The organism is Streptomyces sp. NPDC056527 (genome assembly GCF_042794475.1).
GTDB lineage: Bacteria > Actinomycetota > Actinomycetes > Streptomycetales > Streptomycetaceae > Streptomyces.
This window is the reverse complement of record NZ_JBHTTQ010000030.1, coordinates 1-55,993: the sequence shown is the minus strand read 5'-3', so window position 1 is coordinate 55,993 and position 55,993 is coordinate 1. Positions and strand designations below refer to the sequence as shown.

The following is a 55,993-nucleotide window of genomic DNA, read 5'->3' as shown; positions in this document are numbered from 1 at the left end:
GCTCACCTCGACGGGGCTGCGCGCCCTGGTGCTCGGCATCAGCGGCGGTGTCGACTCGACGACCGCGGGCCGGCTCTGCCAGCTGTCCGTCGAGCGGGCCCGCGCCGCCGGACACGACGCCACCTTCTACGCCATGCGCCTGCCCTACGGCGTCCAGGCCGACGAGAAGGACGCCCAGCTCGCGCTGGGCTTCATCGCCGCCGACCGGGTCCTGACCGTGGACGTCAAGCCGTCGAGCGACGCCGCCCTCGACGCCGCCCTGGCCGGCGGCGTGGCCTTCCGGGACGCCCACCACCAGGACTTCGTCCAGGGCAACATCAAGGCCCGTCAGCGGATGATCGCGCAGTACGCCGTCGCGGGCGCCCATGACGGTCTCGTCGTCGGCACCGACCACGCGGCGGAGGCCGTCTCGGGCTTCTTCACCAAGTACGGCGACGGCGCGGCCGACGTCGTCCCGCTGACCGGTCTGACCAAGCGCCGTGTGCGCGCCGTCGCCGAGGCGCTCGGGGCCCCCTCCGAGCTGGTGTGGAAGACGCCCACGGCCGACCTGGAGACCCTCGACCCGGGCAAGCCCGACGAGGACGCGCTCGGGGTCACGTACGACGACATCGACGACTTCCTGGAGGGCAAGCCGGTCGCGGAGGCCGCCTTCGCCTCCATCGTCCGCCGCTACGAACTCACCGACCACAAGCGCCGGCTCCCGATCGCTCCCTGAGAGTGACGCGCGACCACCATCCGGACGCCAGCCCGCGTGGCGGGCGTCCGGAAGGTGGTCCGCTTGGTGTGCCCTCGGAATCCCCACGGGTCCACACGAAGGAGACAACGGCATGTTCGGACAGGCGAAGGCGTTCAGCGGCTTCTCGGTCGACGATCTCGGCAAGGCGCGTCAGTTCTACGGCGAGACCCTCGGTCTCCCGGTCGAGGAGAGCGGCCAGGGCGACATGCGGATGCTCACCATCAAGCTGGGGAGCGGCGCGAACGTCTTCGTGTACCCCAAGGACAACCACACGCCCGCGTCCTTCACGATCCTGAACTTCCCCGTGGACGACATCGAGGTGGCCGTCGACGAGCTGACGAAGCGGGGCGTGAGCCTGGAGCGCTACGCGGAGTTCGAGCACGACGCCAAGGGTGTCGTCAGGGGCCCCCAGGGTCCGGCCGCAATCGCCTGGTTCACCGACCCGGCGGGCAACGTCCTCTCCGTCATCCAGGAGTAGTGCGGCGTACGGCGACGGCCCGGCCCCGAGCGGAGGGGTCGGGTCGTCGCCGTACGCGTACGGGCGTCCGCGTTTCTCTCCGCGCGGCGGGGGAAGCCGCCGCCCGAGGAGGCGCATCATGACCGCACACGACAGCGGCGGACGTGAGGGCGAGGCCGCCCACGCCCATGCCCAGTACCAGCGCGACAAGGCGGAGAACCTGCTGCAGCGGGCACGGCTCAGCACCGATGCCGAGGAGGCGGCCCGCCTGCGGGAGCGGGGGGAACGGCTCAAGGAGCGCAGTGAACGGGCCCTGAGCGAGGAGCACGAGCCCTGGCCCGACGATCTCCACGAGAGGTACCCGGGCTAGGCGGTCCCGGGGGAGTGCTGTTCCGGCTGTGACGCGGACGGCCCGAACGGCCCGGCCCGGCGTGCGGCGGGCAGGCCCGCCGCATGGAATGGGGGGATGACCGCGCCCCCGGACGACTGCCTCGTGCGCAACGAGTCGGCCACTTGGGCAAGGGCGGAGCCCTCGCCGTGAACCTCTCCGACGTCGGCCGCGCCGTGCATCCTCACCGGCGTCCGTATCGCCGCCGTGCAGCTCGTGGCCACCGCGACCGTCGCCGCGCTCGCCGGCGGCCTCGGCCGGATCATCACCGCCGGCTTCAACCTCGCCTCCACGCCGCAGGTCGTCGCGGGCGCCGTCCTCGTCGCCCTCGTCGCACTCGTGGTCGAACTCGTCTTCGTGGGCGCGCAGCGGCTGGCCCCGGCCTGGGCACGGGGGAGCGGGGGATGAGGGGGCGGAGCGCGGCTGCCGCGTTGGCGCTGTGTGCCGCCCTCGCCGGCTGCGCCACCGGACCTTCGCCGGAGAACCGGGGCGAGGTCACCGGCTCACCCGGCGACAGCCCTCATCTGACCATCGGCAACGCCGGATTCACCGCGAGCGAGCTGCCGGCCCAGATGCACGCGCTCCTCCTGGAACAGGCCGGATACCGTACGAGGGTCATCTCCGTCACCAACCGGGAGATCTGCGAACCGGCCCTGGAGAGCGGTCGGATCGATGTCGTCCCGGAGTACGCGGCGACGTTCGCCGACTGGTTGAACGCCAAGGTCGACGGCCCCGAGGCGCCGACCGTCGGCTCGCCCGACCTCGCCGCGACGATGACCGCCCTGCGCCGGCTCGCCGGCCCCCGCGGCCCAGGCGAGGCTCGCGAGCGCCGGTTTGCGGGGGCGGTCCTCGCCGTCGATAGTGGGAAGGCGGCCGTTCTTCTCCCCTTCACCTCCCACCTTGCGATCGAGCCTTTCGCACCACGCAAGAGGAGCACTCCATGAGGAAGAACACCAAGGCGCGTCGTCTGCTGTCGGTCGCGACCGTTTCCGTACTCGGGGGCATCCTGCTGCTGCCGGCCCCCGCGAGCGCGCAGCCGACCACGCGGAGCGCTTCGGAGGCCCGGATCTCGGGAATCCTCTCGTTCCACATCATCAATGGGCAGACGGGCAAGTGCGCGACGGTCGCCGGTGGGCGCTCGACCGACAACAACCTCCAGCTGGTCCAGTTCGACTGTGACACCGACCCGTCGCGCCGCTGGAGAATCACCAACTGGAACGGCTCGTCCCATCAGATCGTCAATGTCCAGACGGGCAAGTGCGCGACGGTCGCGGGCGGGCGCTCGACCGACAACAACGTCGAGCTGGTCCAGTTCGACTGTGACAGCGACCCCTCGCGCCGGTGGAGGGTGACCAACTGGGGCGGCAGGACCTACCAGATCGTCAATGTCCAGACGGGCAAGTGCATGACGGTCGCCGGTGGCCGCTCCACCGACAACAACGTCCCGCTCGTACAGTTCACCTGCGACTCCGACGCGTCGCGCCGCTGGACCCTGCGCCTGGCGGGTTGACCGCCGCGCGGGCGCCCCGCCGACTCGGACGTCCGCCACCGAGTCGAACTCGACCTCCCCCCGCCCGACTCCACCGAGCCTCGGCGTCCACCGAACGCCGCAGCGCCTCGTGCAGCTTGGCGGGGGTGAGGACGCCGACGAATCGCGGGCCGTCGAGGACCGCCACTCAGCCCGCGTCGAGCTGGAGCATCTCGCTGAACGCCTGTTTCAGCGGGGCGCCGACCGGCACCCAGGCGTCCATACGGCGGGCCGGGTCGCCCACCGTGCCGTGCCGGCCGGCGAGGCCGAGGGCGTCGGCGGCCACCCAGCCGTGCAGGTCGCCGTAGCCGCCGAGGACCACCGCCCATCGGGCCCCTCGGCGCGCAGCCGTGCCGCAGCGTCCGTGGCGGGTTCCTCCAGGCGGGCGACCGGCGGCTGTTCCAGGTCGTCCCGCTCGATCTCGGTGACCGAGAGACGCTTGAGGCCCCGGTCCGCGCCGACGACCGGGCGACGTACGGCGTGGCGGGGGCGCCGAGCACCGCCGCCGGCGTGTCGAACTATCGTCGTCTTGCCGCAACCGGACGGGCCGACCAGGGTGACCGGTTCGCCCTCGGCGACGTCGAAGGACAGGCCGTCGACGGCGGTGGTGCCGTCCGCGTACACCTTGCCGACCTGCTCGAACCGGATCATGGGCCCACGCCAGGAGCCTCGGGGCCGGTGCGCACGGGGGCCGGGACCGTCCGGGGTCCGTCAGCCCGCTGAACTCCGTCTCTTGTCATGACCCTTGCGAGCGCCTCCGTCGGACTGCTATTCACCCGTTAGGAAACTTTCCTTCCAATCCATCGTTCCGGGAGACCCCATGACATCGGCACGATCGGCACGTCCTCATCTGCGCTCACTGGGTGCCGCCGGCACCGCGGTGACCGCCCTGCTCCTGGGCCTCGCCGCCGCACCGTCCACCGCGGTGGCCGCCCCCGTCACCCACGAGGCGGAGACCGCCACGGTGTCCCGCGGCGCGGTCGAGTCCAACCACACCGGCTTCACGGGCGCGGGGTTCGTCAACTACGACAACGCCGCCGGCAGTTACGTCCAGTGGAACGTCGACGCCGCCCAGGCCGGCACCGCGACCCTCACCCTGCGCTACGCCAACGGCACCACCACCAACCGCCCCATGGACATCGCCGTCAACGGCGCCGTCGCCGCCCCCGGCAAGGCCTTCGGGGGCACCGGCGCCTGGACCAGCTGGACCACCACCACCGTCACCGCGAACCTCAGGGCCGGCGCCAACACGATCCGCGCCACCGCGACCACCGCGAACGGCGGCCCCAACGTCGACCACCTCAAGGTCGACACCGCCGCGCCCGTCGTCGACACCCCCGCGGCCGTCAACGGTCAGCTGAAGGTCTGCGGCACCAAGCTCTGCAACCAGTACGGCAAGCCCATCCAGCTGCGCGGCATGTCCAGCCACGGCACCCAGTGGTACAGCCGGTGTCTGACCGGAGGATCGCTCGACGCGCTCGCCAAGGACTGGAAGGCCGACGTCCTGCGCGTCTCCACGTACGTCCAGGAGGACGGCTGGGAGACCGACCCGGTGAAGTTCACCAACCTCGCCCACACCCTGATCGACCAGGCATCCGCGCGCGGCATGTACGTGATCGTCGACTGGCACATGCTCGACCCGGGCGACCCGCATGCCAACCTGGCCAACGCCAAGCGCTTCTTCACGGACATCGCCAACCGGCACAAGGACAAGAACAACATCCTCTACGAGGTCGCCAACGAGCCCAACGGTGACAGCGTGACCTGGTCGAGGATCAAGAGCTACCACGAGCAGATCGTCCCGGTCATCCGGAACATCGACGGCAACGCCCCGATCCTGCTCGGCACCCGTGCCTGGTCGTCCCTGGGCGTCTCGAACGGCGGCGACGAGACCGAGGTCGTCGACAACCCGGTCAACGCCACCAACGTCATGTACACGTTCCACTTCTACGCCATGTCGCACCGCGACGAGTACCTGGCCACCCTCTCCCGGGCCGCCGACCGGATCCCCATGTTCGTCACCGAGTTCGGCACCCAGGACTACGCGGGTGAGGGCGCCGACGACTTCGCCATGTCCCAGAAGTACATCGACCTGATGGCCGCCAAGAAGATCAGCTGGGTCAACTGGAACTTCTCCGACGACCACCGCTCGGGCGCCGTCTTCAAGACCGGCACCTGCGACAACAACGGACCCTGGACGGGCACCTCGTCCCTGAAGGAGGCCGGCGTCTGGATCCGCGACCGGATCAGGTCCGCGGACGACTTCCCCACCTCCTGACCTCCACCGGGAACACCTCCTGACCCAACTCGACGCGCCCCCGTCCCGTGCCCTGTGATCCACTGGGCGGGCGGGGGCGTATCGAACAGGAGCAGCATTGACCAGCTACCGCCAGCCCGGCCTCGTCCTCACCGACCGTCGCTTCACCGTGCCGCTCGACCACGCGGACCCCGAGGGCGAACAGATCGAGGTCTACGGCCGTGAGGCCGTCGCGAGCGACAGGTCCGGGGACGACCTGCCGTGGCTGGTGTACCTCGAGGGCGGGCCCGGCTTCGGGGCCCGCCGCTTCATCGGCCGCCAGGCCTGGCTCGGCCGGGCCGTCCAGGAGTTCCGCGTCCTCCTCCTCGACCAGCGCGGCACCGGCAACTCCACCCCCGCCAACCGCCAGACCCTGCCCCTGCGCGGCGTCCCCGGGCGGCAGGCCGACTACCTCGCGCACTTCCGGGCCGACTCGATCGTCCAGGACTGCGAACTGATCCGGAAGCGGCTCACCGGCGGGGCCCGCTGGACCGTCCTCGGCCAGAGCTTCGGCGGCTTCTGCGCCACCCACTACCTGTCCACCGCGCCCGAGGGCCTGCGGACCGTCCTGATCACCGGCGGACTGCCGTCCCTGCATGCCACCGCCGACGAGGTCTACCGGGCCGCCTATCCCCGCATCCGCCGCAAGGTCGAGGCCCACTACGCCCGCTATCCCCAGGACGTGGAGCGCGCCCGCCGGATCGCCGCCCACCTGCATGCGCACGAGGTCACCCTCCCGTCCGGCGGGCTGCTCACTCCGGCCGCCCTCCAGTCCCTCGGCATCCTCCTCGGCAGCGGCGAGGGCACCCACCAGCTCCACTTCCTCCTGGAGGACGCCTTCGTCGACACACCGGCGGGGCCGGCGCTCTCGGACGCCTTCCTGGAGAACGTCCAGGCAGCACTCTCGTACGCCGGGCACCCGCTCTACGCGCTGCTCCACGAGGCGATCTACGCCCAGGGGCAGGGACCCACCGCCTGGGCCGCCGAACGCGTCCGCGCCGAGTTCCCGGAGTTCGACGCGGAGAAGTCCCTGGCGGGCGACGTACCGCTCCTCTTCACCGGCGAGACCGTCCACCCCTGGCACTTCGAGACCGACCCCGCACTGCGCCCGCTGCGCGAGACCGCCCGACTGCTCGCCGAACGCAAGGACTGGGCACCGCTCTACGACCCCGCCCGCCTCGCCGCCAACGAGGTGCCGGTCGCCGCCGCCGTCTACCACGACGACCTGTACGTGGACACCGCCCACTCCCTGGAGACCGCCCGCGCGATCCGGGGCCTGCGGACGTGGGTCACGGACGAGTTCGAGCACGACGGCGTACGGGCCGGCGGCCCCCGTGTCCTGGACCGGCTCCTCGCGCTCGCCCGGGGCGAGATCTGACCCTCGACGATAGGATTCGCCGCGCAATCGGGCAGCAATCGAGGTGCGCACGCGGGAGGCCGGTATGGCGGGGAACGACGTACCGGCGTCCGGACGGGAGCTGAAGTTCCGTGCCCTGACGGCCGAGCTGCGCCGGGGCATTCTCGACGGCACCTGGCCACCGGGCTCCAAGCTCCCCACCGAGCGGGCCCTGGCGGCGGAGACGGGCCTCTCCGTGACCACGGTCCGCCGCGCGTACGAGGACCTCGTCGCCCTCGGCCTCGTCGAACGCCGCCAGGGCGCGGGGACCTTCGCCGCACGGCGACCGGACGGAGAGGCGGCGACCGCCGCCGACCGCAGGATCGTCGGGGTCCTCGTCCCCGACACCACCTTCTACTACCCCCGCGTCCTCCAGGGCATCGAACGGGAACTCGCCGCGGCCGGCGCCCGGCTCGTCCTCGCCTGCTCGCACCACGACCCCGACGAGGAGGACGCCGCCGTCCGGCGGCTGCTCTCCTCCGGTGCCCACGGGCTGCTGCTCGTCCCCTCCCTGCACACCGCCACCGACGCGGGCCTGCGCGCCGACGAACTCCTCGCACTGCCCGTCCCCGCGGTCCTCGTCGAGCGCCGGCTCGCCGCGTACGGCCCTGGAGACCCCACCGAACACGTCTGCACCGACCACGAGGGCGGCGCCTACGACGCCGTACGCCACCTGAGGGCCCTCGGCCACGAACGGCTGGCGCTCCTCGTCCGCACCGACGCGCCGACCGGCGCGCCCATCGAATCCGGCTTCGACCGGGCCGTCGCCGACCTGGGCCTCCACGAGCCGGTGCGCGTACGGGACGAGCCGGACGGCTGGAATCCCGGACGGGCCGACCGCGCCGTCGCCGAGCTGCGGCGAGCGGGGGTCACCGCCGGGCTCTGCTTCGGTGACCGGGAGGCGGCGCTCGTGCTCGGCGCCGCCCGGCGCGCGGGGCTGCGGGTTCCCGAGGACCTCGCGCTGATCAGCTACGACAACGAGTTCGCGGACGTCGCCGAGACCCCGCTGACAGCCGTCTCACCACCCAGGTTCCAGGTCGGCAGGCTCGCCGCCCAGATCCTGCTGCGCCGGATCGCCGACGGCGACGCCTCCCCGCTGCACCAGGTGCGGCTGCGGCCCCGGCTCGTCGTCCGGGCCTCCTGCGGAGGGGCCGCACAGGGCGCGAGCGGACGCAAAAGTCCAAGAAGTGAGTCCTGATTGCTCATTGTTCGCTCGCGGCGGGGCGGATAGAACTCGGTCCGGACCACCCATGAGGAGAGGACCCGGACATGACCACCCACGTCAGTGCCGAGATCGCCAGCCAGCCCGACTGCTGGCGGCGCGCCGCCGACACGGCCGCGGACCACGCCGATCTGCTGCCCCGGCGCGGTGAGCGGATCGCGGTCGTCGGCTGCGGCACCTCGTACTTCATCGCCCGCGCCTACGCGGCCCTGCGCGAATCCCTGGGTCAGGGCGAGACCGACGCCTTCCCCGCCTCCGACGAGACTCCGCTCGGGCGCGGCTACGACCGGATCGTCGCGCTCACCCGCTCCGGTTCGACGACCGAGGTCGCGACGCTCCTCGCCCGGGCCGCGGGCCGCATCCCGACCCTCGTCCTCACCGGAGTCCCGGACAGCCGCGCCGCGCACCACGCGGACCGGGTGATCGGCCTCGACTACGCGGACGAACGCTCCGTGGCCCAGACCCGGTTCGCCACCACGGCCCTCCAACTGCTCCGCGCCGGGCTCGGGGTGGACCTGACCTCCTCGATCGTCGACGCCGAACTGGCCCTGTACGAACCGCTGCCGGCGGCCTGGGAGCAGCGCCGCCAGTTCACCTTCCTCGGCACCGGCTGGACGGTCGGACTCGCCGACGAGGCCGCGCACAAGCTCCGCGGGGTGGCGCGCGCCTGGACGGAGTCGTACGCGGCGATGGAGTACCGCCATGGGCCGATCATCATCAGCGACCGGTCCAGTCTCGTGTGCTGCCTGGGTCCGGCGCCGGCCGGGCTGCGGGACGAAGTGGAGGCCACCGGGGCGCTGTTCGCCGCCGACGCCATCGATCCGGTGGCCGCGTTGGTGCGCGCCCAGCGACTCGCCGTCACGCTCGCGGTGCGGCGCGGGCTCAACCCGGACCGCCCCCGCCATGCGTCGCGCTCGGTGATCCTTTCCGGAGCGATCAGGGTCTGAGGCCGTATCCTGCGCGCATGATCGACACGAACACCACGCAACTCGAAGACATGCCCGGTGACTGGCAGCGCGCGCTCGCCGTGGTCGCCCACCCGGACGACCTCGAGTACGGCTGCGCCGCGGCCGTCGCCGGCTGGACGGACGAGGGCAAGGAGGTCGTCTACGCCCTCGCCACCCGCGGCGAGGCGGGCATCGACACGCTCGACCCCGCCGTGTGCGGCCCGCTGCGCGAGCAGGAGCAGCGGGCGAGCGCCGCCGTCGTCGGGGTGCCGACGGTGGAGTTCATGGACCACCGGGACGGCGTGATCGAGTACGGACTGGGCCTGCGCCGCGACATCGCGGCGGCGATCCGCAGGCACCGTCCCGACCTGGTCATCACCCTGAACCACCGCGACACCTGGGGCACGGGCGTCGGCGGCTTCTGGAACACCCCGGACCACACGGCCGTCGGCCGCGCGACGCTGGACGCGGCGGGCGACGCGGGCAACCGCTGGATCTTCCCCGAACTGACCGAGCAGGGCCTGGAGCCGTGGAACGGCGTCCGCTGGGTGGCGGTCGCCGGCTCGAACACCCCGACCCACGCGGTCGACGCCACCCCCGGCGAAGAGCGCGCCGTCCAGTCGCTCCTGGCCCACCGCGCCTACATCGAGGCCCTGACGGAGGAGGACCCGGAGTCCTACGTCCGCACCTTCCTCGCCGGCAACAACCAGCGCTTCGCGTCGCGTTACGGCGGCCGACCGGCCGTCGCCTTCGAGCTCTTCTCCCGCTGAGGGCCCTCCGCCGGGGCGGTCGGCCTTCCGCCCGCGGCGCCGAGCACCTAACCTGACGATCCGTCAGGATTCTGGGGGTGCGCGGTGATCGACACGCTCGACAGGGAGATCCCGGACGGCGAGGAGCGGCTCACTCTCGTCGTCGAGGACGGCGTCGGGGTGCTCAGTCTCTGCCGGCCCGAGAAGCTCAACGGGTGGAGCTGGGAGGCCAGCCGGCAGCTCGGGCTGATGGCCGATCGGATTCGCTTCGACGCGAGCGTGCGAGTCGTGCTGCTGCGGGCCGAGGGGCGGGCGTTCTGCGCCGGGATCGATGTCACCGCGCCCGGGGGCGCGATCACCGGGCGCACGGTCGCCGAGCGGATCCAGCGGTACGACGAGGGCATCCGCTGGGTCCATGAGCGTTTCGCCGTCTTCGCCCGGCTGCCCCAGCCGGTCGTGGCCGCCGTCCAGGGATACTGTCTCGGCTTCGGGTTCGAACTCGCCCTGATGGCGGACGTCCGTATCGCCGCCGACGACGCCGTCTTCGCCCTGCCCGAGGCGGGCCTCGGTGTCGCCGTCGACGCGGGCGGTGATCTGAGGATCGCCCGCGAGGCGGGTGCCGGCTGGGCCAAGTACCTCGCGCTCACCGGCCGCCGTATCGACGCGGCCACCGCCGAGCGGCTCGGACTCGTCCAGCTCGTCACGGCACGCGACGAGCTGGACCGTACCGCCCGCGAGACCGCGGCCGCCATCGCGGCGAACGCGCCGCTCGCGGTCCGCGCCGTCAAGCGGAACATCGACGCCTACGCCGACCACGCCATGGCCGCGACCCTCGACCGCACCGCCCTCGCCGCGGCGCTCACCCTCGCGTCGGACGACGCCCGCGAGGGCTACGCGGCGAAGGCGGCCCGCAGACCCCCGCACTTCGAGGGCGGCTGAATCATCCCTGCGGGGCCGGCTTGAGGACGGCGAAGGGGGCTCCGAAGGGGTCGGCGAGCCAGGCGATCCGGCCCACGTCGGGGATGTCCGCCGCCGGCATGAGGACCGAGCCGCCGTTCCCCTGCGTCCGCACCGCGGTGTCGTCCACGTCCGCCACCGCGAAGTACGGGATCCAGCGCGCGTGGTCCCCGCCCTCCTGGAGCTCGGCGATCCCGCCGAACGAGGCGTCCTGCTGGTCGCCCTCGGCCGTGGACAGCACCCGGTAGGTCATCCCCGGCGCGTCCATGTCCTGAGAGCGCCAGCCGAACAGCTTGCCGTAGAACTCAACGGCGGCCCGCGGGTCGGGGACGTGCAGCTCCGCCCAGCACAGCGTGTTGTCCTCGGAGGTCTTCTCCAGACCCTTGACCGAGCCCGGCTGCCACACCGCGAAATCGGCGCCGCCGGGGTCGGTCAACTGGGCCATCCGCCCGGCGTCCATCACGTCGAAGGGCTCCGCGCGCACCCTGCCTCCGGCGCTCTGAGCGGTCTTGGCCGTGGCGTCGGCGTCCGGTGTGTGGAAGTACACGGTCCAGGCGGAGCTCGCACCCTCCTCGGTCAGCGGCCCGAGCGCGGCGACCGTGCGGCCGTCCTGCCGGAAGAAGCCGTAGCCGCCCGCGTCCGGGCCTGCCGAGGCGAACTCCCAGCCGAAGACGGCGGTGTAGAACCCGGCGGCGACCGCCGTGTCGGGACTGCCGAGATCGATCCAGCTGGGGGAGCCCTTGGTGAAGTCCGTACCGAGCATGTCGTGCCCTGCCTTTCCGCGTCTGGAGGTCGTCCGGCCACCCTCGCCGATCCTCCACGCTCGGTCCCGCCCACGCAGCCGCAGGCGCCCGTGTTCATCCGCGTGGACCAGCGCGATCCGCTTTCACCCGCGCGCGTCACTCCCCGAACCGCCCCCGCCCCAGCTGCTCGCGCACCGGCACCACGGGCTCGTTGACCAGGGACCGGCGCTGCCAGTTGGCGCCGTCGACCACCAGCGTGTGCCCGGAGACGAACCGGGCGTACGGGGAGGCCAGGAAGGTCGCCGCCCAGCCCAGCTCGCGCGGGTACCCCACGCGGAGCGCCGGCTGCCTGGAGTCCTGGTGGGACGCCCGGTCGAGGGCGCCCCGGATGTCGGACGTCATGTCCTCGTGCGGCATCAGCCCCGGCACCAGACCGTTGACCTGGATCCCGTACGGTCCCCACTCCACGGCCAGCGTCTCCACCAGGTTCTTGACCCCGGCCTTCGCCGCCGCCGAGTGGGCGAAGCCGGGGCCGCCGGTCCAGGCGTACGAGGCCCCCACGTTGACCACCGACCCGGGAGTGCCCGCCGCGAGATGGCGGCGGGCGAACTCCCGGGTCGTGAACCAGGTGCCCGTGAGCGTGATGTCGACGACCGCGCGCCAGCCGTTCGGCGACAACTCCTCGGCCGGTACGGGGAAGTTGGCCGCCGCGTTGTTGACCAGGACGTCCGGGCGGGCGCCGAGCGTCGCCTCGCAGGAGGAGAAGACCCCGGCGACCGCCTCGGCGTCGCGGATGTCGCAGACGGCGGTCGCCACCCGCGTCCCGCCGATCCCGCCCAGCTCGTCCCGCGCCGCCTCGAGCCTGGCGGCCGTACGCCCGACGATCAGCAGCTCCGCCCCGAGCCGGGCGAACTCCGCCGCGATCGCCCTCCCCAGCCCCGATCCGCCTCCGGTCACGAGGACCACCCGCCCCTCGTACGTCCCCGGCGGCAGCGCGCTCGCGCCGAGCGGGGGAGGGGCGGGGAGTCCCGGCAGGTCCTGCGCTTCGTCGGTCATGCCGCATCGATAGCGCGGGAGGAGCGAGAACTGAAGACCCGTCAGCCTCCGGACACCGCGGCCGCGGCCTTGCGGTCCAGATCTTCCGTGATCAGCTCCATGTTGATCGCCACGCCGGCCCGGTAGCCGCCGCTCGCCGCGTTGACGACCTGCTCATGGGCTCCGATCGCGTTCCCCGCCGCCCACACGCCGGGCACGCTGGTCCGCCCCGTCTCGTCCACCGCCACGAAGGCGCCGAGCGGCGTCTCGCGCGTCGTGGCGCCCAGCGCGGTGAGCAGGCCGTCCCTGGGTGTCATGCGCGGCCCCACGAAGAGGACGTCTCGCGCGACGACCCGCCCGTCCGTCATGCGTACGCCCGTGAAGCGGTCGTCCTCGACGACCAGACCGGCGACCTCGCCCGTCACGACCTCGATTCCGGCCGCCGCCACCCGGGCCCGGTCCTCCTCGGAGGGCTCGTCGGCGGTGTGCAGGAAGAGCGTCACGTCGTCGGACCACTGTGCGACGACCAGGGCCTGATGGGCACCCATCACCGGATGCGCGATCACCCCGAAGGCCCGGTCGCGGACCTCCCAGCCGTGGCAGTACGGGCAGTGCAGCACATCGCGGCCCCACCGCTCGGCGACGCCGTCGATCTCCGGCAGCTCGTCGACCAGACCGGTGGTGACGACGAGCCGGCGCGCCTCGACCCGACGGCCGTCGTCCACGGTCACCACGAAACCGCCGGCGTCGTCCGGCGCCGCCGCCGTCACCCGCCCGGCCGCCCACTCCACCCCGTACGCGGCGATCTCCCGACGCCCGACCTCCAGGAAGTCCGCCGGGCTCATCCCGTCCCGGGAGAGGAAACCGTGCATGTGGGCGGCCGGGGCGTTGCGCGGCTCGCCGGCGTCGATCACCAGGGTCCTTCGCCGTGACCGCCCGAGGATCAGGGCCGCGCTCAGTCCGGCCGCGCCACCGCCCACCACCACCGCGTCGTACCGCTCGTTCGTGTCCATGTCCCGACCCTCGCTCGGACTCGCACGCTTGACAAACGCTCTTGCCGTTTCCGCAAATGGAGAGCATGACCGACGACGAACGCATCGACGACGTACTGAACGAGGTCGGCCCGCGGCTGCGCCGCGTCCGGCGTGAGCGCGGCGCCACACTGGGGGACCTGTCCGCCTCCACCGGGATCTCCGTGAGCACGCTCTCCCGACTGGAGTCCGGGCAGCGCAAGCCGAGCCTCGAGCTGCTGCTGCCCATCGCCCGGGCCCACCAGGTGCCGCTCGACGAGCTGGTCGGAGCGCCGTCGGTCGGTGATCCCCGGGTGCGCGCGAAGCCGATCGTGCGACACGGCCGGACCATGTACCCGCTGACGCGCCAGCCCGGCGGCCTCCAGGCCTACAAGATCGTGCAGGAGAAGGCCGAGACACTGGTGGAGCAGCGGGTCCACGAGGGGTACGAGTGGCTCTACGTCCTCTCCGGGAAGCTGCGGCTCGTCCTCGGCGAGCACGACGTGGTCATCGGCGCGGGGGAGGCGGCTGAGTTCGACACGCGCGTGCCGCACTGGTTCGGTCCGACGGCCGACGGTCCGGTGGAGTTCCTGAGCCTCTTCGGGCCGCAGGGCGAGCGGATGCATGTGAGGGCGAGGCCCAAGGCGTCCTGACGGAGCCCCGGGGAGAAGAAGTACCCGGCCGACGGTTCCACCAGGCACAAGCGACCGCTTAGTATGCGACCGACCGCGCAGTACGGACGACGGCTGGTGGAGGACCGCGATGCAGGCATGGCGAGTGCACGAGAACGGCGAGCCGGGCGAGGTGATGCAGCTCGACGAGGTGGACACGCCGACACCCGGCGAGGGGCAGCTGCTCCTCAAGGTGCGCGCGGCCAACGTCAACTTCCCCGACGCCCTGCTCTGCCGGGGCCAGTACCAGGTGCGACCCCCGCTGCCCTTCACCCCCGGCGTGGAGATCTGCGGCGAGACCGAGGACGGCCGCCGGGTCATCGCCACCCCCGCCCTCCCGTACGGCGGACTCGCCGACTACGCGGTGGCGGACGCGGCGGCCCTGCTCCCCGCGCCCGAGGCCCTCGACGACGCCGAGGCGGCCGCGCTCCACATCGGCTACCAGACCGGCTGGTTCGGCCTGCACCGCCGCGCCGCGCTCAAGGAGGGCGAGACCCTCCTCGTCCACGCCGCCGCGGGCGGTGTCGGCAGCGCCGCCGTCCAGCTCGGGAAGGCGGCCGGCGCCACCGTCATCGGCGTCGTCGGCGGAGCGGAGAAGGCGGACGTCGCCCGTGCGCTCGGCTGCGACGTCGTCGTCGACCGGCACTCCGAGGACGTCATCGCCGCCGTCAAGGAGGCCACCGGCGGCCGGGGAGCCGACGTGATCTACGACCCCGTCGGCGGCGCGGCCTACGCGCAGTCCGCCAAGGTGGTCGCCTTCGAGGGCCGGATCGTGATCGTCGGCTTCGCGAGCGGCTCCATCCCCTCGCCGGCGCTCAACCACGCCCTCGTCAAGAACTACTCGATCGTCGGACTCCACTGGGGTCTCTACAACCTGAAGGACCCGGCCGCGATCCTGCGCTGCCACGAGACCCTCACCGAGTACGCCGCCAAGGGGCTCATCAAGCCGCTGGTCAGCGAGCGGGTGCCGTTCGCCGGCGCGGCGGACGCCGTGCAGCGGGTCTCCGAGGGCGTCACCACCGGCCGTCTGGTCGTCCTCCCGGAAGGGGCCGCCCGATGACCGCCCCGATCGACGCCGAGGAGCTCCGCGCGCGGACCGGGCGGCTGCTCGCCGAGCACCCGCCCGCCACCACCGACCGCACGGAGTTCCTCCGGGCCCGCTTCGACGCGGGCCTCGCCTGGGTCCACTACCCCGTCGGCCTCGGCGGCCTCGACGCCCCGCGCTCCCTCCAGACCGTCGTCGACGCCGAACTGGCCGCCGCCGGTGCCCCCGACAACGACCCCCGCCGGATCGGCATCGGCCTCGGCATGGCCGCGCCGACCCTGCTCGCCTACGGCTCCGACGAGGTCAAGCGGCGCTTCCTCAAGCCGCTCTGGGTCGGCGAGGAGGTGTGGTGCCAGCTCTTCAGCGAGCCGGGCGCGGGCTCCGACCTCGCGGCGCTCGGCACGCGTGCCGTCCGCGAGGACGGGGGAGGGTGGGTCGTCAACGGGCAGAAGGTGTGGACGTCCAGCGCGCACGTCGCCCGCTGGGCCATCCTCATCGCCCGCACCGACCCGGACCTGCCCAAGCACCGGGGCATCACCTACTTCATCTGCGACATGACCGACCCCGGTGTCGAGGTCCGGCCGCTGCGCCAGATCACCGGAGAGGCCGAGTTCAACGAGGTCTTCCTGACCGACGTCCGCATCCCCGACGCCCACCGGCTCGGTGAGACCGGCGACGGCTGGCGCGTCGCGCAGACCACGCTCATGAACGAGCGGGTCTCCATCGGCGGCGCCCGTATCCCCCGCGAGGGCGGGATGATCGGGCCGGTCTCCACGACCTGGCGCGAGCGCCCCGAGCTGCGGACCCACGAGCTGCACCGGCGGCTGCTCGACCTCTGGGTCGACTCCGAGGTGGCCCGCCTCACCGGCGAGCGGCTGCGTCAGCAGCTCGTCGCCGGACAGCCCGGCCCCGAGGGCAGCGCCATGAAGCTGGGCTTCGCCCGGCTCAACCAGGCCATCAGCGGCCTGGAGGTCGAACTCCTCGGTGAGGAGGGGCTGTTGTACGGGGACTGGACCATGCGCCGCCCCGAGCTGGTCGACTTCACCGGCCGGGACGCCGGCTACCGCTATCTGCGCTCCAAGGGCAACTCGATCGAGGGCGGTACGACCGAGGTCCTGCTCAACATCGTCGCCGAACGCGTCCTCGGCCTGCCCGCCGAGCCGCGCAACGACAAGGACGTCGCCTGGAAGGACCTCGCGCGATGACTGATCTGCTCTACTCCGAGACCGAGGACGACCTGCGGGCGGCGGTCCGCTCCCTGCTCACCGACCGGGCGGACCCGAGCGTGGTGCTCGGCCGGATCGAGAGCGGTGATCCGTACGTCCCCGGCCTCTGGAAGTCGCTGGCCGGTGACATGGGCGCGGCGGGACTCCTCGTACCCGAGAAGCTCGGCGGGCAGGGCGCGAGCCACCGTGAGGCGGCCGTGGTCCTGGAGGAGCTCGGCCGCGCGGTGACCCCGGCGCCGTACCTCACCAGTGCCGTCGTGGCGACGGAGACCCTGCTCGCGCTGGACACGGAGAGCGCCCCGGTCGCGGAGTTGCTCTCCGGTCTCGCGGGCGGCCGGACGGTGGCGGTGCTCGCCGTCCCGCTCTCGGCGGACCCCGACGCACAGCCGCCCACCACCGACCGGGTGACGGGCGTCGCGGACGCCGCCGCGGCGGACGTCCTGCTCGTGCTCCGTGCCGACGGGCTGTACGCGGTCCCGGCCGCCGAGGCCACGGTCCAGGCGCAGACCCCCCTCGACCTGACCAGGCCGCTCGCGGCGGTCACCACGGACGGGACGAGCGGCACCCGGCTCGCGGACCCGGACACGGCTCGTGCGGCGGTCCGTCGCGGACTGCTCGCGGGCGCCGGACTTCTCGCCTCCGAGCAGCTCGGGCTCGCCGAGTGGTGCCTGGAGGAGACCGTCCGCCACACCCGCGAGCGCTACCAGTTCAACCGGCCCGTCGGCTCCTTCCAGGCGCTCAAGCATCGGATGGCGCAGCTCTGGCTGGAGGTCGTGAACGCCCGGGCGGCGGCCCGCGCCGCAGCCGACGCGCTGGCCACCGGCAGCCCCGACGCCCCGCTGACGGTGGCCGTGGCCCAGGCGTACTGCTCGAAGGTCGCCGTCCGCGCGGCCGAGGAGTGTGTCCAACTGCACGGCGGCATCGGCATGACCTGGGAGCACCCCGCCCACCTCGCGCTGAAGCGGGCCAAGTCCGACCAGATCGCGCTCGGTTCGACGGGGCGGCACCAGGACACGGTCGCCGCGCTGGTCGGCCTCCCGGCTCCCGCCTAGGGCAGAAGTAAGTGGCCCTTGTGCCCGCACCCCTTTACATACTGTTTAATTGCGAGTCGTTCGCAATAACAGTTGATCTTCAAGAGGGGTGTGGGCACGATGACCGCCCGATCCATACGCGGCGCGGCCGCCACGACGCTGGCCGGAGCCCTGGCCCTCACCGCGGCGGCCTGTTCGAACCCGGGCGGGACCGCCGCGGGTGCCGGCGGCCCGAAGGATTCCGCGGTCGTCGGCATCGCCTACGAGCCCGAGACGCTCAGCCCTCTCCTCGGCTACGGCAAGGACGGCAACTCCAAGATCTTCGACGGCCTCCTGGCCTTCGACGGCGACATGAAGCTGAAGCCGGCGCTCGCCCTGAAGCTGCCCCACATCGGCGACGGCGGCCTCACCTACACGTACACCCTCCGCGACGACGTGACCTTCAGCGACGGCGTCCCCTTCACCGCGAAGGACGTCGTCTTCACGTACCGGACGATCCTCGACCCGAAGACGAACAACCCCTCCCGCACCGAACTCGACGCCCTCAAGAGCGTCGAGGCGGTCGGCGACGACACCGTCGTCTTCCGGCTCAAGTACCCCTACGCGCCCTTCGCCGAGCGCACCGTCCACGCCATCGCCCCCGAGCACGTCGCCGCGAAGCAGGACGTCAACACCGGGGCCTTCACCACCGAGCCGATCGGCACCGGACCGTACGTCCTCAGCGACTGGTCCAAGGGCGAGAAGCTCAGCTTCAAGGCCAACCCGACCTACTGGAACGGCGCGCCCCGGGTGAAGAAGTTCACCATGGCCATCATCAAGGACGACGACGTACGCGCCACCCGACTCCGCGCCGGCGACCTGGACGCCGCCATCCTGCCGCCCAACCTCGCCGCGGGCTTCGAGAACGACAAGGCGAAGAAGACCTACGCCGCGAAGACCTACGACTACCGGACGGTCACGCTCCCGACCCACGACACGGTCACGGGAGACACCGCCGTCCGCCGCGCCCTCGACGTCGCCGTCGACCGGCAGGCCATGGTCGACAAGATCCTCGAAGGCGCCGGAAAGCCCGCCTACGGCCCTGTCCCCACCGACAGCGAGTGGTTCGCCAAGGGCACCGAGCGCCGCCACGACCTCGCCGGCGCCCGGAAGATCCTCGACGAGGCCGGCTGGAAGCCCGGCCCCGACGGCATCCGCGTGAAGAACGGCGTACGGGCGACGTTCCCGCTCTGGTACCTCTCCGGCGACAAGCTCCGCCAGGACCACGCCCTCGCCTACGCCTCCGACGCCAAGAAGGCCGGCATCGAGATCAAGACGCAGGGCGGTACCTGGGAGGTCATCGAGCCCCGGATGAAGACCGACGCGGTCCTCGCCGGCGGCGGCTCGCCCGGCGACCCCGACTTCGACCAGTACCTGCTCCTGAAGTCCACCCTCGGCGGCGACGGCTTCAACAACATGGCGTGGTACGACGACAAGGCCGTCGACAAGGCCCTGGAGGACGGCCGTCGGACGAACGACGCCGTCAAGCGGCATGCCGCCTACTCCACCGTCCAGCGCGAGCTCGTGAAGAACCCCGGCTACACCTTCCTCACCCACATCGACCACCTCTACGTGGTGAACGACGGCTGGAACGGACTCTCCACCCAGATCGAGCCGCACGACCACGGCCTGGCCTCCGGCCCCTGGTGGAACGTCGAGGCGTGGATCCCCAAGGACACGAAGAAGTGAGCCGACGCCTCCCCTGGGGGGCCATGGCCCGGATGACGGGACGGCGGGCCCTGTTCGCCGTCCCCGTCCTCCTCGCCGTCACCTTCGCGGTCTTCGCCGTCGCCGACGCCTCCCCCTTCGACCCCGTCAAGGCGTACGCCGGCACCGCCGGACTCACCGCCTCGCAGGAGAACCTCGACCAGCTCCGCGCCAACCTCGGAGCCGACCGGCCCCTGGTCACCCGCTGGTGGGACTGGCTCACCGCCGCCCTCCACGGAGACCTCGGCGACTCCAGCGTCATGCGTCAGCCCGTCGCCGACGTCATCGCCGAGCGCATCGGCTGGTCCGCGCTGCTCGCCGCCACGGCCTTCCTCGTCGCCATCCTCCTCGGCACCGCCCTCGGCGTCCTCGCCGGCCGCCGCCGCGGCGGCCTGCTCGACCGGACCGTCAGCTCCGCCGCGTACACCCTGGAAGCCGCCCCCGCCTTCTGGCTCGGGCTGCTCGCCATCTGGTTCTTCGCACTGAGGCTCGGCGCCCTGCCGGCCGGCGGTCTCACCGACACCGCCAGCGACACCGTCACCGCCGACCAGGTGATCAGCCACCTCGTGCTGCCCGCCCTCGTCCTCGGCGTCTCCCAACTGCCGTGGTTCTACCTGTACGTCAGGCAGGGCGTCGGCGACGCACTGGAGGAGGACCCCGTACGCGGGGCACGCGCGCGTGGGCTGAGGGAGCGGACCGTCCTGCTCGGCCACGCCCTGCGCTCCGGAATGCTGCCCATGCTCACGCTGGTCGGCTCCCGCGTCCCCGAACTCATCACCGGAGCCCTCCTCGTGGAGACCGTCTTCAGCTGGCCCGGCATCGCCGCCGCGACCGTCCAGGCCGCGACCTCAGTGGACTTCCCGCTGCTCGCCGCGCTCACCGTGCTCGCCACCGCCGCCGTGCTCCTCGGCAACCTCCTCTCCGACCTGCTGTACGGGCTCGCCGACCCGAGGGTGGGCTTCGATGGCTGACCACCTGGCACGCCGCGTACGGCTGTGGAGCTCCGCGGGACTCGTCGGCGCGGTCCTCCTCGCCGTCCTCCTCGTCCCGCCGCTCGTCCAGCTCGACGAACAGGCCGTCGACCTCTCGCTGAAACTCCTCCCGCCGTCCTGGGAGCACCCCTTCGGGACCGACGACGTCGGCCGCGACCTGCTGCTGCGCTGTGTCTACGGGCTGCGGATCTCGCTCCTCGTCGGCCTGGTCGCCGCGCTCGTCGCCACCGTCATCGGCACCGCCGTCGGCGCGGCGGCCGCCTCCCTCGGCGGCTGGACAGACCGGGTCGTGATGCGGATCGTCGACGCCTTCTCCTCCGTACCGCACCTGCTGCTCGGCATCTTCATCGTCGCGATGTTCCGGCCGGGCGTATGGCCGGTCATCGTTTCCGTCGCCCTGACGCACTGGCTCTCGACCGCCCGGATCGTCCGCTCCGAAGTGCTCTCGCTCCGCTCACGCCCCTACATCGACGCGGCGATCTCCGGCGGCGCCTCGCGGTGGCGCGTGACCGCGCGCCATCTGCTGCCCGCCGTCCTGCCGCAGGCCGGGCTCGCCGCCGTCCTGATGGTGCCGCACGCCATGTGGCACGAGTCCGCGCTCTCCTTCCTCGGCCTCGGCCTCCCCAGCCACCAGGCCAGCCTCGGCAACCTCGTGCAGTCCGCGCGCTCCTCGCTGCTCGCCGGTGACTGGTGGCCGACGCTCTTCCCCGGCCTGCTGCTCATCGTGCCGACACTCGCGATCGCCGGCCTCGCCGGCGTGTGGCGCGACCGGCTCAACCCGCGCCGCCGATCGGAGCTGATGCTGTGAACCCGCGCCTCGTACGGGCCCTGGAGGCCGTCACCGCCGAGAGGGCCGACGAGGCCGTCCTCAGCGTGCGCGGACTCTCCGTCCGCTTCCGGATGCGCGGCGGACGGCACGTCGCCGCCGTCACCGACGCGGACTTCGACCTGGCCGCGGGGGAGTGCCTCGCCCTCGTCGGCGAGAGCGGCTGCGGCAAGTCCGTCCTCGCCTCCGCGCTCCTCGGACTCCTGCCCGGCAACGCCGAGACGTCCGGCACGGCGCTGCTCGACGGCGTCGACCTGCTCGCCGCCGACGAGCGGACCCTGGCCCGCACGGTACGAGGACGGCGTGTCGGCCTCGTACCGCAGAGCCCCGCCGCCCACCTCACCCCCGTGCGGACCGTGCGGTCCCAGCTGGAGGAGACCGTCCGCGAACTGACCGGCGCTCCGCGCCGGGAGAGGCGCGCCGCGGCCGAGGCGGCAGCCGACCGGGCCGCCTTCCCCGCCGGCCACCTCGACCGCCACCCGCACGAACTCTCCGGCGGCCTGGCCCAGCGCGCGGCGACCGCCCTCGCGCTCATCGGCGACGCCCCGCTCCTGCTCGCGGACGAGCCGACCACCGGCCTCGACCGCGACCTGGTCGAGCGGACCGTCGACGAACTGCGCCGCCACGCCGACGAGGGCCGCGCGCTGCTGCTCATCACCCACGACCTGGCCGCGGCGGAACGCATCGCCGACCGGGTGGCGGTGATGTACGCGGGCCGGATCGTCGAGACGACGCCCGCCCGCCGCTTCTTCGGCGAGCCGGGCCCGCGCCATCCGTACGCCCGCGGCCTGCTGAACGCCCTGCCCGACCGGGCGTTCACCCCCATCCCCGGCATGCCGCCCGAGCTGACCGCCCTGCCGCCCGGCTGCGCGTTCGCCCCGCGCTGCGCGCGGGCGACGGATGCCTGCGGCACGCTGCCGTCGCCGCTCGCCCGAGTGGCCTGCCACCACCCCGTGGGACAGGTCCCCGATGCGTGACACCCGGACCGAGCGCACACCCCGGTGTGCCGACGGCTCGGGGCCGAGCCTCGCCGGCCATGGCGGGGGCCCGTGGTGCCCGCCCCAAGGCGTCGCCGGCTCGCTGCCGAATTCCGCCGGTTCCCGCCGCCGGGCGAGCCGTGGCGCGGGTACGGGGCGTGTGCACACCCGTCGGCCCGCGGTCGATCGCGGCCGTCCTCTCGCTCCCGTCGCACCAGGAGTGCCCTGTGCTTGAACTCGACGCCGTCACCGCCGGCTACGACCGCCGCGCACCGGTCTTCCGCGGCGCCTCGCTGACGCTCGAACCCGGCGAGTCGGTCGGCCTGCTCGGACCCAGCGGGTGCGGCAAGTCCACCCTCGCCCGGGTCGCGGCCCTGCTCCACCGGCCGGAGGCCGGCCGCGTCGCGATCGACGGGCAGGAGGCGCGGGGCTGGCGCCACCGCGCCCCGCGCGCCCTGCGGACCTCCGTCGGCGTGGTGTTCCAGCAGCCCCGGATGTCCGCCGACCCGCGGCTGCGGCTGCGCGATCTGATCGCCGAACCCCTGCGGGCCGGCGGCCGCCGCGCGGAGATCCCCGAACGGCTGGCCGCGCTCGCCCCCGCCGTCGGCCTCACCGACGACCTGCTGGCGCGCCGCCCGCACGAGGTCAGCGACGGTCAGCTCCAACGGGCCTGCCTGGCACGAGCGCTGGTACTGCGCCCCCGCTGGCTGGTCTGCGACGAGATGACGGCCATGCTCGACGCCTCGACCACGGCCGCCCTCGTCGCCGCGGTGGAGTCGTACCGCGCGCAGTCGGGCGCCGGTCTGCTCGCCGTCGGACACGACCGCGTCCTGCTCGACCGCTGGTGCGACCGCACGGTCGAATGGTCCGACTGTGTGGCGGCCTGACCTCGAATTCCTGCGCAAGTGGATCGTGCTGAAGGCAACTACCGTGCCATGATGGTGAGTTATGACGCCAGGGGAGGGTGTGACTAAGCACGAGATCCGCATCAGGCCGGTTCAGGAGACTTCACGCAGTGACGTCGACGCCCTGCTGACCTGGCTCACGCGCGAGCGGATCGTGAAGGAGAAGCTCGAAAAGGGGGAGTTACGGGTCGAGCAGAGGGCCACACCGGACGAGCACGGCACCCCGATGGGCCTCGGGACCGAGATCGTCCTCGTCGTCCTCCAGGGGGTGACCGGCGTCGTGTTCGTCGAGCTCCTGGAGCAGGCGAAGTCCGCGGTGCGGGAGTGGCAGGAGAACCGTCGGTCGGTCGGTGAGGACGATCCCCCCGACTTCGACGTCACCTCGGACGGCGATCCGAGGTAGCCCGGTGGCGCGCTTCGACCCGCGCGGAAGGGTGAACCACGCTCTGCTCGTCACGGTGCCCGAGTACACCTCCGATCTGCCGCCGGATCCGTCCGGCGTGCTGGGCGACATCGCCGCCGTCCGGCACAACAGCACGGAGCTGGAGCGGGCGCTGCGCACGGGTGGGGTGTTCCGCGAGGAGGACATCACCACCAGCAGCCCGGCCGGCTCCGACCTGTTCTTCCGGGACCTCATGCGTGCCCGGGACCGTGCGGACGGTCTGCTCCTGCTGTACTTCGCCGGCCACGGCCTGGTGTCCAGCTACAACGAGCCGGACGAACTGTGGCTCGCCATGCCCCGCACGACGATCGTGCCGGGAGATCCGCCGGCGTTCCTGCAGGCCGTCCGCTGGAGCGAGGTCCTCCCCGCGCTGTGCCAGGCACGGGCCGAGCAGGTGGTGGTGGTCCTCGACTGCTGCTACGCGGGCAACGCGTCGGCGGCCTGGAACCGGCTGCCCGCCGACCATCGCGAGCGGATCTCGCTGCTCGCCTGCGTGCAGGCGAACGACAGGATCGACGCGGGGGACGCGGACACGCCCACACCCTTCACCGCGCGGTTGGTCCGGGTGCTCGAGGAGGGTGCCGACGGCGCGGGCGGCGAGGTGAGCTTCAGCGTGCTCTCCGACGCGCTCAGGGCGCACATGTCCGTGAACCACACCACCCTGCGCAAGAAGCCGACCCCGTGGGTGCCCCAGAGCTGCCCGGCCGACGGCGCCGACGTCGTCCTCGCCGCCGCCGACGAGCCTCCGCCCCCTCCGCCGCCGCCCCCTCCGCCCGTCCCGCCGCGGCGGCGCGGGCGATGGCGCCGTGTCCCCCTCCTGGCCTGGGCGGCCCTGGCCCTGTCGCTGGCCGTCGTGGTGGGCTTCGCCGTCTACCGCGCCCTGCCGACGAGCCCGTGCACGTCCCCCCTGGAACTGAGACTGCTCACCGACCCGGACTCCGAGCCGACCGTGCGCAAGGCGGTCAACGCCTTCCTCGAGTCGCCCGCCAACCAGGAAGGCGGCTGCCGGCGCAGTGGCATCACCGTCTACGGTGCCAAGGCCGCCGACGCCATCGCCGCCTTCCGGGACTCCTCGCGCTTCTGGCAGGACCCCGACACCGAGACCAACCCCCAGCGGGACATCGGTCCCCAGCCGGACATCTGGATTCCCGGCACGGCGGCAGCCGTGGAACGCGCCCGCTCCTACGGCGGCGGCGGATCGTCGGTGGAACTGACGGCGTACAAGCCCTTCGTCCACTCGCCGATGGTGCTGGCCGTCCCCGCCCAGCTGGCCGAGGGCTCGGAGAAGGACCGGTTCGGCCGCCCGCTCGCCCAGTTCGTCGAGGCGCTGACCCAGCGCGCCGCCGGCGCCGTCGTGGCGCGGAGCGACCCGGAACACACCGACTCCGGACTGCTCGCCACCGTGGGCCTGTACGGGAACCGTCCCGGCGCCGCGGCCGGTGTGGAACGGGGTCTGGCACCCGGACGGCCGCTGCCCGACGGCCGCGCGCTGCTGTGCGAGCTGCCCAAGTCGGCCGCCGTCGACACGAGGACCGCCGCGCTCGTGCCGGAGCACCTGCTGAGGACGGGGGTGAGCTGTGGGCGGCAGACCCGGACCCCCCGTGTGGCGGAGTACCCGGCCGACGTGCCCCGGCTCGCGCTGCCCTTCGTACGGGTCCACTGGGACGGCGGCGACCAGGACAAGGCGGCCCGGGACGATGCCGCCGAGCGCTTCCGTGTCTGGCTGACCGGCACGGAGGGAGTGGCCGTGTTCACTGGCGACGGCTACCGCGCAGGGCCGGGCGACGCGCAGACCCCGGCCTCCCCGTCCGCCTCGCCGCCCGCCGCCGGCGCGCTCGCCGACCCCGGGCGGCTTCCGGACGCGGGCGACGCCAGGACGATGGACGCCGCCCTGGAGGGGTACCGCAAGGCCAACGGCCCCGGCCGGGTGCTGTTCCTGCTCGACAACTCCGGTTCGATGAGGAGCTCGTGGGACGGTCCCGGGGGCGGTCCGGGGATCATCCAGCAGTCCCTCGGCGGACTGGGCGGCCAGGACGAGTACGGCCTCTGGACGGTGTCGTCGAAGCCCGGAGCCGCCCGCCCGTACACGCCTCTGCTGGCCCTCGGCACGCACAGGAACCGCGACGAGGCGAAGAGGACCGTCGGCGGGGCCCGGATCGAGGACAACGAGGCCGATCCGTACCGGGCGTTGAGCGACGCGGTGACCGCCGTGAAGGCCGGCGACGCCGACCGTCCCCGGCTGATCGTCGTCGTCACGGACGACGAGGACAACGTCCCCGGCGGCCGGCTGGAGGGGGTGCTCACGACGCTGCGGCAGGCGGGGGTCCCGGTCGTCATGGCGTCCCTGGACGTCGGCGGCTGCGCCAAGGGCCGGCCCGACGAGCGGATCGCGACCGCGAGCGGTGGGCGGTGCCTGGACGGCTCGGGGGATCTCATCGCCGGGCTGCGGGACGAGGTCGCCAGAACCGGTACAGGGGAGGGGACATGACCGCCCGCGCATCCCGCCGCACCACGACGTTCCTCCTCGCCTGTCTCCTCGCGCTCGGCGCATGCACGGGCGAGGGCGGCGATCCGCCCGAGAACGCGACCGACTCCGGTGCGCCGCTCCTGATCGCCAGCGGCCGGGACGTCACCGGCAAGGGCGGAATCCGCGAGAGGCTGATCAAGGAGTGGAACGCCAGGCCGGGCAACACCCACCAGGCGCGCCTGGTCGAACTGCCGGGCTCCGCCGACCAGCAGCGCAGCCAGCTGCTCGGCGCCCTCCAGTCCGGAAGCGCCCGGTACGACGTGGTCAACCTGGACGTCACCTGGGTCCCCGAGTTCGCCGAGGCGAAGCTCGTCCAGGAGCTGGACGCGGGCCTCGTCGACGACGACGTCATCGACTCCGTCGCCCGTACGGCCCGTTGGGACGACAAGACCTACTCCGTCCCCTTCAACACCGACGTCGGGCTGCTCTACTACCGCCGCGACCATCTGGAGCGGGCCGGGGTGCAGAACAAGAACACCCGCCTCGACGAGAACACCACCTGGAACCAGGTACGCGACCTCATCAGGACCGTCGAACAGGCCGACCTCCCCGGCGTCGAGGCGGGCTGGACCACCCAACTCGCCCCGTACGAAGGGCTGACGGTCAACGGCATCGAGGCGTTCGCCTCGGTCCTCGAGAACGGCCTCACCGACGAACGCGGCCGCTACACGGCCGACGTGGGCGCCCTGGAGGACGGTCTGGAGGAGCTGCGCGCCCGTACCGAGAGCTCCTACCTCCTGCCCGACGCCACCGGCTCCGACGAGGCCGCGTCCCTCACCGCCTTCATCGACGGCAGGACGACCTTCCTGCGCCACTGGCCCTACGCCTACCGCACGTTGCACCAGTCGCTGACCCCCGACCGGCTCGGAGTCGCCCCGCTGCCCGGCAAGGCGGTCCTCGGAGGCCAGAACCTCGCCGTCACCATGTCCGCCACCGGCAAGCGCGCCGAAGCGGCGCGGGATCTGATCAGGTTCCTCACCGACCCACAGAGCGAACGCTGCCTGCTCGACGCGGGCTTCGCCGCCACCCGGGAGTCCGCGTACACGGAGGACAAGGTCACCTGCCGGCTCCCCGCCGCCTCCGCGCCCTCGCCGTCGGCGGAGAGCGCGGACCGGATGCCGCGTGCGGACGGGCGCCCGCTGTACGCGCGGACCACCCTGCTGACCGCCCTGAAGGGCGAGGCCGTCGCCCGCCCCCGTACCCCGCACTACGGGGCCTTCACCCAGACCTTCACCACGCATCTGAGCCGGCTGTTCGGTGACAGTCCCCCCGACCTCAAGCAACTCGCCGGGGATCTGGACAGGGCGTTGCGAGACGCCCTGCCCGAGCCCTCCTCGTGAGTCCGTAACCCGCGGGTGAACCGCCGCGGTGGGAATGTCACCCGTTCGGCAGACATGCCGTACGGCCGGACGGCGCCCCCGCTGCGCCACACTGGCCGCCGAACGCCGCGATTCCGGCGCGGCGCAAGGAGGGTGTGGGCGATGGCCGTGTCCGTTTCTGTCGTACTGCTGCTTCTCGTTCTGGCGGTGATCTTCCTCCGCAACGGCGGTCTCAAGCTCTCCCACGCGCTGGTCTGCGCCCTGCTCGGCTTCTTCCTCGCGGGCACGAGCATGGCGCCGACCATCCAGAACGGGGTCGCCGCCACGGCCAACGTGGTCAGCAGCCTCAAGCCCTGACGCCGTTCGACGTAACGTTTCACGATCATGAAGTGCCCATGAAACAACGGGCAGTTGCATGTACATCTCACGGACCCGGGCTTAACGTCGGCCGCCGGCGCGACCGACGTACGCACCCGAGGAGCCGCATTGACCACCCCCCGAAGAGCCCGTGTGCTCGCCCTGATCGCCGCGGTGAGCGCGACCGCCCTCGCGCTCGCCACCCCCGTCGCCTTCGCCGACGACATACCGCTGGCCCCCGGTCACCGGCTCGTCGACCACTACGACGGCGCTCCCGCCACCGCTCTGCCCGTGCCGGGCGCGCCGCCCGCCCAGCATCCCCACCTCGCCCCCAACGGGCGCAGCGGGATGCACGCGGACGGCGCGGGCAGCGGCACCCACCCCTTCTCCGGGCCGCTCGGACGCGACCCGAAGGTCTCCAGCGAGAAGATCGCCGCCGTCGGCGGCGAGTGCGCCACCGTCACCTTCGACTCGGCCGGCCGGATCCTCACCGTCTGCGGCACCTTCTCCGGCTTCCTGCTCAAGCTGCTCGACCCCCGCACCCTGGACACGCTCGCCGAGTACCAGCTGCCGCAGCGCTCCTCGACCGTCGAGGCCATCACCCGCCTGGACTTCGAGAAGATCTTCAAGGACACCTCGGGCGGCGCCTACTTCTACCTCGACAACCGGGACCGGGTCGTCCTCGCCGACTCCCGCCAGCACATCCTCCGTATCGCACACGGCCAGAAGCAGGACGGGAGCTGGCAGTTCACGGTCGAGGACGACTGGGACCTCACCTCGCTCGTCCCGCACGACTGCGTCAGCTGGACAAATCTCTTCCCGAGCGGCGTCTGCGACCCCGTCACCTCCGTCATGCCCGACTGGGACGGCCGCGTCTGGTGGGTGACCCGGCTCGGCCGGGTCGGCACGGTCGACCCCGCCACCGGCGCGCTCCGCTCGGTCCGGCTGGCGGGCGAGGAGATCCAGAACTCGTTCTCCGTCGCCGAGGACGGCGTCTCCATCGTCTCCGACCACGCGCTCTACAGCTTCCGCGCCGACGCCGACGGCACCCCGCGGATCCAGTGGCGCCGGACGTACGACCGGGGGACCGGCACCAAGCCCGGTTCGGTGAACCAGGGTTCGGGCACCACTCCGGACCTCTTCGGCGTCGGTGACTCCTACGTCGCGATCACCGACAACGCCGACGACCGGATGAACGTCCTCGTCTACCGGCGTGGCACCGACGTCCCCGAAGCGGATCGCCTGGTCTGCAAGGTCCCGGTGTTCCGCTCCGGCGCCTCGACCACCGACAACTCCCTGATCAGCTGGGGCAACAGCCTCGTCGTCGAGAACAACTACGGCTACGAGAACCCCACCACGCTGACCTTCGGCCGCAGCGTCGTCGGCGGGGCGACGCGGATCGACGTCCGCCCCGACGGCAGCGGCTGCGACACCGTCTGGGAGAGCGACGTCCGCTCGCCCTCCACCGTGCCCAAACTGTCCACCGCCAACGGCCTGTTGTACTTCTACGAGAAGGAGCCGAACGCCTTCGGCATCGACGCCTGGTATCTGACGGCGGTCGACTTCCGTACCGGCAAGCGCGTCTGGAAGCGGTTCACCGGCACCGGGATCGCCTACGACAACAACTGGGCCCCGATCACCATCGGGCCCGACGGCACGGCGTACGTCGGCGTCTTCAACGGGATCGTCGCCGTGCGCGACGGCGCCTGAGACGCGACGGTGCCCGGGACCCCGCGGGTCCCGGGCACCGGCCGTACCGGGCTCAGACCATCTCGGGCATCTCGCCCTCGGTGGTCTTGACGTCGATCACCGCGAACGCCGCGCCCTGCGGGTCCACGATCGCCGCGAACCGGCCGAAGGGGCTGTCCATCGGCCCGAAGACCTTCTGGCCGCCGAGCTTCACGGCCCTGTCGACGGCCTGGTCGCAGTTGTCGACGGCGAAGTAGACCTGGATGTACGACGGGATCTCGGCCGGGAAATCCTCCGCCGTCATCTTCATCCGCCCCAGCACCGGCATGTCGCCGCCCAGGTCGAAGACCTTGTAGTCCATGGTCTCGTCGGTCATCTTCTTGGCGTTGTAGCCGAACACCGACGTGAGGAAGTCGTCCGACTTCGCGGGCTCCCGGGTGAAGACCTCGGCCCACACGTAGGAGCCGGGCTCCCCCTCCAGCTCGAAGCCCGTGTGGGAGCCGGGCTGCCAGACGCCGAACATGACACCGGCCGGGTCCTGGGCCAGGCACATGGAGCCGAAGTCACCGACGGTCATCGGCTCCATGACGACGGTGCCGCCGCTGCTCTTGATCTTCTCGGCCGTGGCGGCGACGTCCGGCGAGGCGTAGTACAGACACCAGGCCGACTGCGGGGAGCCGTCCTGGCCGGGCATGGGCGGGACGACGGCCGCGACGGCCTTGCCGTTCTTGTAGGCCTGGGTGTAGTTGCCGAACTCCGAGGACGATTCGCCGAAGGTCCAGCCCAGCACCTCGCCGTAGAACGTCTTGGCGCCCTCGACGTCGGTGAACATCGCGTCGGTCCAGCAGGGTGTGCCTTCAGGTCGTGCGGCCATGACGGTGACTCTCTTCCGATCGATGAGGCTCTCGATGGGGTTGCCGTGACCACGCTAGCCAGTAGAGGGATGCCTCGCTCGGTGACGGAGCGTGTCCGTACCGGTCGGTCGCGCGAGGAGATCCCGATGCCCGACCGGGTCGGCGGCATGCGCCTGTGCTCGGGTGGAAGCCCGCCGGAAGACGGGGCCGGGCCCGGGGTCCCGAGCTCCACCAGGTCGTCGACGTCGCTCTGCCCCTGAGCCAGCGCTGACCCATACTCACCGAGCTGCTGGGGCACCTCCACAGCCTTTGAGTGTGTCGGTCGCAGCCCAGGAGCCGGATGGGCGATGGGAGGCCACGGCCATCCGTGGTCTCCACGTTCGTCAGCATGTCGGCGCGACCGAGACGCGGCTCCTGGGGTGGCAGGGCCTCCTCGCACCCTCTCTGCTGTGTTGCCTAGAACCCGCCGATCCGTCGCTCTTCTGACAGACCCGCAGAACGACATCCGTCCGTGAGGGTCCGGGCCCCCCTTGATCGGGCCATCGGCAGGAAGTTCCGTGTAGACGACCGCTGTCATCACGGATGCACTACCTCAAGTGGTGGAGGTCCAAGCGGGAGCTGACGGTGGGACATGTCGCCGCGGCCGAGTAGCCGACATCCCGTCAGCAGTCGCGGACGACGGAAGGAAGAGACACCGATGCGCTCTGCCCGCATTCTGTTCGCAGCGACCGCCGCAGCCGGCACCCTGGCCCTGACCGCGCCGGGTGCCTACGCGGCCGCCACGGGTGACTGGGACAAGGACAGCTCCTCGCACAGCCAGAAGCACGACAAGCCGAAGGGCGGCGTGCACACCGGCGCCGGCGCTCTGTCGCTGGTCGGCGAAGACCACTGGGACAAGGACAAGCACCATGACAAGCCGAAGGGTGGGATGCACACCGGCTCCGGCGCGCTCTCCCTCGTCGACGCCGATGACTGGTCCAAGGACAAGGAAAAGGACAAGGAGAACGGCTACGGCCACGAGAAGCCGAAGGGTGGGGTGCACACCGGCTCCGGTGCCCTCTCCGTCGTGAACTCCGACGACTGGTCCAAGGACAAGGAGAAGGGCAAGGAGAAGGACAAGGAGAACGGCTACGGCCACGAGAAGCCGAAGGGTGGGGTGCACACCGGCTCCGGCGCCCTCTCCGTCATGAACTCCGACGACTGGTCCAAGGAAAAGGACAAGGAGAAGGACACGGACAAGGAGAAGGACACGGGCAAGGAGAACGGCTACGGCCACGAGAAGCCGAAGGGTGGGGTGCACACCGGCGGCGGTGGTCTCGCGAGCAGCGGTACGAACGTGACCGGCGCCGTTGTGCTCGCCGGCGGTCTGGCCGCGTTCGTCCTCTACCGCCGCAGGAAGGCAGCCGGCACCGCTGCGTGAGCCATCACTGACGTGGGAGCACCTGCCCCAGGTGCTCCCACGTCCGGTTCGACTCCCTGTCAGCCAGCCGCCCCGCCATCGAAAGGTCCCCCTGGTGTCGAACCGACCAGACTCCCCTGCACGCGCGCCACGCGCCCGCCGCATCCGGCGGTGGGGAATCGCCACTGCCTTCTGGGCTCTCCTTCTCACCTCGCTCGTTCTCGTCTTCGGCCCCGGCCTACCGGGCCTGGACACGGCCCCGCCGTCCGAACCCGCCAGGGTCAGACTGGAGAATCAGGCTCCTGCGCCGGCCCCTGCCCCGACATACCGGGACCGCCCCGGGGCTCAGCCGGACAACTCGACGATGCCTCGGTCGGCCCCCACACGTCTGAAGATCCCCAAGATCGATGTCGACGCTCCGTTCATCGGACTGGCGATCGGTCCCTCTGGCGCTCTGGACCCTCCTCCCGCGAACGACACGAACCTCGTCGGCTGGCAGACCTCTGGAATCACGCCGGGCGAGCAGGGCACCGCGCTCATCGCGGGACACCTCGACACCGCAACCTCCCCAGCCGTATTCGCCCGACTCGACGAACTCGACCCTGGAGACCTCTTCGAGGTGAGGCGCGCCGACGGCAGCACCGCCACTTTCGTGGTCGACTCGGTGGAGAGCTTCCGTAAGGACGACTTCCCCGACCAGCGCGTCTACGCCGACACACCCTCCGCCCTGGTCCGCCTGATCACCTGTGCCGGCGCCTACGACCGCACGGCCAAGGACTACAGCGAGAACCTCGTCGTCTTCGCCCACCTCGACCAAGAACCCTGACGCGCCGCCGGCCCACCGTCACGGTTGAAGCTGCAGCGACGGACCGATTACGGGTCAGATCCGTCTGCGGACCGCAACGCTTCGTACCCTGCGGTCACCCGGGCTGCGTGCCGCTGCGACTGCATCCGCCGTGGGACGGCTTCGCGAAGCTGTCAGCGGGGGCAGGACCGTCCGTGGGCCGGCTCGCCGGCGGCCGACCGCTTCAGAGCTCAAGCGACGCGCCGTGATGATCGCCTCGTCGATCAGATCGGGCGACATGGGCGTCGCCCGAACCGTGTCGATACCAGGTACGTACTCAATGTCGGAAAGTGGACCAGGTAGAAGCTGCTGCAGTCCGCCCCGCGGCGAGCCGGCGCCGTGCGAGAAACACGGTCCTCCGCGAGGCCGGGACCGGTCGTCGGCGGGCGCCGCTGCACGGGCGGGTTTCGCGCCCACGGGTGAATTCCCGGCGCCGCTCGGCGGCGCAGTCCGCAACCGTACGGACGATCACCAGCTGATCCGGACCAACCGCAGGTCCGCCCCCGGGACGGCTAGCGGTGGACGAAGCGGGTGGCGAGGGTGACGGTGGTGAGGCCCTTGATCATTCCGGCCTTGTTCCAGCCCATGCCGAAGTCGTTGCGGTCGATGGTGACCTCGCCGCTGAGGGCCACGTCGTTGGGGCCGACGGCAGTGGCGCGGGCGGTGAAGGTAAGCGGGCGGGTCGTCCCGAGCACAGTGAGGTGGCCAGTGATCCTGGCGGTGCCGTCGCTGTCGGCGACGACGCCGGTGGCCGTGAAGGTGAACGTCGGATACCTCTCGGCATGGAAGAAGTCCGCGGAGCGCAGGTGGGTGTCGAGCTTGGCCTGCTTGCTGAGGATCGACGCGGCCTCGATGGTCAGCGTGCCGTGCGCGGAACCGTCGGGGCCGATCTCCCCTTCGCCGCTGAATTCGGTGAAGGCGGCCTTGATCGTGGCCAGCCCCCACATCGACTTGTGCTTGATCTCCACTGACGACCTGGTCGAGTCCAGGACCCAGGATCCGGCGCTGAGGTCGAGCAGACCGGTGGAGGGCTGGGCGGGGTCGAGGGTGTGATTGGACATGGCGATGGCCTTTCAAGGAGAGACGGGGATGGGTTTCGTAGAGAGTTACTGGCAGGGGGCGTTGTGCACGGATTCGGGCGGCGCTATGGAAGGCCTGTTCAAGCTGGGCAGGCATGGTCGTCGCCTCACCGATGGGCGGGCGGTCCGGCCCTTCGAGTGCTGTCCGGCCGACGCGCCGACAGCCTCGTCTTGTGGCGGGCGACGCGTGACCTGACAGAGGAGGGCCAGGCTGCCCGCACTCGTCGAACTCGGACACCAGGCCGGGATGTGCCTGCCCAACCGTCCGATGCCCCGCTTCGGGCTTCGCGTCCAGCTCGCGACCGCGCGGCACTTCAGGGTGGCTGTGCGTGGCCCGGCGGTTTCCGCACCGCCGGGGCCGGACGTGGGTCAGGCGAGGCCGAGCTGCTTGTGGAAGGTCTGGTTGTCCCAGAAGAGGAACTCCTCCTGCATCACGCCGTCCTTGTTCCAGATGCCGACCGTGACCATGTTGATGGAGAACTTCCTGCCCGTCGGCTGGATGAAGCCGCCCTTGCCGTCCGGCATGGGCTTCGTGAAGGTGCCCTGCATGACGCCGGTCACCGAGGTCAGGTTGCCCTTGGCGATGCGGTTCGGGTGCTCGGTGATGCGCGTGTCCGGCGCCCAGACGAACTGGCTCCTCATGTCGGCGATGTGCCGGTCGATGCCGTCCGTGTAGTGGCCGTCGGGCCAGTGGACGCGGATGTTCTTCGCGTGGCTCTCATCGATGCGGTCCCAGTGCTGACCGGAGAAGACGTCGAAGTCCAGGTCGTCGAAGACCTCCAGGTTCCTGCGCTCCTCATGGGTCAGGTCGGTCGGCCAGCGCGACTCGGTCTGCGAGGTGGAGGCCGGGTCTCCGAGCGGTTCCTGGCTGCCCGTGGCCGAGGACGCCAGGCCCGTTCCGTTTGCCACCGCGGTGAGGACGAGGGCGCCCAGAGCAGCGGCGCCCGCACCCTTCAGGACGTTACGACGGTTGATCATGTCATTTCCTTGCCTGCAAGATCGCCAAGGAGAGGGGGTGAGATCCGAGAATCAGGGTCTTGCCGCAGTCGTTGACTGAGGCCGCTCGGGGCTCTCATCAGGGAATTCCTCGGCGATCAACTTGACGCTTCAAGTGAGAAGCTAGCGCGGCAAACTTGAAGCGTCAAGTGAAGTGGGCTGGATTTGACTTGAAGGATCAAGCTAGGATGGAGTCATGGACACGCATGAACCCCGCTGGCTGAACGCCGAGGAGAGGCAGACCTGGCTCTCGCTGACCGCTATGGTGATCAACCTGTCGAACGCGCTGGACACCCAGCTGCAGCGCGACGCAGGGATCAGTCACTTCGAGTACCAGGTCCTCGCCACCCTGTCCGAGGCCGCAGAGCGCACCATGCGCATGAGCGACCTGGCGGTCCTCACCAACGGCTCGCTCTCCCGCCTGTCCCACGTGGTCAAGCGCCTGGAGAAGCAGGGCTGGGTACGCCGCACCCCCGATCCGGACAACGGCCGCTACACCCTTGCCATCCTCACCGAAACAGGCTGGGAAGCAGTCGTCGCCACCGCCCCGGGCCACGTCGAGGAAGTCCGCCGCCTCGTCTTCGATCCACTCACCCAGGCCCAGCAGCGCACCCTGCGCGCCATCGGTCACCGCGTCAACCAGGCCGTCGACCCCACCGACACCTGCCCGGAGTGAGGATGCGCCTCGCACACCACTCCGGCCCGCCCCGCGGAAGTCTCACCGTGTCCTCGATCCCGTCGACGCCTACGACGAGTTCCGGCCCGGCGCCCTGCGCCGGGCCGCGCCCAGCGCGACCGGACCCCCGCCGACGGTCCCCAGCCGGTCCTCTACCTCGGCCACGGCGCCCCGCCACTGCTCGACGACGGCCCTGGATGCGCCAACTCCTGATCAGCGCCGAGATCGGCACGGACGCCCGAGCCTGGGTCACCGAACGCCCCCGCCTCCTCGGCCGGCCCACCTGGCACGGCGACACCGACCAGCCCGCGGCCGCGGCAGCCAGGGGCTGACCGGGAACGCTCGCGGAAGCATTGAGTGGGAAGAACCTTCAGGCAGCGGATCAGCGACATCCGGCAGGATCAGACTACTGATCGCGACCCTGCGCGAGCAGTGGGACCTGGGCGCCCCGTCCTCCGGCCGGCACCCCCGTTCAGGTCAGGAGCCGACCAGGCGGGAACGGATGAGGAAGCGGACGCCTTCCGGGGCCTCCAGGGAGAACCCGCTGCCCCGCCCCGGTACGACGTCCACGATCAGCCGGGTGTGACTCCACAGCTCGAACTGCGCCTTCGACATCCAGAACGGGACCTGCTCCGCGACGCCGGCGACCTCCAGGGCGGCGAGCAGCACGTCCGAGGCGCCGGTGCGGAACTCCCCGTCCGGGTAGCACATCGGCGCACTGCCGTCGCAGCAGCCGCCCGACTGGTGGAACATCAGCGGACCGTGCGACTCCCGCAGCCGCCGCACCAGGTCGGCCGCGGCGGGCGTCAACTCCACCCGCGCTCCGGGTCGATCCATCTCCCGCCCCTTCCTCGTGGGTCCTTCGGTGGTCCAGCGAACACCGACGGACGTTGCGAGAGGGTTGCGTCCGCCGAAATCGTCCGCGCCTCTAGGAACTGACGATCCGTCAGGTTACTCTTCCCCGCATGATTCCGACCGTTGTCTGGGGCACCGGAAACGTCGGCCGCGCGGCCCTGCGGGCCGTCGACGCCCACCCGGCGCTCGCACTCGCCGCCGTCCTCGTCCACGATCCGGCCAAGGTCGGCCGCGACGCGGGCGAACTCGCCGGTCTCGACCGCGCCCTGGGCGTCGCGGCCACGGACGACATCGACGCCGTGCTCGCGGCGCGCCCCCGAGCGGTGGTGTACGCCGCCTCCGGCGACATCCGGCCCGACGAGGCGCTCGCCGATGTCGTCAGGTCCGTCCGCGCGGGAGCGGTGGTGGTGACCCCCGCGCTCTACCCGCTCTACGACCCGCGCAGCGCCCCGCCGGAGTTCCGGGACCCGGTGCTCGCCGCCGTCGCGGAGGGCGGCGGCTCGCTCTTCGTCTCCGGCGTGGACCCCGGCTGGGGCAACGACGTGCTCCCCCTGCTGATCAGCGGCCTCGGCACCACCGTGGACGCGATCCGCTGCCAGGAGATCTTCGACTACTCCACGTACGAGCAGGAGGACTCGGTCCGCCACCTCATCGGCATGGGGCACCCGATGGAGTACGAGCCCCTGATGCTCGCCCCGTCCATACCGACCATGGTGTGGGGCGGTCAGCTCCGGCTCATGGCCCGCGCCCTCGGCGTCGAACTCGACGAGATCCGCGAGACCCTGGAGCGGCGCGCCCTCGACGTCACGGTCACCACGCGGACGATGGGCGTCTTCGAGGCCGGCACACAGGGCGCCGTGCGCTTCGAGGTGCAGGGCGTCGTCGACGGCGAACCCCGCATCGTCATCGAGCACATCACCCGCATCCACCCCTCCTGCGCCCCCGACTGGCCGACGCCGCCCGACGGCACGGGAGCGCACCGGGTGGTCATCGAGGGACGCCCGCGCATCGAGGTCACGGTGGAGGCGAGCGACGAGGGCGAGAACCGTTCCGCGGGCGGGAACGCCACCGCCGTCGGCCGGCTGGTGAACGCCGTCGACTGGCTCGTGGACGCGAAGCCCGGCCTCTACGACGCGCTCGACGTCCCGCTGCGGCCCGCAGTGGGCCGACTGGGAAGGAAACGGCCATGAGAATCGACGTCCCCGACGGCAGGCACCCGATCGAGTACGTATGGGGCGAGATCGTCCCCGAGATCGGGACGGCCGCCGCGAACTTCTCCCTCTCCGTCTACGCCCATACGACCCTGGGACTACGTGAGTTCGAGGCGGCGCGGCTGCGCATCGCGCAGATCAACGGGTGTCTGTTCTGCCTGGACTGGCGGACCGACCGCGACGGCGAGAAGGTCGAGGAGTCGTTCGCGGACGCGGTGTCCCAGTGGCGCACCACCGATGTCTTCGACGACCGTACGCGGCTGGCCGCGGAGTACGCCGAGCGGTACGCCCTGGATCATCACGGTCTCGACGAGGAGTTCTGGACTCGTATGACCGCTCACTACAGTCAGCCCGAGATCGTGGAGCTGACGATGAGCATCGGCTCCTGGTTGTCGTTCGGGCGGCTCAACCGGGTGCTGGGCCTCGACGCGGTGTGTGTGCTGCCCACCCAGTGACCTCAGAGATCGGTGGCGATGATCTTCTCGATGTTGCGTTCGGCGAGCGCCGTGATGGTGACGAAGGGGTTGACGCTGGTGTTGCCGGGGATCAGCGCGCCGTCGATCACATAGAGGCCCGGATGGCCGTGGAGGCGACCGTAGTTGTCGGTGGCGCGGTTCAGCACCGCGCCGCCGAGCGGATGGTACGTGAGGTGGTCGCCCCAGATCTTGTACGCGCCGAAGAGGTCGGTGCGGTAGATCGTGCCCTCTTTCGCGTTGATCTTGTCGAAGATGGTCTTCGCTGCGTCGATGGACGGCTGCTTCCAGGCGGTCTGCCAGTTGAGGTCGACGCGGCCGGCCGCGGCGTTCCACGAGAAGGCGGCGCGGTGCGGGTTCTTGGTGATCGACAGATAGAACGAGGCGTACGTCTCGATGCCGGTCGGTAGCGGCGCCACCTCGGCGAACGCCCCGCCCGCCGCCCAGTTGTCGATGCCCGCCGTGGGCATGGACGACTGGAGCTTTCCGGTCGGGTCCCACATGTGGTTCGCGCGGCCGCACATGACGTTGCCGTTGTCACCCCAGCCCTGGCCGATCTCGCCGTTGAGGAGGGGCAGCGCGCCGGTGGCCCTCAGCTTGGTCAGCAGCTTGCTGGTGCCGACGCTGCCGGCCGCGAAGAACACCCGGTCCGCGACGGCGGAGGTGGTGGCCGTGATGTTCCCGCCGCTGTCGAGCACGTCCATCACGACCGTGTAGCCGCCGCCCGACGCCGGGGTCACCGACGTCACCCGGTGCCGCGGTGTGACGGTGACCCGGCCGGTCGCCCGGGCCTGGGCCAGATAGGTCTTCTGCAGGGTCTTCTTGCCGTGGTTGTTCCCGTAGAGCACCTCGCCGGCCAGCGCAGACCTGGGCACGGCGCCGGCCTGCTCCTGCTTCATGTACTCCCAGTCGTAGACGTTGGGCACGAAGACGAACGGGAAGCCGGAGCGCTGGGCGTGCTTACGGCCGACCCGGGCGTACTGGTAGCAGGCGGCGCTCTCCCACCAGGCGGGGTCGACGTGGTTCACCCCGAGGCCGGCGTTGGCCCGGGGGTAGTAGACGTCGTACATCTCGTCGGCGTTCACGGAGGGCAGGATCGCCCCGAAGTTCTCCCGGCGCGGCGTGACCGCCATGCCGCCGTTCACCAGTGAACCGCCGCCGACGCCCCGGCCCTGGTAGACGGTGATGCCGCCGAACTCCTCGGCGTCCAGGATGCCGGTGTGCCGGGGGACGTCCTTGTCGAGCGGGAAGCCGAGGAACTGGCTCAGGGGCTGCTTGGTCCGGGTGCGGAGCCAGAACGAGCGGTAGTCGGGCGTGGTCGTGTTGGCGAAGATCTTGCCGTCGGGGCCGGGGGTGTCCCAGGCCATGCCCATCTCGACCATGTGGACGTCGACGCCCGCCTGGGCGAGGCGCAGCGCGGCGACGGAACCGCCGTAGCCGGTGCCGATCACCAGTGCGGGGATGCGGGCCTGTGTGGTCGATCCGTAGGCGTGTGAGGGGAGCGCCAGAGCGCCGAGAATAGAACCTGTTCCCGTGATGAATCCACGGCGTGAGACAGCCATGTTGTTCCTCACTGTCGGGTGGAATGGGAACGAGTTCTACTGCCGCCCGGATGGGAAGTCACGACATACCGATTGGTAACTTTTGGGTGGATCGCTCAAGAATGATCGGGGCAAAGCCGACATTCTGATGAGTTGGAGAACCGCTGAGCCCGGAGCGCCCCATGCCCCTGCCGACCCTTGCCCCCGAGACCGTCGACCGCGCCGCCGCGCGGCTCCACGACACCGCCGCCTGGCAGGAGATCGTCCGGCACTGGGGCGCCCCCGCCGACGCGCCACCCGCCCCCGTCGAGACCCCGCCCGAGGAGTGGCGCCGGCTGCTCAGCGTCCCCGTCGACCAGCTCGTCGCCACCGCCCTCGCCGGCCTCACCACGCCCCCGCCGGCCGAACGGCGGCTCCCCGGACGCCTCGGCGCGGTCCTGCCCGACCGGCTCCACACCTGGCGCCGCATCGGACAGACCGACCTGCGCCCCTCCACCCACCTCGGCCACGCCCGCCACGTCCTCGTCGAGTGGGGCTGGCAGAACCGCCCGTACCGACTCCGCGACGCCCGGGGCGCCCGCTGCCTCTGCGGCGCCCTGCTCACCGCGCACCGCCTCGGCTACGGCAGCGCCGACACCATGAACCGCTCCGCCGCCTGGATCGTCACCGAACTGCGCGCCCAGGGCTGGACCGGCCTCATCGGCCCCTGGAACCGCGCGCCGGGACGCACCGCGGACCAGGCCCTGGCCCTTCTCGACGCGACGATCCGCCGGGCCGCGCACGCGGGCGAGTGACCTCCCGCGCGAGGCGCCCCACGGTCACTCCACGCTGTCGGAGACCGTGAAGAGCCCGCCGTCCGGATCGCGCAGCGTGATGCGCCGGCCGTTCCCCGAGGGCAGGACCGCCGAAGCGGTCGTACCGCCCGCCTTGACGGCCATCTCGGCGGCGATGTCGACGTCGGACACCCGGAAGTGCACGTGCCAGCGCGGCCTGACCTGAGGATCGGGGGCCGCCTCCACCGCGCCGCCGAACAGCCGGGCGACGGTGACGCCCGCGTGGCTCAGCACCACGCGGTCGTCCTCGTAGGCGACCTGGCAGCAGCCGGGCCGCTCGCCGGCCCAGTCGAGCACCTCGGCGTAGAAGATGGCCGCGTCGAAGGCGTTCCTCGTCCGCAGCTCCAGCCAGGCCGGGGCGCCTCCCTTGCCGACACTCCAGTCGGGGATCACCTCGCCCTCCCAGATGCCGAAGACGGCGCCCTCGCGGTCGGAGGCCAGCGCAGCCCGGCCCGTACCGAACCGCAGGGGTCCGACGGCCACGGTGGCACTGCGCTCCCGGATGCGGGCCGCGGTCAGATCGGCGTCGTCGACGGCGAAGTACGGCGTCCAGGCGACCGCCACGGCCAGGCGGGGCGCCAAGGCGCCGATCCCGGCGACGGGAGCCCCCTCGCTCATGGCGACGGAGAACTCCTCACCCAAACGGGTGGGCCGGAACTCCCAGCCGAAGACGGCACCGTAGAAGGACTCGGCGGCTCGGAGGTCCCGGGCCATGAGACTGACCCAACAGGGGGCGCCGGACACCGCATGGCTCGAGGTCGACACAACCTTCATCCATCCGTCGTGGACGCGTGATCGTTCTCCATCCCACCGTACCCCCGACGAGATCGCCATTCCGGCGGGCCGTCCCGGTACGGCGTGCGAAGCGGCCGAGGGTGCGAAAACCTTGAAAGGTGACGGACGTGCGCGCCGCGCTACGAGAACCGCTGGCCGACCTGCTCGCGCGGCGCAGGGACCCGGTCGTCGTCCAGACCCTCCGGTCCACCGCCGCGGCGACGATCTCCTATGTCGTCGCCCTCCAGCTGAGCAGCGAGGCAGCCCCGCTGACCGCGCCGCTCACCGCCCTGCTCGTCGTCCAGGTGACGCTCTACTCCACGCTCAAGACCGGGATCCGCCGCGTCAACGCCGTGGTGGTCGGCGTGATCATCGCGATCGCGTTCAGCGCCCTGGTCGGGCTCACCTGGTGGAGTCTCGGGCTGATCATCCTGGCCTCGCTGGTGGTGGGCCGGTTCGTGCGCGTCGACGAGTTCGTGCCCGAGGTCGCGATCAGCGCCATGCTCGTCCTCGGCGTCACCCAGGTCACCAACACCGCCTGGGACCGGGTCCTGGAGACCCTCATCGGGGCCGTGGTGGGCCTGCTCTTCAACATCCTGCTCGTGCCACCGGTCTGGGTCGGATCGGCGGGGGAGTCCATCGAGGACCTGGCACGGCGGATGCGGCAGCTGCTGCTGCGCATGGGCGAGGAGGTCGCGACCCAGGCCCCCGTCGCGTATGCCGCCGCGCGCCGGCACGAGGCGCGGCTGCACGAGGCGCGCCGGCTCGACAACGACGTGGCCGACGTCGACGCGGCGCTGCGGCAGGCCGAGGACAGCCTCCGCCTCAATCCGCGCGTGAAGGAGGGGCTTCTGCACCGCGTCGTCCTGCGCACCGGGCTCGACACCCTGGAGATCTGTGCCGTCGTCCTGCGCGTCCTGGCCCGAACGCTCGCCGACCTCGCGAAGGAACGCCGGGAGGAGGAGCTCTTCCCGAGGGACGTGGCGATCGCGCTCGAAGACCTGCTGGCGCGCGTCGCCGACGCCCTCGTGAGCTACGCCGTCCTCGTCACCGCACGCGTCAGCGCGAACGCCGACGCCGCGGAGGAACGGCTCGCCGGGGACCTCGTCGCGACCCGCGCGGTCCGCGACCACGTGGCCGACCTGCTGCTCCGGGGAGTCCTGCGGGACCCCCGGCAGTGGCAGCTCCACGGCGCGCTGCTCGCGGAGATCGACCGGATCCTCGACGAGCTGGATCCCGGTCACCGCGGTCGGCGCCTCATGGAGGAGCTCGACCGCCACTCGCGCGAACGCGCCGCGAAGCGCACTCCGCTGTCGGCCCTGCGGGACCGGCTCGAGGTCTAGGCCGGGCCGCGTCAGGGCCGTGCGGTCCCCGGCGCGAGCTCCCGCACCCTCAATGCCGGTCGTTCATCAACTCCTGGAACGAACTCATGCAGGGGGTGCAGTGACGGTCGGTCCTCTCGCGCTCTTCGAGGTGCTCCTCGTGGAGGGACTGCCCGCACAGGGCGGTCGCGGTGCCCATGGCGGCAACGTGCCAGACGAAGACCCCGTCTCGGGGCGCTATGCCGACGTGCATTTCGTACATGGTCGTCTCCATGCTCGGCGGACGTGTTGCCTCTCCAGTGCACCGGACGGAGGGGTGGTTGCACGCCTGGAAGACGGCTGTTCGGGTGACGCCGCCCGGACCGCCGACCAGGCTGCCCCGGTGTCGGATGGCTACCCTGGTCCTGGGGGCGTGGACGGCGACCGGTCGGAGGCGACCCCATGAGACGACGCCACCATTTCCACATCGACTACGCGGGGCACTCGGTCAGCGTCACGATCCAGACCGGCCACACCGCCGTCGTGGAGGTCCTCGTCGACGGCAAGGAGACGGGGCACGCCACGACCGGACAGGGACACCCGGTGGTCGTGCGCATCGAGCTGCCGACCGAACCGCCGACCCCGGCGACCGTCCGGGCGGCGCCCGGTCCCGGCATCCCCCGCTGCGTCCTCGAAGTGCCCGGCGTCGAGCCTCAGGTCATGTCCCCGCGCCTCTACTGACGGTCGGGCCGGACCGGCAGGCGCACCACGAAGCGGGCCCCGTCACGCCCGCCGGCCCGCGGTGAGGCCTCCGCCGTGCGCGTGGGCGACCCACGAGGCGATGGAGAGGCCGGGCCTCGTCGCCCCCGCCCCGCTGCGGAACGGCTCGAACGCCGACTCCGCCACGTCCTGAGGTAGCCGGAGCCCGGCGTTCTCGACCGCCGCCGTGCCGTCCCGTGCCGCCCCGTGCCGACGCGCCGTGCCGGCCCGTGCCGTCGCCCGGTGGGTGTCAGGGCTCTCATGCGGGCCCGCCCTCGGCGCCCGGCCGGTGGTCGACCGCGCACATCTGTCGTCCCCGTCCGGCAGCACTCGCACGGCGTCCACGACCGCCGCCGGGCCCCGCTCGGCACGCGGTACGTACCAGCCGGAACGAAGTGCCGCATCGAGGCGGAAACCCTCCCCGACCGGCTCCGCGCCAGGTCAACACTCTGTAACGCCAACGGGCTTGTCGGACAGAATCCTTCCTTCCGCACGGCAACGTCTGGGATCTTGCGTCCACCCCACACAACACACGGCCAGGTCGGCGCCACCAGCGCCACCCGGTCATCGGAGGACGCATTGTTTTCCCAGATATCCAGCCGGCTGAGACTCTCGGTCGCGGTCGCCGCCGCTCTCGGCGCGGCCGTCGCTCTCGCCGCACCGGCCCAGGCAGTGGAATCGACCACCCCTGAGCCCTCCCGCGCCTCGGCGTCGACGACGGCGAACGCCGCGGCCCCGGCCGCCGCCTGGGCCGCCGGCACCCGCGCCTACCTCGTCATCACCGCTCCCGGTGACACCACGGCCGTGCGCAACGCCGTGGCGAGCAACGGCGGTTCGGTCTTCGCCTCGTACGACGCCATCGGCGTCATCGTCGCCCACTCGACGTCCACGGGCTTCGCCTCGACGATGCGTACGGTCGCCGGCGTCCAGCAGGTCGGCGCCACCCGTACCTCCGACGTCCCCGCCGACGCCTACAACCCGGCGCTCCCCGCGAACCCGGCGCAGTCGTCGACGACGCTCACCGAGTCCAACCGCTGGGACATGACGCAGATCAAGGCCGATCAGGCCTGGGCCGTCACCACCGGCTCGGCCTCCGTGAAGGTCGGCATCCTCGACACGGGCGTCGACGACCAGCACCAGGACATCGCGCCCAACTTCAACGCCGCCGACTCGGCCTCCTGCGCCTACGGCAAGGCGGACACCCGCGCCGGCGCCTGGCGGGACGTCGGCACCCACGGCACGCACGTCGCCGGAACCGTCGCCGCGGCCAAGAACGGCAAGGGCGTCATCGGCGTCGCGCCGAGCGTGAAGATCTCGTCGGTCCGGATCGCCGAGCCGACCAGCAGCCTCTTCTTCGCCGAGAACACCGTCTGCGGCTTCATGTGGGCCGGTGACCACGGCTTCAAGGTCACCAACAACAGCTACTACACGGACCCGTGGCAGTTCAACTGCCCGGACAACGTGGACCAGGCCGCCATCATCGAGGGCGTCAAGCGCGCCCAGGCGTACGCCGAGGGCAAGGGCTCGCTCCAGGTCGCCGCGGCCGGCAACTCCAACTACGACCTGGCGAACAAGACGACCGACAGCGAGAGCCCCAACGACTCCACGCCGGTCACCCGCACCATCACCAACGCCTGCATCGACATCCCGACCGAGCTCCCGGGCGTCGTGACGGTCGCGGCGCAGGGCAACGGCGGTGCCAAGGCCTCGTACTCGAACTTCGGCAACGGCGTGATCGACATCGCGGCCCCCGGCGGCGACGGCGCCTCCGGTGTCTACTCGACGCTCCCGGGCGGCAAGTACGGCAACATGAACGGCACGTCGATGGCCTCCCCGCACGTGGCGGGCGTCGCGGCGCTGATCGCGAGCGTGAACCCGACGTTCACCCCGGCGCAGATCCGGGACCAGCTGGGCGTGCAGGCCACGGACCGGGCGTGCCCCTCGGACACCCGGTGCAAGGGCACCACGACCAAGAACGGCTTCTTCGGCGAGGGCGCGGCCGACGCGCTGAAGGCCGTCGGCGGCTCCACCCCGCCGCCCGGCGCGTACTTCGAGAACCTCGGCGACGTCACGATCGCCGACAACGCGACCGTGGAGAGCTCGATCACGGTCAGCGGCGTCACCGGCAACGCGCCGGCCACCCTCAAGGTGGGTGTGGACATCAAGCACACCTACATCGGTGACCTGAAGGTCGACCTGGTGGCCCCCGACGGCTCGGTGTACACCGTGCACAACCGGACCGGCAGCGGCACGGACAACATCGTCCAGACCTTCACCGTCAACGCCTCCTCGGAGGTCGCGAACGGCGTCTGGAAGCTCCGTGTGAACGACAACGCAGCCCAGGACACCGGCAAGATCGACGCCTGGAACCTCACCTTCTAGGCAGAGCGCGCCCGACCCGGCACCCGCCGGGTCGGGCGTACCCCTATGCGTCCTCGCGGAGCAGATCGGCGCACTTCTCACCGATCATCATGGTCGTGATGCACGGATTGACGGTGACGAGATCCGGCATCACCGACCCGTCGGCGACACGCAGTCCCTCCACCCCCTTGACCCGCAGCCGGGCGTCGAGAGGCGCCGTCGGGTCGTCGTCCGCACCCATCTTCACCGTGCATGCCGGGTGGTAGACGGTGTTGTGCGTCTTGCGGATGTAGTCCAGCAGCTCGTCGTCCGTACGGACGGCCGGCCCGGGCGCGAGTTCGGCGCCCGCCCACCCCGACAGCGCGGGCTGCTCGGCGATGCGACGCGCGAGCTTGAGGCCGTGGGTCATCACCCGGGCGTCGTGCTCGTGCGTGAAGTACCGGGGGTCGACCCTCGGCTTGTCACGGTAGTCACGCGTCCGCAGCCGCACCGTGCCGCGGGACTTGGCGCGGGTGACGTTGGGCGTCAGACAGAAGGCGTTCTCGGACGTCGGATAGCCGTGCCGGCTGGTGTTCATGTCGAACGGCACGGACCCGTAGTGGAACATCAGGTCCGGCCGGTCCAGACCCGGCTCGGTGTCGTAGAAGATGCCGGCCTCCCACCACTGGCTGGACGTCGTGGTCATCGGCTGCGCCGCCTCCCACATGATGACGCCCTCGGGGTGGTCCTGGAGGTTCTCGCCGACTCCCGCGGAGTCCACCAGCACGTCGACGCCCGTCTCCCGCAGATGCTCCGCGGGACCGATGCCGGACAGCATCAGCAGTTTCGGCGTGTCGATGGAACCGCACGAGACGATCACCTCGCGCCGGGCGCGGACCGTCCGGGTGTGGATCAGGTCCGGGTCCAGGTACTCGGCGCCGACACAGCGCCGCCCGTCGAGGACCAGCTTCTTGGCCCGTACCCCGGTGCGTATCTCCAGGTTGGGGCGCTTGCCCAGGATCGGGTGGAGATAGGCGACCGAGGAGGACTGCCGGATGTTGTTCTCGTCCGAGTTGATCTGGAACCAGTTCGCGCCCCGCACGACCGTCGAGCCGCTGTTGAAGGGCGTCGTGGGGATCCCGGCCTGCGCACACGCCTTGAGCAGCGCCTCGCCGCACGGGTCCCCGCCCTTGAGGGTGCGGAGCTTGACGGGTCCGGACCTGCCGTGGTGGTCACCGGGGGCGTCGTTGTTCTCCAGACGGCGGTACAGCGGGAAGAGGTCCGCCGCGCTCCACCCCGTACAGCCGGCGCCCGCCCAGTCGTCGAGGTCCTCCGCCGGCGCCCAGAAGGCGATGCAGGAGTTGTGCGAGGAACAGCCGCCGAGCACCTTGGCGCGGGCGTGCCGCATGAAGCTGTTGCCGCTGCCTTGGGGTTCGACCGGGTAGTCCCAGTCGTAGCCGGACTCCAGCAGCCCCATCCACCGCTCCAGCTTGAGGACGTCGTCGTTCCCGACGTCGCTCGGTCCCGCCTCCAGCACGCAGACCGTCACCGACGGGTCCTCGCTGAGCCGCGCCGCGACGACGTTGCCCGCGGTTCCACCGCCGACGACGACGTAGTCGAACTCTCCGCTGCCGAACGTCTCGGTCATGAAGGGGTGACCTCTTTCTCCATCTCGGCGGTCTCGGGGGACGCGACGGCGGCGTGCTCCGCCAGTACGCCCGTACGGTGCCGCTGGACGAACCAGTAGTAGGCGAAGCCGCCCAGCGCGATCGCGCCGACGAACAGGACGGCGCCCCAGCGCAGGTACCAGTGGTAGGGGGCGGCGGCGTTGTAGACGGCCGACCGCGGCCAGATGAGGTTGAGCGTCATCGCCCCGCCCCACAGCACGGCCAGGATGTTGACGGGCAGTCCCCAGCGGCCGAGGGAGAACTTCCCCTCGGCGGGCTGCCAGCGGCCGCGCAGCCGGGCGACCAGCATCGGCCCGGTGACGAGCAGATAGGCGACGTAGATCATCACGATGCCGATGCTGGTGACCACGGTGAAGATCTGCGGCTGGCGGATGTTCACCAGCAGGATCGCCAGCGCGAGGACACCGATGATGACGGTCGGCAGGATCGGGGTGCCGAACCTCGGGCTGACCTTCGCGAGCCGCCCGGACGCGGGGAGGTTGTTGTCCCTGGCCATGGCGAAGGCGAGCCGTACGGCCGCGGTGTGCACCGCGAGAGCGCAGACGGTGACGGCGATCAGCACGCACCACAGCATCGCCTTGCCGGCCGTCGGGCCGAGGACGTCGAGGACGACGTACTGCAGCCCGTCCGTGGACAGCTTCTCGCCCCGCAGGCTCGACACGCTCATCAGCGCCAGGATCAGGATCAGCCCGCCCAGGACGAACGAGGCGACGATCGCCCGGATGATCGCGCGCGGCGCGTTGCGGGACGGGTCCAGGGACTCCTCGCCCAGCGAGGCCGCGGTGTCGAAGCCGTACATCACATAGGCCGAGGCGAGCGAGGCGATCAGGAACGCCCCGAGGTACCCGAAGCTCTGCCCGTCGCCGGTGCCGGCCGTCTCCGTGACGACCTCCGGGCCTCTGACGACGTTGATCGCGAGGAGCACGATCAGCACGACGGTGGCGATGAGTTCGAGGAAGACGCCCGCGGTGTTGATCCGCGCCATCAGCTTCACACCGAAGGCGTTGACGACCGTGGTGAAGAGGATCAGCACGGCGGCCAGCAGCACCGCGTTGGTCGCCACGTCGTACGTCCCCGAGCCGTCCCCGACGAACTGGAAGAACGACGAGATCTGGGGAAGCGTCAGCTGATAGGCGAGGGCCACGGCCGCGATCGACACGACCGAGGCGATGAGCATCATCCACCCCGCCAGCCAGCCGATGTGCGGATTGCCCACCTTCTTGGACCAGTTGTAGATGGACCCCGCGACCGGGTAGCGGGCGGCCAGCTCCGCGAAGCAGAGCGCGACCATGAACTGCCCCACGAAGACCATCGGCCACGACCACCAGTAGGCGGGGCCGCCGCTGGCATAGCCGAAGTAGAAGAGCTGGAAGGTACCGGTGAGGATCGATATGTACGAGATGCCGGCAGCGAACGTGTGGAAGTTGCCCAGCGTCCGCTTCAGTTCGGGGCGGTAGCCGAACTCGGCGAGCTCGGCGTCGTCGGCCGCCGGGGATGGTGGAGCGATTGCCATGGTGTGACTCCTGAACGGTCGAGGTCGCGTCAGGCGAACCAGCCCTGCGGCTCCGGTGAGGTGTTGCGCCAGATGTGCTTCGTCTCGCGGTACTCGGCGAGACCGCTCGGCCCGAGCTCACGGCCCGTGCCGGACTGCTTGAACCCTCCCCATTCGGCCTGCGGCAGATAGGGGTGGTAGTCGTTGATCCACACCGTGCCGAGGCGCAGCCGCGCCGCCATCCGGCGGGCCCGGGCCTCGTCGCTCGTCCAGACCGCGCCCGCGAGGCCGTAGATCGTGTCGTTCGCGAGCCGGACCGCCTCGTCCTCGTCGCCGTCGCGGAAGCGCTCCACCGTCAGGACGGGCCCGAAGGACTCCTCCCGTACCACCGACATCCCGGCATGGCAGTCGTCGAGGACGGTCGGCAGGTAGTAGAAGCCCTGGTCGTACGCGGGCCCTTCGGGCCGGGCGCCGCCACAGCGCAGCACCGCGCCCTCCGCGAGCCCGCGCTGCACATACGCCTCGACCTTGGCGCGATGGCCGGCCGAGATCAGCGGACCGGTCCGGGCGCGGTCGTCGAAGGGCCCGCCGAGCCGGATCTCCCCGGCCCGGCGCACGACCTCGTCGACGAACCGGTCGTGCAGCGAGTCCTCGACGAGGAGACGCGCGCCCGCCGAGCAGACCTGCCCCGAGTGCAGGAACACCGCCGTCAGGGCCATGTCCACGGCGGCCTCGAAGTCGGCGTCCGCGAAGACGATGTTCGGGTTCTTGCCGCCCAGTTCGAGCGCGACCTTCTTCACCGTCCCGGCGGCCGCCGCCATCAGCCGGCGGCCGGTCTGCAGTCCGCCGGTGAAGGACAGCAGGTCGACGTCGGGATGGTCGGCGAGCGGCGCGCCCGCCTCGGGACCCGAGCCGAGCACCAGGTTGGCCACGCCGTCCGGCAGTCCGGCCTCCGCGAGCAGCCGCATCAGATGGATCGCGGTGTGCGGGGTCAGCTCGCTGGGCTTCAGCACGAAGGTGTTGCCCGCGGCGAGCGCCGGGGCGACCTTCCAGGCCGTCTGGAGCAGCGGATAGTTCCAGGGTGTGATCAGCCCGCACACGCCCACCGGCTCGTACACGACCCGGCTGTCGGCGCCGGCGCCGCCGGTGTCGATCACCCGGCCCGTCTCGGCCGCCGCGAGCCGCCCGAAGTAGCGGAAGCAGTTCGCGATGTCGTCCATGTCGTACGCGCTCTCCACCAGCCGCTTGCCGGTGTCGAGGGACTCCGCGCGGGCCAGCGCGTCCTTGTCGCGGACCAGCAGGTCGGCGACGCGCAGCAGCAGGTCACCGCGGTCCGCGGCGGGGGTCGACGGCCAGGGGCCCTCGTCGAAGGCACGGCGTGCGGCCGTGATCGCCTCGACGGTGTCCTTGCCGCCGGCCTCGTCGACCACGGCGACCAGGCTGCCGTCGGCCGGGCAGCGGATCTCGCGGGTCCGCTCGTCGAGCGCGGACCGCCACGCACCGCCGATGAAGAGTTCGGGCATGTCTCTCGTTCCTCCTGGTCAGCGCCGTATCGAAGGCCCTGGCAGCTGGTGTCTCACCCGACGGCCGCGATGTATGCGAAATGTGACGGTGATCACGCCTGGTCGGAGGGGTGGGAGCGCAGCCGCTCCAGCAGCCACGCGTGGAAGATCTCGATGTGGTGCTCGGTGGGCACGAGCACCCCGCCGGTCCGGTAGGCCCGGGAGGCCATGGCCGGCTGGGTGCGCTCGCAGGCGTCGAAGTCCTGGACGTTCACCCGGTGGAAGAGCTCCACCGACTTGGAGACGTCCGCGCCGGACTCCACGACCTCGGGCGCGTACAGCCAGTCGCACTCGACGACCGTGCGGTCCTCGGCGAGCGGGAACATCCGGTGCAGGATCACATGATCGGGGACGAGGTTGATGAACACGGTCGGCTTGACGGTGATCGCGTAGTAGCGCCGGTCCTGATCCTCGGCCACATCCGGCAGTCGGGCGAAACCCTCGCTGCCGTCGACGGTGAACCCCTTGGCCTCGTCGGCGAAGGCGGCGCCGTGCCCCACGTAGTACTGGGCCGCGTAGCCGTCCGCGAACTCCGGGAGCACATCGGTGAGTTCGGGATGGATCGTGGCGCAGTGGTAGCACTCCATGAAGTTCTCGACGATCAGCTTCCAGTTCGCCTTCACGTCGTACGTGACGCGCTTGCCGAGCGCGAGCTTCTCGGTGCCGTACCGCTCGATGGAGGCGGCGTCGCCGAGCCGTTCCACGGCCGCGCCGATCACGGTCTCCTCGAACGACGCCGGTTCGTCGGCCAGGCACACCCACGCGTAGCCCAGCCATTCGCGCAGATGCACGCTCACCAGGCCGTAGGCCGTGCGGTCGACGTCGGGCATCCTCACCAGGTTCGGCGCCGCGATCAGCTTGCCGTCGAGGTCGTACGTCCAGGCGTGGTACGGGCATTGCAGCGTGCGCCGCACCGCGCCGGACTCCTCGGTGCACAGCTGCGCGCCGCGATGCCGGCAGACGTTGAGGAAGGCGCGCAGCTCGCCACCCCGGTTACGGGTGACGATCACGCTCTCGCGGCCGATCCGGACCGTACGGAACGCGCCGGGCCCGGCGAGGTCGGAGCCGCGCACGGCGCAGAACCACATCGATTCGAAGAGCCGCTCCTGCTCCTGCCGGAAGATCTCCGGGTCGGTGTAGAAGTGGCCGGGGAGCGTGGCGATCAGACTCGGGGGCAGCGGCATGGTCGTCATGGCGGGCTCCTCAGGCGGGCGCGACGGACAGCCGCCGCGGATCGAACAGCGCGATGGGGTGCTCGGTGGTGCCGGTCGACGCCAGGTCGGCGAGGATCTCGCCGACGACGGGCACGAACTTGAAGCCGTGGCCGGAGAACCCGCAGGCGACGGTGACCGAGTCGGGGTGCTCCGGATGGCGCGCGATGACGAAGTGTTCGTCGGGGGTGTTGGAGTACATGCAGGTGGCGGCCTTCAGGAAGCGGCCGGGCAGCGAGGGGATGTGCCGGGACAGCTGTCCTGCCATGGCCGCGACCTCGTCGTCGTGGACGGTCCGGTCGATGGTCTCCGGGGTGCAGAGCTCGCCCCTGCGGAAGAAGGCCACCTTGGCGCCCAGCTCGGGGCCGTCGATCGCGGGGAAGCCGTAGATCTGGACGTCGTCCGCGTCCTCCCAGATGTAGATCGGGTGGTTCTCCGGGAGGAAGGGGCGGGTGCCCCCCTCGGGCTGGAACCAGTGCATGACCTGCCGCTCGATCGTGAACGGCACCCCCAGGTCGTCGAGGAGCCGGGGCGCCCAGGCACCCGGGCAGATCACCAACTGCCCGGCGGTGTACGTGTCCTCTGCGGTGTGGACGCGTACCCCTTCGCGGTACGGCTCCCAGCGCACCATCGGCTCCTCGAAGTGCAGGTCCGCGCCGGCCTGCGTGGCGAGCTGGAGATGGGCCGCCACCGTGTTCTCCGGGCGCAGCAGCCCCGCCCGTGCCTCGTACAGCGCCACCTCGTCGTCGGTGGGGGTGAGGGTGGGGAAGCGGCGGCGGATCTCCTTCGCGTCGAGCATCTCGTGCGGCAGGTCCCACTGCCGGGCCGAGAGCAGCGAGCCGGACACCGTGCGGGACTCGGGCCGGCCGACCATCACGCCGCCGCACAGCGTCGCGATGTCCCGGCCGGTGTCGCGCTCCAGCGCCTCGTACAGCTCGTAGGCGCGCAGCAGCAGCGGTACGTAGGCGGGGTCCTCGAAGTAGGACTGCCGAGTGATGCGCGAACCCCCGTGGCTGGAGCCTCGGTTGTGCACCGGACCGAACTTCTCCAGGCCCAGCACGCGGGCACCGCGCGCGGACAGATGGTGGGCGGCGGCACTGCCCATTCCGCCCAGGCCGACGACGATCACGTCATAGGTGGGTGACATCCCTGGAACCTTCCTAGCGGCGGATACGGCTCATGTCGGGGTCGAACAGCGGCTCGTCGGCCACGGTGGCGGGGACCTTCTCGCCGATGTACTCGATGTGCACCGCGCTGCCGGAGGCGAGCGGCGGCAGCCAGGCGTACGCGACGCAGCGGCCCAGCGTGTAGCCGTAGGACGCGCTCGTGACGTACCCGGCGGCCCGGCCGTCGACGTACACCGGCTCCTTGCCGAGGACCACCGCGGCGGGGTCGTCGAGGAGCAGCGGGGTCAGCCTGCGCCGCGGCTCGCCGGACCGCTCCAGCGCGGCCCTTCCGACGAAGTCGCCCTTGTCCATCCGGACGGCGAAGCCGACACCCGCCTCGTACGGGGTGTGTTCGGCGGTCATGTCGTGGCCCCAGGAGCGGTATCCCTTCTCCAGGCGCAGGCTGTTGAAGGCGGACCGTCCGGCGGCGATCACTCCGTGCTCCTGACCTGCCTCCCACAGGGTGTCCCAGAGCCGCAGCCCCAGATCGGCGCCGGTGTACAGCTCCCAGCCGAGTTCACCGACGTAGCTGAGCCGCATCGCCGTCACCGGTACATGACCGAGGTACGTCTCCTTGGCGCGGAAGTAGCCGAAGCCCCGGTGCGAGAAGTCGTCCCGGGTCAGCGGCTGCACCAGGGCGCGGGCGAGCGGCCCCCACACCCCGATGCAGCAGGTGCCGGAGGTGATGTCCCTGATGTGTACGTCGGCCGGCGCATGCCGGAGCAGCCAGTCCTCGTCCGCCCGGCTGTTGGCGCCGATCTGGAAGCGGTCGGCGGCCAGCCGCGCCACGGTCAGGTCCGAACGGATGCCGCCGCTCTCGTCGAGCAGCAGCGTGTAGGTCACGGCCCCGGGCTTCTTCGCGAGGTTGTTCGTCGTCATCCGCTGCAGGAAGGCGAGCGCGCCGGGTCCCGTGACCTCCAGCCTGCGCAGCGGCGTCATGTCGTACAGCGCGACCTTCTCGCGGGTCGCCCCGGCCTCCGCGGCGGCGATCGGCGACCAGTGGCGGGCCGACCAGGCGTCCCGTGCCGGCAGGTCGACGGACTCGGCGAGCGGGGCGTTCGCCTCGTACCAGTGCGGACGCTCCCAGCCGCCGCCCTCCAGGAAGGACGCGCCCAGCTCCCGCTGGCGGGCGTGGAAGGGGCTCACCCGCAGCGGGCGGGGCTCCTCCATGGGCTGCAGGGGGTGCAGCACGTCGTACACCTCGACGAACTGGCGGGCGCCGCGGTCGTGGACGTACGCGGGGGAGCGCTGGGCGTCCTCGAACCGGGTGTGGTCGCACTCGTGGACGTCCAGGGCGGGACGCCCGTCGACCATCCACTCGGCGACGGCCTTAGCCGCTCCGGCCGAGTGCGTGACCCAGACGGCCTCGGCGAGCCAGAAGCCGCGCAGGGAACGGGCCTCGCCGAGCAGCGGCATCCCGTCCGGGGTGAAGGAGAAGACGCCGTTGAAGCCCTCCTCGATCTCGCTTCCGGCGAGCGCGGGCATGAGCTCCCGGCAGTCGTCCCAGCTCGGCGCGAAGTCCTCCGGTGTGAAGGGGAACGAGGAGGGCATGACCGGGGCCTCGTCGTAGGCGGGGACGGCGAACGGGTCGACGGGCAGCGGCCGGTGGGCGTAACTGCCGATCCCGATCCGGTCGGTGTGCTCGCGGAAGTACAGATCGCGGTCCTGGAAGCGCAGGATCGGCCGGGACGCCTCGATGCCGGGGGTGTCGACACCGGCGAGCTCCGGCAGCGGCCGGGTCTTCGCGTACTGGTGGGCGAGCGGCAGCAGCGGGACGTCGACGCCCGCCATCCGCCCGACGACCGGGCCCCAGAATCCGGCCGCCGACACGACGTGGTCGGCCGGGAAGACGCCGCGGTCGGTGACGACCGCGCTGACACGGCCGTCCTCCCGCTCGATGCCGGTGACGGTGTGCCGCTCCAGGAACCGGGCGCCGCGCGACTCGGCGCGTTCCCGCTGGGCGCGACAGGCGAGCACCGCGCGGGCCAGGCCGTCGTCCGGGGTGTGGAACCCGCCGACGACCCTGCTCTCGTCGAGCAGCGGCCACAGCTCCTTGCAGCGCCGGGCGGAGACCAGTTCGCCGCGGATCCCCCAGGAGGCGGCGTAGCCGGCCCTCCGGTGCAGCTCGGCCCAGCGCTCCTCGGTGGTGGCCAGTTCGAGCCCGCCGACGGCGTCGAAGCAGGGCAGACCGTCGACCCGGAGCGAGCGGAGCTTCTCCACGGTGTACGAGGCGAAGGCGCTGAGCGTCCTGGACGGGCTGGTACGGAAGACCAGCCCCGGGGCGTGGGAGGTGGAGCCGCCGGGAGCGGGCAGGGGGCCCTGGTCGAGGACCGTGACATCGGTCCAGCCGCGGGCGGTCAGCTCGTCGGCGAGCGAACAGCCCACGATGCCGGCGCCGATGACCACGACACGGGGAGGTGTCCGCGCGGTCTCGGTCACAGGACCACCACCGAGCGCAGGACCTCGCCCCGGTGCATCTTGGCGAAGGCGTTCTCGACCTCGTCGAGCCCGATCGTCTCGGTGACGAAGGAGTTGAGGTCCAGGAGGCCGTAGAGGTACTGGTCGATGAGGATCGGGAAGTCGCGGCTCGGCAGGCAGTCGCCGTACCAGGACGACTTCAGAGCGCCTCCGCGGGAGAAGAGGTCGATCAGCGGAAGGTCGATCCTCATCTCCGGGTCCGGGACGCCGACCTGGACGAGCACACCGGCGTGGTCCCGCATGTAGAAGGCCTGCTTGTACGTCTCCGGTCGGCCGACGGCGTCGATGGCGATGTCCACCCCGAAGCCGTCGGTCAGCGCGCGCACCGCCTCGACGGGGTCCGTGCCACGGGAGTTGACCGTGTGGGTGGCGCCGAACTTCTCCGCCCGGTCCAGCTTTCTGTCGTCGATGTCGACGGCGATGACCTTGCGGGCCCCGTTGAGACAGGCGCCCGCGATGGCCGCGTTGCCGACGCCGCCGCAGCCGATCACCGCCACGGTGTCGCCGTTGCCGACCCGTCCGGTGTTCACGGCCGCTCCGTAACCGGCCATCACACCGCAGCCGATGAGCCCGGCGGCCTCGGGCCGGGCGGCGGGGTCGACCTTCACCGCCTGTCCGGCCGCCACCAGGGTCTTCTCGGCGAAGGCTCCGATGCCCAGAGCGGGGGAGAGCGGCGTCCCGTCCGGCAGGGTCATGGGACGGGCCGCGTTGCGGGAGTCGAAGCAGTACCAGGGGCTGCCGCGGCGACAGGAGCGGCAGGCGCCGCACGGGGCCCGCCAGGCGAGGACGACGTAGTCGCCCGGCGCCAGGTCGGTGACGCCCTCGCCCACGGACTCGACGGTGCCGGCCGCCTCGTGGCCGAGCAGGAACGGGAAGTCGTCGTTGATCGCCCCTTCCCGGTAGTGCAGATCGGTGTGGCAGACCCCGCAGGCCTGCACGGAGACGAGAACCTCGCCGGGACCGGGGTCGGGGACGAGGATCGTCCGCACCTCGACGGGTGCGCCCTTCTCGACGGCAACGACGGCACGAACCTCATGCGACACGATGGGCTCCTCGGTTGTTGCGCATTGCACGATGGGTTGCGCGATGGGGAACATAGTGAGAACGGTGACAAGGGGCCGTCAAGAGGCCGGAGTTAACGTCGGGCAAAACCCGTCGGTGGAGCGAAACGCTCCCGACACACGACGACGCGGGGCCGGGGCTCCCCGGGCCCGCGTGGTGTTGGGGCGTGGGGGGAGGGTGCG

At 71.4% G+C, this 55,993-nt stretch carries 52 protein-coding genes and 4 pseudogenes (1 of these 56 cut by a window edge); 36 read left to right on the top strand and 20 right to left on the bottom strand.

What is annotated here, in order from left to right:
• From nadE to ACFQ7Q_RS17345, 6 genes and pseudogenes are all read left to right on the top strand, one after another.
• Window positions 1-715, top strand: partial view of an ammonia-dependent NAD(+) synthetase gene (gene nadE, locus ACFQ7Q_RS17370; protein WP_383555530.1) — the 3' portion only. Its footprint begins 116 nt before the window's first position; only the last 715 of its 831 coding nucleotides appear in the window; its start codon lies beyond the left edge, outside the window; its stop codon occupies window positions 713-715.
• Window positions 716-827: 112 nt separating this feature from the next.
• Complete coding sequence (locus ACFQ7Q_RS17365; protein WP_383555527.1) at window positions 828-1,214, top strand: VOC family protein; 387 nt, start codon at window positions 828-830, stop codon at window positions 1,212-1,214.
• 118 nt (window positions 1,215-1,332) lie between these two features.
• Complete coding sequence (locus ACFQ7Q_RS17360; protein ID WP_383555525.1) at window positions 1,333-1,563, top strand: DUF6381 family protein; 231 nt, start codon at window positions 1,333-1,335, stop codon at window positions 1,561-1,563.
• Window positions 1,564-1,749: 186 nt separating this feature from the next.
• A pseudogene (locus tag ACFQ7Q_RS17355) lies at window positions 1,750-1,989 on the top strand (ABC transporter permease); the annotation flags it as partial.
• Window positions 1,986-2,402, top strand: a pseudogene (locus tag ACFQ7Q_RS17350) (glycine betaine ABC transporter substrate-binding protein); the annotation flags it as partial. The pseudogenes ACFQ7Q_RS17355 and ACFQ7Q_RS17350, both read left to right, overlap by 4 nt.
• 119 nt (window positions 2,403-2,521) lie before the next feature.
• Entirely contained in the window at window positions 2,522-3,091 is a 570-nt protein-coding gene (locus ACFQ7Q_RS17345) for an RICIN domain-containing protein (protein WP_383555522.1), read from the top strand.
• A 30-nt stretch (window positions 3,092-3,121) separates the two neighbouring features.
• Here the strand turns inward: ACFQ7Q_RS17345 and ACFQ7Q_RS17340 are convergent.
• Window positions 3,122-3,627 (bottom strand): annotated as a pseudogene (locus ACFQ7Q_RS17340) (ABC transporter ATP-binding protein); the annotation flags it as partial.
• Between the two features lie 31 nt (window positions 3,628-3,658).
• Window positions 3,659-3,760, bottom strand: a pseudogene (locus tag ACFQ7Q_RS17335) (ABC transporter ATP-binding protein); the annotation flags it as partial.
• A 169-nt stretch (window positions 3,761-3,929) separates the two neighbouring features.
• Here ACFQ7Q_RS17335 and ACFQ7Q_RS17330 point away from each other — a divergent pair.
• The 6 genes from ACFQ7Q_RS17330 (at window position 3,930) to ACFQ7Q_RS17305 (ending at window position 10,658) form a co-directional block, all read left to right on the top strand.
• Window positions 3,930-5,387, top strand: a complete 1,458-nt coding sequence (locus ACFQ7Q_RS17330; RefSeq protein ID WP_383555519.1) for a cellulase family glycosylhydrolase — start codon at window positions 3,930-3,932, stop codon at window positions 5,385-5,387.
• Window positions 5,388-5,484: 97 nt separating this feature from the next.
• Entirely contained in the window at window positions 5,485-6,783 is a 1,299-nt protein-coding gene (locus tag ACFQ7Q_RS17325; RefSeq protein WP_383555516.1) for an alpha/beta fold hydrolase, read from the top strand.
• A gap of 64 nt (window positions 6,784-6,847) precedes the next feature.
• Window positions 6,848-7,999 (top strand): substrate-binding domain-containing protein, encoded by a 1,152-nt coding sequence (locus ACFQ7Q_RS17320; protein WP_383555513.1) that lies wholly within the window; start codon window positions 6,848-6,850, stop codon window positions 7,997-7,999.
• Window positions 8,000-8,070: 71 nt separating this feature from the next.
• On the top strand, window positions 8,071-8,970 hold the full coding sequence (locus tag ACFQ7Q_RS17315; protein ID WP_383555510.1) for an SIS domain-containing protein: 900 nt from the start codon (window positions 8,071-8,073) through the stop codon (window positions 8,968-8,970).
• Window positions 8,971-8,987: 17 nt separating this feature from the next.
• Entirely contained in the window at window positions 8,988-9,740 is a 753-nt protein-coding gene (locus ACFQ7Q_RS17310) for a PIG-L deacetylase family protein (protein WP_383555507.1), read from the top strand.
• A gap of 84 nt (window positions 9,741-9,824) precedes the next feature.
• Window positions 9,825-10,658 carry an enoyl-CoA hydratase/isomerase family protein gene (locus ACFQ7Q_RS17305; protein WP_383555504.1) on the top strand — a complete coding sequence of 278 codons (834 nt, stop codon included), beginning with the start codon at window positions 9,825-9,827 and terminating at the stop codon, window positions 10,656-10,658.
• A 1-nt stretch (window position 10,659) separates the two neighbouring features.
• On the opposite strand, the gene ACFQ7Q_RS17300 is transcribed toward ACFQ7Q_RS17305, so the two are convergent.
• The 3 genes from ACFQ7Q_RS17300 to ACFQ7Q_RS17290 form a co-directional block, all read right to left on the bottom strand.
• Entirely contained in the window at window positions 10,660-11,439 is a 780-nt protein-coding gene (locus tag ACFQ7Q_RS17300; protein ID WP_383555501.1) for a VOC family protein, read from the bottom strand.
• Window positions 11,440-11,575: 136 nt separating this feature from the next.
• On the bottom strand, window positions 11,576-12,475 hold the full coding sequence (locus ACFQ7Q_RS17295) for an SDR family oxidoreductase (protein ID WP_383555498.1): 900 nt from the start codon (window positions 12,473-12,475) through the stop codon (window positions 11,576-11,578).
• 41 nt (window positions 12,476-12,516) lie between these two features.
• On the bottom strand, window positions 12,517-13,467 hold the full coding sequence (locus ACFQ7Q_RS17290; RefSeq protein WP_383555495.1) for an NAD(P)/FAD-dependent oxidoreductase: 951 nt from the start codon (window positions 13,465-13,467) through the stop codon (window positions 12,517-12,519).
• A gap of 65 nt (window positions 13,468-13,532) precedes the next feature.
• Between ACFQ7Q_RS17290 and ACFQ7Q_RS17285 the strand changes: the two genes are divergently transcribed.
• The 14 genes from ACFQ7Q_RS17285 (at window position 13,533) to ACFQ7Q_RS17220 (ending at window position 29,238) form a co-directional block, all read left to right on the top strand.
• Window positions 13,533-14,117 (top strand): helix-turn-helix domain-containing protein, encoded by a 585-nt coding sequence (locus tag ACFQ7Q_RS17285; RefSeq protein WP_383555493.1) that lies wholly within the window; start codon window positions 13,533-13,535, stop codon window positions 14,115-14,117.
• Window positions 14,118-14,226: 109 nt separating this feature from the next.
• Window positions 14,227-15,195: an NADPH:quinone oxidoreductase family protein gene (locus ACFQ7Q_RS17280; protein WP_383555490.1), complete on the top strand. Its 969-nt coding sequence runs from the start codon at window positions 14,227-14,229 to the stop codon at window positions 15,193-15,195.
• Window positions 15,192-16,385 (top strand): acyl-CoA dehydrogenase family protein, encoded by a 1,194-nt coding sequence (locus tag ACFQ7Q_RS17275; protein ID WP_383555488.1) that lies wholly within the window; start codon window positions 15,192-15,194, stop codon window positions 16,383-16,385. The genes ACFQ7Q_RS17280 and ACFQ7Q_RS17275 overlap by 4 nt, the downstream gene beginning before the upstream one ends.
• The gene (locus ACFQ7Q_RS17270) at window positions 16,382-17,458 is read left to right on the top strand and encodes an acyl-CoA dehydrogenase family protein (protein WP_383555485.1); all 1,077 of its coding nucleotides are present in this window, start codon (window positions 16,382-16,384) and stop codon (window positions 17,456-17,458) included. Before ACFQ7Q_RS17275 ends, ACFQ7Q_RS17270 begins: the two co-directional genes overlap by 4 nt.
• Before the next feature lie 99 nt (window positions 17,459-17,557).
• A complete protein-coding gene (locus ACFQ7Q_RS17265; RefSeq protein WP_383555483.1) occupies window positions 17,558-19,165 on the top strand; it encodes an ABC transporter substrate-binding protein in 1,608 nt (535 codons plus the stop codon).
• Window positions 19,162-20,154, top strand: coding sequence for an ABC transporter permease (locus ACFQ7Q_RS17260; protein ID WP_383555481.1), 993 nt, complete (start codon window positions 19,162-19,164; stop codon window positions 20,152-20,154). The genes ACFQ7Q_RS17265 and ACFQ7Q_RS17260 overlap by 4 nt, the downstream gene beginning before the upstream one ends.
• Window positions 20,147-20,983, top strand: coding sequence for an ABC transporter permease (locus tag ACFQ7Q_RS17255; protein WP_383555478.1), 837 nt, complete (start codon window positions 20,147-20,149; stop codon window positions 20,981-20,983). The genes ACFQ7Q_RS17260 and ACFQ7Q_RS17255 overlap by 8 nt, the downstream gene beginning before the upstream one ends.
• 92 nt (window positions 20,984-21,075) lie before the next feature.
• Entirely contained in the window at window positions 21,076-21,978 is a 903-nt protein-coding gene (locus tag ACFQ7Q_RS17250; protein ID WP_383555583.1) for an ABC transporter ATP-binding protein, read from the top strand.
• Window positions 21,979-22,205: 227 nt separating this feature from the next.
• The gene (locus ACFQ7Q_RS17245) at window positions 22,206-22,865 is read left to right on the top strand and encodes an ABC transporter ATP-binding protein (protein WP_383555476.1); all 660 of its coding nucleotides are present in this window, start codon (window positions 22,206-22,208) and stop codon (window positions 22,863-22,865) included.
• 79 nt (window positions 22,866-22,944) lie between these two features.
• Entirely contained in the window at window positions 22,945-23,286 is a 342-nt protein-coding gene (locus ACFQ7Q_RS17240; protein WP_383555473.1) for a hypothetical protein, read from the top strand.
• A 4-nt stretch (window positions 23,287-23,290) separates the two neighbouring features.
• Entirely contained in the window at window positions 23,291-25,813 is a 2,523-nt protein-coding gene (locus ACFQ7Q_RS17235; RefSeq protein WP_383555471.1) for a substrate-binding domain-containing protein, read from the top strand.
• The gene (locus ACFQ7Q_RS17230; protein ID WP_383555469.1) at window positions 25,810-27,192 is read left to right on the top strand and encodes an extracellular solute-binding protein; all 1,383 of its coding nucleotides are present in this window, start codon (window positions 25,810-25,812) and stop codon (window positions 27,190-27,192) included. Before ACFQ7Q_RS17235 ends, ACFQ7Q_RS17230 begins: the two co-directional genes overlap by 4 nt.
• Window positions 27,193-27,333: 141 nt before the next feature.
• The gene (locus tag ACFQ7Q_RS17225) at window positions 27,334-27,528 is read left to right on the top strand and encodes a hypothetical protein (RefSeq protein WP_329112937.1); all 195 of its coding nucleotides are present in this window, start codon (window positions 27,334-27,336) and stop codon (window positions 27,526-27,528) included.
• A gap of 129 nt (window positions 27,529-27,657) precedes the next feature.
• Window positions 27,658-29,238 (top strand): hypothetical protein, encoded by a 1,581-nt coding sequence (locus ACFQ7Q_RS17220; RefSeq protein ID WP_383555466.1) that lies wholly within the window; start codon window positions 27,658-27,660, stop codon window positions 29,236-29,238.
• Window positions 29,239-29,290: 52 nt separating this feature from the next.
• On the opposite strand, the gene ACFQ7Q_RS17215 is transcribed toward ACFQ7Q_RS17220, so the two are convergent.
• Complete coding sequence (locus ACFQ7Q_RS17215; RefSeq protein WP_383555463.1) at window positions 29,291-30,091, bottom strand: VOC family protein; 801 nt, start codon at window positions 30,089-30,091, stop codon at window positions 29,291-29,293.
• Window positions 30,092-30,768: 677 nt separating this feature from the next.
• On the opposite strand from ACFQ7Q_RS17215, the gene ACFQ7Q_RS17210 reads away from it, so the two are divergent.
• Both ACFQ7Q_RS17210 and ACFQ7Q_RS17205 read left to right on the top strand, forming a co-directional pair.
• Window positions 30,769-31,491 carry a hypothetical protein gene (locus tag ACFQ7Q_RS17210; RefSeq protein ID WP_383555461.1) on the top strand — a complete coding sequence of 241 codons (723 nt, stop codon included), beginning with the start codon at window positions 30,769-30,771 and terminating at the stop codon, window positions 31,489-31,491.
• Window positions 31,492-31,582: 91 nt separating this feature from the next.
• Complete coding sequence (locus ACFQ7Q_RS17205; protein WP_383555581.1) at window positions 31,583-32,296, top strand: class F sortase; 714 nt, start codon at window positions 31,583-31,585, stop codon at window positions 32,294-32,296.
• A 530-nt stretch (window positions 32,297-32,826) separates the two neighbouring features.
• Here the strand turns inward: ACFQ7Q_RS17205 and ACFQ7Q_RS17200 are convergent.
• Both ACFQ7Q_RS17200 and ACFQ7Q_RS17195 read right to left on the bottom strand, forming a co-directional pair.
• Window positions 32,827-33,375 (bottom strand): YceI family protein, encoded by a 549-nt coding sequence (locus tag ACFQ7Q_RS17200; RefSeq protein WP_383555459.1) that lies wholly within the window; start codon window positions 33,373-33,375, stop codon window positions 32,827-32,829.
• Window positions 33,376-33,762: 387 nt separating this feature from the next.
• Complete coding sequence (locus ACFQ7Q_RS17195) at window positions 33,763-34,371, bottom strand: ester cyclase (protein ID WP_383555456.1); 609 nt, start codon at window positions 34,369-34,371, stop codon at window positions 33,763-33,765.
• Window positions 34,372-34,585: 214 nt separating this feature from the next.
• Between ACFQ7Q_RS17195 and ACFQ7Q_RS17190 the strand changes: the two genes are divergently transcribed.
• The gene (locus ACFQ7Q_RS17190; protein ID WP_383555453.1) at window positions 34,586-35,065 is read left to right on the top strand and encodes a MarR family winged helix-turn-helix transcriptional regulator; all 480 of its coding nucleotides are present in this window, start codon (window positions 34,586-34,588) and stop codon (window positions 35,063-35,065) included.
• 197 nt (window positions 35,066-35,262) lie between these two features.
• The gene (locus ACFQ7Q_RS17185) at window positions 35,263-35,397 is read left to right on the top strand and encodes a hypothetical protein (protein ID WP_383555450.1); all 135 of its coding nucleotides are present in this window, start codon (window positions 35,263-35,265) and stop codon (window positions 35,395-35,397) included.
• A gap of 145 nt (window positions 35,398-35,542) precedes the next feature.
• On the opposite strand, the gene ACFQ7Q_RS17180 is transcribed toward ACFQ7Q_RS17185, so the two are convergent.
• The gene (locus ACFQ7Q_RS17180; RefSeq protein WP_383555448.1) at window positions 35,543-35,902 is read right to left on the bottom strand and encodes a DUF779 domain-containing protein; all 360 of its coding nucleotides are present in this window, start codon (window positions 35,900-35,902) and stop codon (window positions 35,543-35,545) included.
• A gap of 128 nt (window positions 35,903-36,030) precedes the next feature.
• On the opposite strand from ACFQ7Q_RS17180, the gene ACFQ7Q_RS17175 reads away from it, so the two are divergent.
• Both ACFQ7Q_RS17175 and ACFQ7Q_RS17170 read left to right on the top strand, forming a co-directional pair.
• Entirely contained in the window at window positions 36,031-37,110 is a 1,080-nt protein-coding gene (locus ACFQ7Q_RS17175) for a dihydrodipicolinate reductase (protein ID WP_383555446.1), read from the top strand.
• Window positions 37,107-37,586 carry a carboxymuconolactone decarboxylase family protein gene (locus tag ACFQ7Q_RS17170; protein WP_383555443.1) on the top strand — a complete coding sequence of 160 codons (480 nt, stop codon included), beginning with the start codon at window positions 37,107-37,109 and terminating at the stop codon, window positions 37,584-37,586. The genes ACFQ7Q_RS17175 and ACFQ7Q_RS17170 overlap by 4 nt, the downstream gene beginning before the upstream one ends.
• Window positions 37,587-37,588: 2 nt before the next feature.
• On the opposite strand, the gene ACFQ7Q_RS17165 is transcribed toward ACFQ7Q_RS17170, so the two are convergent.
• The gene (locus ACFQ7Q_RS17165; protein WP_383555440.1) at window positions 37,589-39,166 is read right to left on the bottom strand and encodes a GMC oxidoreductase; all 1,578 of its coding nucleotides are present in this window, start codon (window positions 39,164-39,166) and stop codon (window positions 37,589-37,591) included.
• A gap of 161 nt (window positions 39,167-39,327) precedes the next feature.
• Here ACFQ7Q_RS17165 and ACFQ7Q_RS17160 point away from each other — a divergent pair, with 161 nt between their 5' ends.
• Window positions 39,328-39,939: a hypothetical protein gene (locus tag ACFQ7Q_RS17160; protein WP_383555438.1), complete on the top strand. Its 612-nt coding sequence runs from the start codon at window positions 39,328-39,330 to the stop codon at window positions 39,937-39,939.
• Between the two features lie 24 nt (window positions 39,940-39,963).
• Here ACFQ7Q_RS17160 and ACFQ7Q_RS17155 read toward each other — a convergent pair whose 3' ends face one another.
• Window positions 39,964-40,692 (bottom strand): VOC family protein, encoded by a 729-nt coding sequence (locus ACFQ7Q_RS17155; RefSeq protein WP_383555435.1) that lies wholly within the window; start codon window positions 40,690-40,692, stop codon window positions 39,964-39,966.
• Between the two features lie 179 nt (window positions 40,693-40,871).
• On the opposite strand from ACFQ7Q_RS17155, the gene ACFQ7Q_RS17150 reads away from it, so the two are divergent.
• Complete coding sequence (locus ACFQ7Q_RS17150; protein ID WP_383555432.1) at window positions 40,872-42,095, top strand: aromatic acid exporter family protein; 1,224 nt, start codon at window positions 40,872-40,874, stop codon at window positions 42,093-42,095.
• 49 nt (window positions 42,096-42,144) lie between these two features.
• Here the strand turns inward: ACFQ7Q_RS17150 and ACFQ7Q_RS17145 are convergent, their stop codons facing one another.
• Window positions 42,145-42,336 carry a hypothetical protein gene (locus ACFQ7Q_RS17145; protein WP_383555430.1) on the bottom strand — a complete coding sequence of 64 codons (192 nt, stop codon included), beginning with the start codon at window positions 42,334-42,336 and terminating at the stop codon, window positions 42,145-42,147.
• A 179-nt stretch (window positions 42,337-42,515) separates the two neighbouring features.
• Between ACFQ7Q_RS17145 and ACFQ7Q_RS17140 the strand changes: the two genes are divergently transcribed.
• Window positions 42,516-42,794 (top strand): hypothetical protein, encoded by a 279-nt coding sequence (locus ACFQ7Q_RS17140; protein WP_383555427.1) that lies wholly within the window; start codon window positions 42,516-42,518, stop codon window positions 42,792-42,794.
• 42 nt (window positions 42,795-42,836) lie between these two features.
• Here ACFQ7Q_RS17140 and ACFQ7Q_RS17135 read toward each other — a convergent pair whose 3' ends face one another.
• Window positions 42,837-43,157 (bottom strand): hypothetical protein, encoded by a 321-nt coding sequence (locus ACFQ7Q_RS17135; protein WP_383555425.1) that lies wholly within the window; start codon window positions 43,155-43,157, stop codon window positions 42,837-42,839.
• Between the two features lie 234 nt (window positions 43,158-43,391).
• On the opposite strand from ACFQ7Q_RS17135, the gene ACFQ7Q_RS17130 reads away from it, so the two are divergent.
• Complete coding sequence (locus ACFQ7Q_RS17130) at window positions 43,392-45,194, top strand: S8 family serine peptidase (protein ID WP_383555422.1); 1,803 nt, start codon at window positions 43,392-43,394, stop codon at window positions 45,192-45,194.
• Window positions 45,195-45,237: 43 nt separating this feature from the next.
• On the opposite strand, the gene ACFQ7Q_RS17125 is transcribed toward ACFQ7Q_RS17130, so the two are convergent.
• From ACFQ7Q_RS17125 to ACFQ7Q_RS17095, 7 genes are all read right to left on the bottom strand, one after another.
• Window positions 45,238-46,800 carry a GMC family oxidoreductase gene (locus tag ACFQ7Q_RS17125; protein ID WP_383555419.1) on the bottom strand — a complete coding sequence of 521 codons (1,563 nt, stop codon included), beginning with the start codon at window positions 46,798-46,800 and terminating at the stop codon, window positions 45,238-45,240.
• Window positions 46,797-48,353 carry an APC family permease gene (locus ACFQ7Q_RS17120; protein WP_383555416.1) on the bottom strand — a complete coding sequence of 519 codons (1,557 nt, stop codon included), beginning with the start codon at window positions 48,351-48,353 and terminating at the stop codon, window positions 46,797-46,799. The genes ACFQ7Q_RS17125 and ACFQ7Q_RS17120 overlap by 4 nt, the downstream gene beginning before the upstream one ends.
• 29 nt (window positions 48,354-48,382) lie before the next feature.
• Window positions 48,383-49,855: an aldehyde dehydrogenase family protein gene (locus ACFQ7Q_RS17115; protein WP_383555413.1), complete on the bottom strand. Its 1,473-nt coding sequence runs from the start codon at window positions 49,853-49,855 to the stop codon at window positions 48,383-48,385.
• Between the two features lie 92 nt (window positions 49,856-49,947).
• The gene (locus ACFQ7Q_RS17110) at window positions 49,948-51,087 is read right to left on the bottom strand and encodes an aromatic ring-hydroxylating dioxygenase subunit alpha (protein ID WP_383555411.1); all 1,140 of its coding nucleotides are present in this window, start codon (window positions 51,085-51,087) and stop codon (window positions 49,948-49,950) included.
• A 10-nt stretch (window positions 51,088-51,097) separates the two neighbouring features.
• Window positions 51,098-52,252: an N-methyl-L-tryptophan oxidase gene (gene solA / locus ACFQ7Q_RS17105; protein ID WP_383555408.1), complete on the bottom strand. Its 1,155-nt coding sequence runs from the start codon at window positions 52,250-52,252 to the stop codon at window positions 51,098-51,100.
• 13 nt (window positions 52,253-52,265) lie between these two features.
• Window positions 52,266-54,710, bottom strand: a complete 2,445-nt coding sequence (locus tag ACFQ7Q_RS17100) for an FAD-dependent oxidoreductase (RefSeq protein ID WP_383555405.1) — start codon at window positions 54,708-54,710, stop codon at window positions 52,266-52,268.
• Window positions 54,707-55,792, bottom strand: coding sequence for an S-(hydroxymethyl)mycothiol dehydrogenase (locus tag ACFQ7Q_RS17095; protein WP_383555401.1), 1,086 nt, complete (start codon window positions 55,790-55,792; stop codon window positions 54,707-54,709). The genes ACFQ7Q_RS17100 and ACFQ7Q_RS17095 overlap by 4 nt, the downstream gene beginning before the upstream one ends.
• Window positions 55,793-55,993: the final 201 nt, after the last annotated feature.

Coding starts and splice junctions, on each gene's coding strand:
- ACFQ7Q_RS17365 (WP_383555527.1), top strand. CDS start 828: ATGTTCGGACAGGCGAAGGCGTTCAGCGGCTTCTCGGTCGACGATCTC.
- ACFQ7Q_RS17360 (WP_383555525.1), top strand. CDS start 1,333: ATGACCGCACACGACAGCGGCGGACGTGAGGGCGAGGCCGCCCACGCC.
- ACFQ7Q_RS17345 (WP_383555522.1), top strand. CDS start 2,522: ATGAGGAAGAACACCAAGGCGCGTCGTCTGCTGTCGGTCGCGACCGTT.
- ACFQ7Q_RS17330 (WP_383555519.1), top strand. CDS start 3,930: ATGACATCGGCACGATCGGCACGTCCTCATCTGCGCTCACTGGGTGCC.
- ACFQ7Q_RS17320 (WP_383555513.1), top strand. CDS start 6,848: ATGGCGGGGAACGACGTACCGGCGTCCGGACGGGAGCTGAAGTTCCGT.
- ACFQ7Q_RS17315 (WP_383555510.1), top strand. CDS start 8,071: ATGACCACCCACGTCAGTGCCGAGATCGCCAGCCAGCCCGACTGCTGG.
- ACFQ7Q_RS17310 (WP_383555507.1), top strand. CDS start 8,988: ATGATCGACACGAACACCACGCAACTCGAAGACATGCCCGGTGACTGG.
- ACFQ7Q_RS17300 (WP_383555501.1), bottom strand. CDS start 11,439: ATGCTCGGTACGGACTTCACCAAGGGCTCCCCCAGCTGGATCGATCTC.
- ACFQ7Q_RS17295 (WP_383555498.1), bottom strand. CDS start 12,475: ATGACCGACGAAGCGCAGGACCTGCCGGGACTCCCCGCCCCTCCCCCG.
- ACFQ7Q_RS17290 (WP_383555495.1), bottom strand. CDS start 13,467: ATGGACACGAACGAGCGGTACGACGCGGTGGTGGTGGGCGGTGGCGCG.
- ACFQ7Q_RS17285 (WP_383555493.1), top strand. CDS start 13,533: ATGACCGACGACGAACGCATCGACGACGTACTGAACGAGGTCGGCCCG.
- ACFQ7Q_RS17280 (WP_383555490.1), top strand. CDS start 14,227: ATGCAGGCATGGCGAGTGCACGAGAACGGCGAGCCGGGCGAGGTGATG.
- ACFQ7Q_RS17275 (WP_383555488.1), top strand. CDS start 15,192: ATGACCGCCCCGATCGACGCCGAGGAGCTCCGCGCGCGGACCGGGCGG.
- ACFQ7Q_RS17270 (WP_383555485.1), top strand. CDS start 16,382: ATGACTGATCTGCTCTACTCCGAGACCGAGGACGACCTGCGGGCGGCG.
- ACFQ7Q_RS17265 (WP_383555483.1), top strand. CDS start 17,558: ATGACCGCCCGATCCATACGCGGCGCGGCCGCCACGACGCTGGCCGGA.
- ACFQ7Q_RS17255 (WP_383555478.1), top strand. CDS start 20,147: ATGGCTGACCACCTGGCACGCCGCGTACGGCTGTGGAGCTCCGCGGGA.
- ACFQ7Q_RS17250 (WP_383555583.1), top strand. CDS start 21,076: ATGCGCGGCGGACGGCACGTCGCCGCCGTCACCGACGCGGACTTCGAC.
- ACFQ7Q_RS17230 (WP_383555469.1), top strand. CDS start 25,810: ATGACCGCCCGCGCATCCCGCCGCACCACGACGTTCCTCCTCGCCTGT.
- ACFQ7Q_RS17225 (WP_329112937.1), top strand. CDS start 27,334: ATGGCCGTGTCCGTTTCTGTCGTACTGCTGCTTCTCGTTCTGGCGGTG.
- ACFQ7Q_RS17215 (WP_383555463.1), bottom strand. CDS start 30,091: ATGGCCGCACGACCTGAAGGCACACCCTGCTGGACCGACGCGATGTTC.
- ACFQ7Q_RS17210 (WP_383555461.1), top strand. CDS start 30,769: ATGCGCTCTGCCCGCATTCTGTTCGCAGCGACCGCCGCAGCCGGCACC.
- ACFQ7Q_RS17200 (WP_383555459.1), bottom strand. CDS start 33,375: ATGTCCAATCACACCCTCGACCCCGCCCAGCCCTCCACCGGTCTGCTC.
- ACFQ7Q_RS17195 (WP_383555456.1), bottom strand. CDS start 34,371: ATGATCAACCGTCGTAACGTCCTGAAGGGTGCGGGCGCCGCTGCTCTG.
- ACFQ7Q_RS17190 (WP_383555453.1), top strand. CDS start 34,586: ATGGACACGCATGAACCCCGCTGGCTGAACGCCGAGGAGAGGCAGACC.
- ACFQ7Q_RS17185 (WP_383555450.1), top strand. CDS start 35,263: ATGCGCCAACTCCTGATCAGCGCCGAGATCGGCACGGACGCCCGAGCC.
- ACFQ7Q_RS17180 (WP_383555448.1), bottom strand. CDS start 35,902: ATGGATCGACCCGGAGCGCGGGTGGAGTTGACGCCCGCCGCGGCCGAC.
- ACFQ7Q_RS17175 (WP_383555446.1), top strand. CDS start 36,031: ATGATTCCGACCGTTGTCTGGGGCACCGGAAACGTCGGCCGCGCGGCC.
- ACFQ7Q_RS17170 (WP_383555443.1), top strand. CDS start 37,107: ATGAGAATCGACGTCCCCGACGGCAGGCACCCGATCGAGTACGTATGG.
- ACFQ7Q_RS17165 (WP_383555440.1), bottom strand. CDS start 39,166: ATGGCTGTCTCACGCCGTGGATTCATCACGGGAACAGGTTCTATTCTC.
- ACFQ7Q_RS17160 (WP_383555438.1), top strand. CDS start 39,328: ATGCCCCTGCCGACCCTTGCCCCCGAGACCGTCGACCGCGCCGCCGCG.
- ACFQ7Q_RS17155 (WP_383555435.1), bottom strand. CDS start 40,692: ATGGCCCGGGACCTCCGAGCCGCCGAGTCCTTCTACGGTGCCGTCTTC.
- ACFQ7Q_RS17145 (WP_383555430.1), bottom strand. CDS start 42,336: ATGTACGAAATGCACGTCGGCATAGCGCCCCGAGACGGGGTCTTCGTC.
- ACFQ7Q_RS17140 (WP_383555427.1), top strand. CDS start 42,516: ATGAGACGACGCCACCATTTCCACATCGACTACGCGGGGCACTCGGTC.
- ACFQ7Q_RS17125 (WP_383555419.1), bottom strand. CDS start 46,800: ATGACCGAGACGTTCGGCAGCGGAGAGTTCGACTACGTCGTCGTCGGC.
- ACFQ7Q_RS17120 (WP_383555416.1), bottom strand. CDS start 48,353: ATGGCAATCGCTCCACCATCCCCGGCGGCCGACGACGCCGAGCTCGCC.
- ACFQ7Q_RS17115 (WP_383555413.1), bottom strand. CDS start 49,855: ATGCCCGAACTCTTCATCGGCGGTGCGTGGCGGTCCGCGCTCGACGAG.
- ACFQ7Q_RS17110 (WP_383555411.1), bottom strand. CDS start 51,087: ATGACGACCATGCCGCTGCCCCCGAGTCTGATCGCCACGCTCCCCGGC.
- solA (WP_383555408.1), bottom strand. CDS start 52,252: ATGTCACCCACCTATGACGTGATCGTCGTCGGCCTGGGCGGAATGGGC.